Origin of the sequence: Streptomyces sp. NPDC002793 (assembly GCF_040295485.1) — a bacterium.
Lineage (GTDB): Bacteria > Actinomycetota > Actinomycetes > Streptomycetales > Streptomycetaceae > Streptomyces.
In genome coordinates this window covers 57369-113712 of record NZ_JBEOVL010000002.1, presented here as the reverse complement: position 1 = coordinate 113712, position 56344 = coordinate 57369, and the positions used below count along the sequence as shown (strand labels likewise).

54 protein-coding genes and 5 pseudogenes (1 of these 59 running past the window's edge) are annotated in these 56344 nt (G+C 69.3%); 38 read left to right on the top strand and 21 right to left on the bottom strand.

Annotation, left to right across the window (positions count from 1 at the left end; all coding sequences use genetic code 11):
- Nucleotides 1-429 precede the first annotated feature (429 nt).
- Nucleotides 430-651 carry a DUF6480 family protein gene (locus ABT001_RS02240; RefSeq protein WP_351271021.1) on the bottom strand — a complete coding sequence of 74 codons (222 nt, stop codon included), beginning with the start codon at nt 649-651 and terminating at the stop codon, nt 430-432.
- A 144-nt stretch (nt 652-795) separates the two neighbouring features.
- Here ABT001_RS02240 and ABT001_RS02235 point away from each other — a divergent pair, with 144 nt between their 5' ends.
- From ABT001_RS02235 to ABT001_RS02175, 13 genes are all read left to right on the top strand, one after another.
- Nucleotides 796-1212 (top strand): CBS domain-containing protein, encoded by a 417-nt coding sequence (locus ABT001_RS02235; RefSeq protein WP_351271018.1) that lies wholly within the window; start codon nt 796-798, stop codon nt 1210-1212.
- Between the two features lie 369 nt (nt 1213-1581).
- A complete protein-coding gene (locus ABT001_RS02230) occupies nt 1582-2577 on the top strand; it encodes an NAD-dependent epimerase/dehydratase family protein (protein WP_351271015.1) in 996 nt (331 codons plus the stop codon).
- A gap of 12 nt (nt 2578-2589) precedes the next feature.
- Nucleotides 2590-4224 (top strand): carbamoyltransferase family protein, encoded by a 1635-nt coding sequence (locus ABT001_RS02225; RefSeq protein ID WP_351271014.1) that lies wholly within the window; start codon nt 2590-2592, stop codon nt 4222-4224.
- Nucleotides 4221-5210 carry a glycosyltransferase family 2 protein gene (locus ABT001_RS02220; RefSeq protein ID WP_351271011.1) on the top strand — a complete coding sequence of 330 codons (990 nt, stop codon included), beginning with the start codon at nt 4221-4223 and terminating at the stop codon, nt 5208-5210. The genes ABT001_RS02225 and ABT001_RS02220 overlap by 4 nt, the downstream gene beginning before the upstream one ends.
- Nucleotides 5207-5758, top strand: coding sequence for a D-glycero-alpha-D-manno-heptose-1,7-bisphosphate 7-phosphatase (locus tag ABT001_RS02215; protein ID WP_351271009.1), 552 nt, complete (start codon nt 5207-5209; stop codon nt 5756-5758). Before ABT001_RS02220 ends, ABT001_RS02215 begins: the two co-directional genes overlap by 4 nt.
- Nucleotides 5758-6765: a glycosyltransferase family 9 protein gene (locus tag ABT001_RS02210; protein ID WP_351271007.1), complete on the top strand. Its 1008-nt coding sequence runs from the start codon at nt 5758-5760 to the stop codon at nt 6763-6765. Before ABT001_RS02215 ends, ABT001_RS02210 begins: the two co-directional genes overlap by 1 nt.
- A complete protein-coding gene (locus ABT001_RS02205; RefSeq protein ID WP_351271004.1) occupies nt 6762-7724 on the top strand; it encodes a glycosyltransferase in 963 nt (320 codons plus the stop codon). Before ABT001_RS02210 ends, ABT001_RS02205 begins: the two co-directional genes overlap by 4 nt.
- A gap of 20 nt (nt 7725-7744) precedes the next feature.
- Nucleotides 7745-8962, top strand: coding sequence for a glycosyltransferase (locus ABT001_RS02200; RefSeq protein WP_502967412.1), 1218 nt, complete (start codon nt 7745-7747; stop codon nt 8960-8962).
- Nucleotides 8959-9582 carry a D-sedoheptulose-7-phosphate isomerase gene (locus ABT001_RS02195; protein WP_351270999.1) on the top strand — a complete coding sequence of 208 codons (624 nt, stop codon included), beginning with the start codon at nt 8959-8961 and terminating at the stop codon, nt 9580-9582. The genes ABT001_RS02200 and ABT001_RS02195 overlap by 4 nt, the downstream gene beginning before the upstream one ends.
- Nucleotides 9579-11084: a D-glycero-beta-D-manno-heptose 1-phosphate adenylyltransferase gene (gene rfaE2 / locus ABT001_RS02190; protein WP_351270996.1), complete on the top strand. Its 1506-nt coding sequence runs from the start codon at nt 9579-9581 to the stop codon at nt 11082-11084. Before ABT001_RS02195 ends, rfaE2 begins: the two co-directional genes overlap by 4 nt.
- Nucleotides 11068-12093 carry a glycosyltransferase family 9 protein gene (locus tag ABT001_RS02185; protein WP_351270993.1) on the top strand — a complete coding sequence of 342 codons (1026 nt, stop codon included), beginning with the start codon at nt 11068-11070 and terminating at the stop codon, nt 12091-12093. The genes rfaE2 and ABT001_RS02185 overlap by 17 nt, the downstream gene beginning before the upstream one ends.
- Nucleotides 12094-12139: 46 nt before the next feature.
- Complete coding sequence (locus tag ABT001_RS02180; RefSeq protein ID WP_351270990.1) at nt 12140-13024, top strand: glycosyltransferase family 2 protein; 885 nt, start codon at nt 12140-12142, stop codon at nt 13022-13024.
- The gene (locus ABT001_RS02175) at nt 13021-13917 is read left to right on the top strand and encodes a glycosyltransferase family 2 protein (protein WP_351270987.1); all 897 of its coding nucleotides are present in this window, start codon (nt 13021-13023) and stop codon (nt 13915-13917) included. The genes ABT001_RS02180 and ABT001_RS02175 overlap by 4 nt, the downstream gene beginning before the upstream one ends.
- A 48-nt stretch (nt 13918-13965) precedes the next feature.
- Here ABT001_RS02175 and ABT001_RS02170 read toward each other — a convergent pair whose 3' ends face one another.
- Entirely contained in the window at nt 13966-14727 is a 762-nt protein-coding gene (locus ABT001_RS02170) for an ANTAR domain-containing protein (RefSeq protein WP_351270984.1), read from the bottom strand.
- Between the two features lie 95 nt (nt 14728-14822).
- On the opposite strand from ABT001_RS02170, the gene ABT001_RS02165 reads away from it, so the two are divergent.
- Nucleotides 14823-15080: a sigma factor-like helix-turn-helix DNA-binding protein gene (locus ABT001_RS02165; RefSeq protein ID WP_351270981.1), complete on the top strand. Its 258-nt coding sequence runs from the start codon at nt 14823-14825 to the stop codon at nt 15078-15080.
- Nucleotides 15081-15190: 110 nt separating this feature from the next.
- Here ABT001_RS02165 and ABT001_RS02160 read toward each other — a convergent pair whose 3' ends face one another.
- The 5 genes and pseudogenes from ABT001_RS02160 to ABT001_RS02140 form a co-directional block, all read right to left on the bottom strand.
- The gene (locus tag ABT001_RS02160) at nt 15191-16000 is read right to left on the bottom strand and encodes a polysaccharide pyruvyl transferase family protein (protein WP_351270978.1); all 810 of its coding nucleotides are present in this window, start codon (nt 15998-16000) and stop codon (nt 15191-15193) included.
- Nucleotides 16001-16155: 155 nt separating this feature from the next.
- The gene (locus ABT001_RS02155; RefSeq protein ID WP_502967411.1) at nt 16156-16824 is read right to left on the bottom strand and encodes a sigma-70 family RNA polymerase sigma factor; all 669 of its coding nucleotides are present in this window, start codon (nt 16822-16824) and stop codon (nt 16156-16158) included.
- On the bottom strand, nt 16779-17117 hold the full coding sequence (locus ABT001_RS02150; RefSeq protein WP_502967399.1) for a DUF3140 domain-containing protein: 339 nt from the start codon (nt 17115-17117) through the stop codon (nt 16779-16781). The genes ABT001_RS02155 and ABT001_RS02150 overlap by 46 nt, the downstream gene beginning before the upstream one ends.
- Nucleotides 17117-17344, bottom strand: a complete 228-nt coding sequence (locus tag ABT001_RS02145) for a hypervirulence associated TUDOR domain-containing protein (RefSeq protein WP_351270976.1) — start codon at nt 17342-17344, stop codon at nt 17117-17119. Before ABT001_RS02145 ends, ABT001_RS02150 begins: the two co-directional genes overlap by 1 nt.
- Before the next feature lie 194 nt (nt 17345-17538).
- Nucleotides 17539-18759, bottom strand: a pseudogene (locus tag ABT001_RS02140) (cytochrome P450).
- A 604-nt stretch (nt 18760-19363) separates the two neighbouring features.
- Between ABT001_RS02140 and ABT001_RS02135 the strand changes: the two are divergent.
- From ABT001_RS02135 to ABT001_RS02120, 4 genes are all read left to right on the top strand, one after another.
- Nucleotides 19364-19786: a hypothetical protein gene (locus tag ABT001_RS02135; protein WP_351270974.1), complete on the top strand. Its 423-nt coding sequence runs from the start codon at nt 19364-19366 to the stop codon at nt 19784-19786.
- A gap of 83 nt (nt 19787-19869) precedes the next feature.
- Nucleotides 19870-20622 carry a DUF6766 family protein gene (locus ABT001_RS02130; RefSeq protein ID WP_351270971.1) on the top strand — a complete coding sequence of 251 codons (753 nt, stop codon included), beginning with the start codon at nt 19870-19872 and terminating at the stop codon, nt 20620-20622.
- A gap of 254 nt (nt 20623-20876) precedes the next feature.
- Complete coding sequence (locus tag ABT001_RS02125; protein ID WP_351270970.1) at nt 20877-22061, top strand: alcohol dehydrogenase catalytic domain-containing protein; 1185 nt, start codon at nt 20877-20879, stop codon at nt 22059-22061.
- A 232-nt stretch (nt 22062-22293) separates the two neighbouring features.
- Complete coding sequence (locus ABT001_RS02120; protein ID WP_351270968.1) at nt 22294-24570, top strand: catalase; 2277 nt, start codon at nt 22294-22296, stop codon at nt 24568-24570.
- Nucleotides 24571-24715: 145 nt separating this feature from the next.
- Here the strand turns inward: ABT001_RS02120 and ABT001_RS02115 are convergent.
- From ABT001_RS02115 to ABT001_RS02100, 4 genes and pseudogenes are all read right to left on the bottom strand, one after another.
- Nucleotides 24716-26035 (bottom strand): annotated as a pseudogene (locus ABT001_RS02115) (FAD-dependent oxidoreductase); the annotation flags it as partial.
- A gap of 206 nt (nt 26036-26241) precedes the next feature.
- Nucleotides 26242-27027 (bottom strand): cytochrome c oxidase assembly protein, encoded by a 786-nt coding sequence (locus ABT001_RS02110; protein WP_351270965.1) that lies wholly within the window; start codon nt 27025-27027, stop codon nt 26242-26244.
- Between the two features lie 48 nt (nt 27028-27075).
- Entirely contained in the window at nt 27076-27636 is a 561-nt protein-coding gene (locus ABT001_RS02105; RefSeq protein WP_351270963.1) for a DUF2243 domain-containing protein, read from the bottom strand.
- A gap of 518 nt (nt 27637-28154) precedes the next feature.
- Complete coding sequence (locus ABT001_RS02100; RefSeq protein ID WP_010982331.1) at nt 28155-28358, bottom strand: cold-shock protein; 204 nt, start codon at nt 28356-28358, stop codon at nt 28155-28157.
- A 256-nt stretch (nt 28359-28614) separates the two neighbouring features.
- Here ABT001_RS02100 and ABT001_RS02095 point away from each other — a divergent pair, with 256 nt between their 5' ends.
- Both ABT001_RS02095 and ABT001_RS02090 read left to right on the top strand, forming a co-directional pair.
- Nucleotides 28615-29286 carry a sigma factor-like helix-turn-helix DNA-binding protein gene (locus tag ABT001_RS02095; RefSeq protein WP_351270958.1) on the top strand — a complete coding sequence of 224 codons (672 nt, stop codon included), beginning with the start codon at nt 28615-28617 and terminating at the stop codon, nt 29284-29286.
- Nucleotides 29287-29318: 32 nt separating this feature from the next.
- A complete protein-coding gene (locus ABT001_RS02090; RefSeq protein WP_351270955.1) occupies nt 29319-29579 on the top strand; it encodes a hypothetical protein in 261 nt (86 codons plus the stop codon).
- Nucleotides 29580-29811: 232 nt separating this feature from the next.
- Here the strand turns inward: ABT001_RS02090 and ABT001_RS02085 are convergent, their stop codons facing one another.
- Nucleotides 29812-30396 (bottom strand): hypothetical protein, encoded by a 585-nt coding sequence (locus tag ABT001_RS02085; RefSeq protein WP_351270952.1) that lies wholly within the window; start codon nt 30394-30396, stop codon nt 29812-29814.
- Between the two features lie 380 nt (nt 30397-30776).
- Here ABT001_RS02085 and ABT001_RS02080 point away from each other — a divergent pair, with 380 nt between their 5' ends.
- From ABT001_RS02080 to ABT001_RS02040, 9 genes and pseudogenes are all read left to right on the top strand, one after another.
- On the top strand, nt 30777-30935 hold the full coding sequence (locus ABT001_RS02080) for a hypothetical protein (protein ID WP_351270949.1): 159 nt from the start codon (nt 30777-30779) through the stop codon (nt 30933-30935).
- Nucleotides 30936-31145: 210 nt separating this feature from the next.
- Nucleotides 31146-31632, top strand: a pseudogene (locus ABT001_RS02075) (alpha/beta hydrolase); the annotation flags it as partial.
- Nucleotides 31633-31827: 195 nt separating this feature from the next.
- A pseudogene (locus tag ABT001_RS02070) lies at nt 31828-32253 on the top strand (LysE family translocator); the annotation flags it as partial.
- Between the two features lie 97 nt (nt 32254-32350).
- The gene (locus ABT001_RS02065; RefSeq protein ID WP_351271571.1) at nt 32351-32503 is read left to right on the top strand and encodes a hypothetical protein; all 153 of its coding nucleotides are present in this window, start codon (nt 32351-32353) and stop codon (nt 32501-32503) included.
- Nucleotides 32504-32753: 250 nt separating this feature from the next.
- Nucleotides 32754-33455: a hypothetical protein gene (locus tag ABT001_RS02060; protein WP_351270946.1), complete on the top strand. Its 702-nt coding sequence runs from the start codon at nt 32754-32756 to the stop codon at nt 33453-33455.
- Between the two features lie 13 nt (nt 33456-33468).
- Complete coding sequence (locus ABT001_RS02055) at nt 33469-33921, top strand: phage holin family protein (protein WP_351270943.1); 453 nt, start codon at nt 33469-33471, stop codon at nt 33919-33921.
- Complete coding sequence (locus tag ABT001_RS02050; RefSeq protein ID WP_351270941.1) at nt 33897-34571, top strand: DUF3618 domain-containing protein; 675 nt, start codon at nt 33897-33899, stop codon at nt 34569-34571. The genes ABT001_RS02055 and ABT001_RS02050 overlap by 25 nt, the downstream gene beginning before the upstream one ends.
- A gap of 55 nt (nt 34572-34626) precedes the next feature.
- Entirely contained in the window at nt 34627-35664 is a 1038-nt protein-coding gene (locus ABT001_RS02045; protein ID WP_502967410.1) for a YihY/virulence factor BrkB family protein, read from the top strand.
- Nucleotides 35665-35960: 296 nt separating this feature from the next.
- Nucleotides 35961-36182 (top strand): hypothetical protein, encoded by a 222-nt coding sequence (locus ABT001_RS02040; protein WP_351271568.1) that lies wholly within the window; start codon nt 35961-35963, stop codon nt 36180-36182.
- 82 nt (nt 36183-36264) lie between these two features.
- Here the strand turns inward: ABT001_RS02040 and ABT001_RS02035 are convergent.
- The 3 genes and pseudogenes from ABT001_RS02035 to ABT001_RS02025 form a co-directional block, all read right to left on the bottom strand.
- Nucleotides 36265-36447, bottom strand: a pseudogene (locus ABT001_RS02035) (CBS domain-containing protein); the annotation flags it as partial.
- A 62-nt stretch (nt 36448-36509) separates the two neighbouring features.
- Nucleotides 36510-37835 carry an APC family permease gene (locus tag ABT001_RS02030; RefSeq protein ID WP_351270935.1) on the bottom strand — a complete coding sequence of 442 codons (1326 nt, stop codon included), beginning with the start codon at nt 37833-37835 and terminating at the stop codon, nt 36510-36512.
- A 196-nt stretch (nt 37836-38031) separates the two neighbouring features.
- A complete protein-coding gene (locus ABT001_RS02025; protein ID WP_351270932.1) occupies nt 38032-38400 on the bottom strand; it encodes a hypothetical protein in 369 nt (122 codons plus the stop codon).
- A 365-nt stretch (nt 38401-38765) separates the two neighbouring features.
- On the opposite strand from ABT001_RS02025, the gene ABT001_RS02020 reads away from it, so the two are divergent.
- A complete protein-coding gene (locus ABT001_RS02020; RefSeq protein WP_351270929.1) occupies nt 38766-40424 on the top strand; it encodes a catalase in 1659 nt (552 codons plus the stop codon).
- 517 nt (nt 40425-40941) lie between these two features.
- Entirely contained in the window at nt 40942-41145 is a 204-nt protein-coding gene (locus ABT001_RS02015; RefSeq protein ID WP_502967398.1) for a hypothetical protein, read from the top strand.
- Between the two features lie 72 nt (nt 41146-41217).
- On the opposite strand, the gene ABT001_RS02010 is transcribed toward ABT001_RS02015, so the two are convergent.
- The 5 genes from ABT001_RS02010 to ABT001_RS01990 all read right to left on the bottom strand — a co-directional run bounded on the left by ABT001_RS02010 (nt 41218) and on the right by ABT001_RS01990 (nt 47200).
- Nucleotides 41218-41712 (bottom strand): hypothetical protein, encoded by a 495-nt coding sequence (locus tag ABT001_RS02010; RefSeq protein WP_351270926.1) that lies wholly within the window; start codon nt 41710-41712, stop codon nt 41218-41220.
- Entirely contained in the window at nt 41709-44195 is a 2487-nt protein-coding gene (locus ABT001_RS02005) for a molybdopterin oxidoreductase family protein (protein ID WP_351270924.1), read from the bottom strand. Before ABT001_RS02005 ends, ABT001_RS02010 begins: the two co-directional genes overlap by 4 nt.
- A gap of 287 nt (nt 44196-44482) precedes the next feature.
- Nucleotides 44483-44746, bottom strand: a complete 264-nt coding sequence (locus ABT001_RS02000) for an SDR family oxidoreductase (protein WP_351270921.1) — start codon at nt 44744-44746, stop codon at nt 44483-44485.
- A gap of 84 nt (nt 44747-44830) precedes the next feature.
- A complete protein-coding gene (locus ABT001_RS01995; protein ID WP_351270918.1) occupies nt 44831-45157 on the bottom strand; it encodes a plasmid stabilization protein in 327 nt (108 codons plus the stop codon).
- A gap of 198 nt (nt 45158-45355) precedes the next feature.
- On the bottom strand, nt 45356-47200 hold the full coding sequence (locus ABT001_RS01990) for a thiamine pyrophosphate-requiring protein (protein ID WP_351270915.1): 1845 nt from the start codon (nt 47198-47200) through the stop codon (nt 45356-45358).
- A gap of 395 nt (nt 47201-47595) precedes the next feature.
- Here ABT001_RS01990 and ABT001_RS01985 point away from each other — a divergent pair, with 395 nt between their 5' ends.
- Nucleotides 47596-48576, top strand: coding sequence for a TIGR03557 family F420-dependent LLM class oxidoreductase (locus ABT001_RS01985; protein WP_351270913.1), 981 nt, complete (start codon nt 47596-47598; stop codon nt 48574-48576).
- 386 nt (nt 48577-48962) lie between these two features.
- Nucleotides 48963-49409 (top strand): PAS domain-containing protein, encoded by a 447-nt coding sequence (locus ABT001_RS01980; protein WP_351270910.1) that lies wholly within the window; start codon nt 48963-48965, stop codon nt 49407-49409.
- Between the two features lie 649 nt (nt 49410-50058).
- Here the strand turns inward: ABT001_RS01980 and ABT001_RS01975 are convergent.
- Entirely contained in the window at nt 50059-51165 is a 1107-nt protein-coding gene (locus ABT001_RS01975; RefSeq protein ID WP_351270907.1) for a ferric reductase-like transmembrane domain-containing protein, read from the bottom strand.
- Nucleotides 51166-51423: 258 nt separating this feature from the next.
- Here ABT001_RS01975 and ABT001_RS01970 point away from each other — a divergent pair, with 258 nt between their 5' ends.
- The 5 genes in view from ABT001_RS01970 to ABT001_RS01950 are tightly spaced (at most 56 nt apart) and all read left to right on the top strand, a layout consistent with a single transcriptional unit that may run on beyond the window.
- Nucleotides 51424-53013, top strand: coding sequence for an ABC transporter substrate-binding protein (locus ABT001_RS01970; RefSeq protein ID WP_351270904.1), 1590 nt, complete (start codon nt 51424-51426; stop codon nt 53011-53013).
- Between the two features lie 20 nt (nt 53014-53033).
- A complete protein-coding gene (locus ABT001_RS01965) occupies nt 53034-54002 on the top strand; it encodes an ABC transporter permease (RefSeq protein ID WP_351271533.1) in 969 nt (322 codons plus the stop codon).
- A gap of 5 nt (nt 54003-54007) precedes the next feature.
- Complete coding sequence (locus ABT001_RS01960) at nt 54008-54910, top strand: ABC transporter permease (RefSeq protein WP_351270902.1); 903 nt, start codon at nt 54008-54010, stop codon at nt 54908-54910.
- A 56-nt stretch (nt 54911-54966) separates the two neighbouring features.
- Entirely contained in the window at nt 54967-55911 is a 945-nt protein-coding gene (locus ABT001_RS01955; protein ID WP_351271530.1) for an ABC transporter ATP-binding protein, read from the top strand.
- A protein-coding gene (locus ABT001_RS01950; RefSeq protein ID WP_351270900.1) for an ABC transporter ATP-binding protein crosses the window boundary here: on the top strand, nt 55904-56344 show its 5' portion. Its footprint extends 276 nt past the window's final position; the window shows 441 of its 717 coding nt (coding positions 1-441); its start codon is at nt 55904-55906; its stop codon lies beyond the right edge, outside the window. The genes ABT001_RS01955 and ABT001_RS01950 overlap by 8 nt, the downstream gene beginning before the upstream one ends.

The window sequence follows — 56344 nt, the reverse complement described above, 5'->3', positions numbered from 1 at the left end:
GACTCTGCCCGGGCCGCACGTACAGCCGGCCGGTGTCCCTCGGGCGCCGGTGGACGAACACGTGTGAAGCCCGTCAGGCAGGGCCGGCGCCCTTTCATCTTCACAAATGCTTGGCCGTGGTCGGAAGCTGACGCGAAGGCCCACCAGTCGGCCACTCCTCAAGTCGGCATGGCCGTAGGGACGTTGTGCACCCGGTGTCATTTCTCACACCAGTTGGCACGGTTCGGGTCCGGGGGTTCGCCGGTGACTCACGTCACGAGATCGCGCGCACCGCCCGGCCTTGCTGTCAGGCGGGCCCCCGGCCGCTTCGCGCGGCCCTCATCGCCACCGGCTGTCTTCCTCCAGTTCGCCCGGTCCGCCGGTGCTCACCCCTCTTCCGGTGGCGGGTCGGTGCCGGACATGACAGTGCCACGCCGATCCCCCGTGCGTTCAGATGAGCAGCGCGTATACGAGGAAGAAGGCAGCGACCAGAGCAACGACCGCCGGGATGGCGATCAAAGGCCCCTTGGCCCGTCCTCTGGGCGGATCATGCCGTGGTCCTGTTTCCGACATGCTGCCTTCGGCAGGCGGGGTCGACCCGGTAGGGACGCCTCCCCGGGGGTCAAGGCCGGGAGCAGTGCGGGGATCGGGGTCCTGATTTTCGTGGGTCATCCCTGGTGAGTAACCCGATCGGCGGGAATATCACGTGCCGCACATCGTCGAACCTGGGGCGGACAGGCGTTTTCGACGTTAGGTACTCCTCGCATGGGGAACTCGGCGCCCAAACAGCCCTTCGTCCGCTGGAGGTACAAGGCCATGACAACCGCACGCGAGATCATGACAAGCGGCACCGACTGCATCGGGGAGAAGGAGTCCGTTCTGGACGCAGCCAAGGAGATGACGCACCTCGAAGTGGGCGCCCTGCCGATCTGCGGCACGGACGAGAAGCTCAAGGGCATGCTCACCGACCGGGACATCGTGACCAAGGTCCTTGGCGCGGGCAAGGACCCGGCCGCCTGTACGGCCGGCGAGCTGGCTCAGGGCGAGGCGGTGACCATCGGCGCCGATGACGAGGCGGAGGAGATCCTCCGCACGATGACCGCGCACAAGGTCCGCCGTCTGCCGGTGATCGACGGCCACACGCTCGTCGGGATGGTCGCCACCGCCGATGTCGCCCGCTCGCTGAACGATCCCCAGGTGGGAGACCTGCTCAGCGCCCTTTCCTCCGACTGAACCACTACGTTCCACGGGGGTCCGCCCCAGCGCCGCCGGGCACAGCCGTAAGGGCTGCCCGGCGGCTTTCCGCTGGGCGCGGCCATCTCGGGCGGCACCGCTGCGACCCGGCGAGCGCCCAACGTGATCGGATGCTAACAATGGGTGTGCTGAGGGCAAGCAGAATTCAATGTGTGAAACGAGACGGCTTGGGAACCCAGCCGATCGTGCCCGTCGTGACAGCGACGGTCACGAGGCTCGTCGGGTCCGCGCCCGAAGCTCTTCAGGCGCACACGGCCCAGGGCCACCGATGGTCCAGCACTGCTGGAGCATGTGCCGCCCCAGAGTCGCACGGGACCTACTCCTTCACTCCGGACGAAAGGCCGTCCTATGGCATTGCTGACGTCACCCGCCCCCTGGCGCCGGGCCCTCGTCACCGGAGGTGCCGGATTTCTCGGCTCCCACTTGTGCGAACGGCTCCTGGATTCAGGAGTCGCAGTCGACTGCGCGGACAACCTCCTCTCCGGCTCCGAGGACAACGTCGCCCACCTCATCGGTCGCACCGGCTTCCGGTTCATGCGGTGCGACGTCTCTGTCGCTTCGACGAGTGAGGAACTCGCCGGCCCGTACGACCTCGTCCTGCACTTCGCGTGTCCGGCTTCGCCTGCGGATTACCTGAGGCATCCGCTGGAAACCATGGACGTCGGCAGCCTTGGCACCCGGAACGTACTGGCCGTGGCTCTTCGCGACGGCGCGCGCTTCCTGCTCGCCTCCACTTCGGAGGTCTACGGCGACCCGCTCGTGCATCCCCAACGCGAGGACTACTGGGGCAACGTCAACCCGGTGGGTCCGCGCAGTGTCTACGACGAGTCGAAGCGATTTGCCGAGGCACTCGTCACCGCCCACGTCGGCACGAAGAAGATGAACGCAGGCATCGTGCGGATGTTCAACACCTACGGGCCCCGGATGCGCGCGCACGACGGCCGCGCCGTACCGACGTTCGTCTGCCAGGCGCTCGCCGGGGAACCGGTGACGGTGGCCGGCGACGGCAGTCAGACCCGTTCGCTGTGCTACGTGGACGACACGGTCGAGGGAGTTCTGCTCGTCGCCGCGAGTCAGGCGGTCCGCCCCGTGAACATCGGCGGCGGCGACGAGGTGACGGTCCTGGACATCGCCCGTCGTGTCATCGCGCTGACCGGTTCCTCCTCTGCGCTCACCTTCATCGAGCGCCCCCAGGACGACCCTGAGCGGCGCAGGCCCGACACCGCGCTGGCCCGCGAAATGCTCGGCTGGGAGCCGAAGGTGAGCTGGGAGGAGGGCATCAAGCGGACCATCGCTCACTTCTCCGCCCTGCCCGAAACGATGTCCCCGGCCACACGGCTCTGACGGAGGTCTTCCATGCGCGTCCTCGGTGTCAACGCACTCTTCCACGATCCTGCCGCAGCCCTGGTCGTCGACGGACGGATCGTCGCCGCCGCGGAGGAGGAACGGTTCAGTCGTCGCAAGCACGGGAAGCGGCCACTCCCGTTCTCCGCCTGGGAGCTGCCCGAGCTCAGCGCGCGATGGTGCCTGGACCAAGCGGGTCTGCGTCCAGCCGACCTCGACGCCGTGGCCTACTCCTACGACCCGGCCCTCGCCCGTCCAGCCGAGGAAATGGGACTGGACGACCCTTGGGACCATCTGCGCCAGGAGTATGCGCGTCGGGCCCCGGAGTTCCTCGCCGAGGCCCTACCGGGACTCGACCCGAGCAAAGTGCGCTTCGTGGCCCACCACGTGGCGCACGCGGCGTCCGCCGGACAGGCGTCGCCGCACCCGGACTGTGCTGTGCTGGTGCTCGACGGCCGCGGCGAGTGCGGGTCCCACCTCTCAGGCCGTTATGTCGACCGGCAACTGACCATTTTTTCCTCTCAGGAACTGCCGGATTCGGTGGGCCTCTTCTACGAAGACCTCACCCAGCACCTGGGGTTCCTGCGCAGCAGCGACGAGTTCAAGGTGATGGCACTCGCCTCCTACGGGAAGCCGCGCTTCGCCGACCGGCTGCGGGAGTACGTACAGGCGAACGGCACGGGTGGGTTCACGGCCCGGCCCGTGCCGTGGGCTTCGCTGGTGCCCGGACGGGAGCCCGGAACCCCGTGGACCCAGGATCACGCCGATGCGGCGGCGAGCGCCCAGGCATGCCTGGAGGACGTCGTACTGGACCTCGCCCGGTGGCTGCACGCGCACACGGGAGACGACGTGCTGGCCTTGGCCGGGGGAGTGGCGCTCAACTGCGTCGCCAATACGCGTCTGCACCGGGAAGGGCCCTTTCGGGAAGTCTGGGTTCAACCAGCCGCGGGCGATGCGGGAACCGCACTGGGCGCGGCCCTCCACGTAGCTGGTGAGAAGGAGCCCGTCGAGGCGATGCCCACTCCCGCCCTCGGCCGCGGCTGGAGTGACGACGAACTGCGCGACTGGCTGGAGCGGTCCGCCGTGCCGTACGAGGAGCCCTCCGACATTGCGGAGACCGTGGCGGAAGAGCTGAGCCGGGACGGCATCGTCGCCTGGTTCCAGGGGCGTTCCGAGTTCGGACCACGCGCCCTGGGACACCGCTCGTTGCTGGCCCACCCGGGCCACGCCGCGAACCTGGAGCGCCTGAACGCGGTCAAGGGACGTGAGGAGTTCCGGCCGGTCGCGCCCATGGTGCTGGCGGAGCGGGCGGCCGAGCTCTTCGACGGCCCGCTCCCGAGCCCTTACATGCTGTTCGTCCACGATGTGGCCGAACAGTGGCGTGACCGGATTCCGGCAGTCGTCCACGTCGACGGCACGGCGCGGGTCCAGACCGTTGACGCCGCCGCCGAGCCGCTGGTGGGGCGGATGCTGGACGCCTTCGAACGGCGTACGGGGCTGCCCGTGGTCGTCAACACCAGCCTGAACACGGCCGGGCGGCCCATGGTGGACGATCCACGGGACGCACTCGAGTGTTTCGGATCCGCCCCCATCGACCTGCTGGCCCTCGGGCCCTTCGCCATCCGGCGGGGAAAGGCGTTCGCATGAGGGCCCCGATGGAGTACGCCGTGGTCGTTCCCACCATCGGTCGGCCCTGCCTCGCCGACTGCCTCCAGGCTCTGGCCGCCGCCGTCGGACCACGCCCGGCGGAGGTGGTCGTGGTCGACGACCGCCCTGCGGCCGACGGTGAGCTGCCGCTGGGGACTGTCGACGACCTCCCCATCCGTGTCCTGGCCACCGGCGGCCGAGGCCCAGCCGCCGCCCGCAACGCAGGCGCGCGGACGGTCGGAGCGCCCTGGGTGGTCTTCCTCGACGACGACGTCCAAGTGCTGCCCGACTGGGCCGAGCGGCTGGCAGAGGACCTCTCCCAGGCTGAGGAAGGGACCGCCGGCGTCCAGGGGCGGCTGACCGTGCCCCTGCCCGATGACCGCAGGCCCACGGACTGGGAGCGCGGTACCGCCGGTCTGGAAGCGGCGGCCTGGGCCACCGCGGACATGGCTTACCGCGCGACCGTGCTCAAGGAGGTCGGTGGCTTCGACGAGCGATTTCCGCGGGCCTTCCGGGAAGACGCCGATCTGGCGCTGCGCGTGATGGACGCCGGCTGGTCACTGCGCCGTGGCCGGCGCGTCACCCGTCACCCTGTCCGCCCCTCCGGCCCCTGGGCATCGGTGAGGGCCCAACAAGGCAACGCCGACGACGTGCTGATGAACCGTCTGCACGGCCGGGACTGGTGGACGCGCGCTGAGGCACCCCGGGGCAGGCTGCCCGGGCACCTGGCCACCACGGGGCTGGCCTGCGCCGCTGTGGTCGGGATGGCGGCGGGTCGGCGCCGGGGGGCCGCGCTCGCCGCAGCGTTGTGGACGGCTGCCACGGCTGAGTTCGCCTGGGCGCGCATCGCCCCGGGTCCGAGGACCCGTCCTGAAACAGTCACCATGGCGGTCACCAGCGTGCTCATCCCGCCCTTCGCCGTCCGGCACTGGCTCGCCGGGCAGATCGAGCACCGCGGAGTCCGGCCTCTGGGGAGCGACCGGTGAACGGCAAACCTGCCGCGTCCCGTCAGGTGTCCGCGGTGCTCTTCGACCGGGACGGGACGTTGGTGGAGGACGTGCCTTACAACGCTGACCCCGGGCTGGTCACGCTCATGCCCGGTGCCCGCGAGGCCGCCGACCTGCTGCGAGCCGAGTGCGTCGCGACCGGGGTGGTCAGCAACCAGTCGGGCGTCGGCAGGGGGCTGTTACGCGAGCACGACGTGCTGCGGGTGAATCGACGGGCCGACGAACTGCTCGGCACCCTCGGGACGTGGGTGTTCTGTCCGCACACCCCGCAGGCCGGCTGCGCCTGCCGCAAGCCGCGGCCGGGCCTCGTGCTGGAGGCCGCCCGACGTCTGGGCGTGCGGCCGGAGGCCTGCGTGGTGATCGGCGACATCCAGGCCGATGTACGCGCTGCACGGGCAGCCGGTGCGTGGGGGGTTCTCGTCCCCAACGCGGCGACCCTGCGATCCGAGGTGGAGACGGAGCGTTGGACGGCACCGGACCTCCTGACGGCGGTACGCATGGTTCTGGACGCAAGGGAGGCCTCCTGATGCGAGCACTTGTCACCCGGCTGGACAGTTTCGGGGACGTCCTGCTGGCCGGCCCCGCCGTGCGCGCTGTCGCCGCGCACGCTTCCTCGGTGACCCTGCTGTGCGGGCCACTCGGTGAGCCGGCGGCCCGGTTGCTGCCAGGGGTCGACGAAGTGATCGTCTGGGAAGCGCCGTGGGAGGGGGTGAGGCCGCCTGCCGTGGAAGACGCCGGCATCGGCGTTCTCGTCAGCAGGCTGCGGGATGCCGTGTTCGACACCGCGTTGATCCTCACCTCCTTCCACCAGAGTCCACTGCCTGCCGCTCTGCTGCTCCGTATGGCCGGCGTCCGCAGGATCGGCGCCGACAGCGTGGATCACCCCGGGACACTGCTCGACGTCCGGCACCAGCGGCTCCCGGACCGCCACGAGGCCGAGGCCGCGCTCGACACCGCCGGGGCGATGGGGTTCGTGCCACCGCAGGGGGACGACCGCCGGCTCCGGGTCCTGCCGTCCCCCGACACGATTCCGCTGACCGGCAACGGGCCCTACGTCGTCCTCCATCCAGGCGCGAGCGCGCCGGCCCGCGCCTGGAGTCCCGAGCGTTGCGCCGACGCCGTCCAGCGCCTCGCGGACGCCGGGCACCGCGTGGTGGTCACCGGCGGGCCCGACGAAAGGGAACTGACGCGCCGGGTCGGCGGTGACGTCGCTCTGGACCTCGGCGGACGTACCGAACCGAGGGTGCTGGCCGGCGTCCTTCGCAACGCCGACGTCCTGGTCAGCGGCAACACCGGTCCGGCCCACCTGGCCGCAGCGGTCGGCACGCCCGTCGTCTCCCTGTTCTCCCCGGTCGTACCGGCCGACCGGTGGGGGCCCTACGGGGTCCCGTCGGTCGTGCTCGGCGATCAGGCTGCCCCCTGTGCAGGCAGCCGCGCCCGGCACTGCCCCGTGCCCGGACATCCATGCCTGGACGGCGTCGCCCCCCGGGACGTGGTCCTCGCTGTCCACAAGCTCATCGAGGAGACCACGTGAACATCCTCATCTGGCACGTACACGGTTCCTGGGCGACGTCGTTCCTCCAGGGGCCGCACACCTTCCTCATCCCCGTCACACCGGATCGTGGGCCGGACGGCCTGGGGCGGGCGGCGACCTGGGACTGGCCCTCGAACGTCATCGAGGCAACGCCTGACCGGTTGCGGGACGAGGACATCGACCTCATGGTCCTTCAGCGGCCCCACGAACTGGAGCTCGCCGCCGCATGGACCGGGCGGCGGCCGGGCGGCGACGTGCCGGCCGTCTACGTCGAGCACAACAGTCCCGACGGCACGGCGGCCGGCACCCGGCATCCGCTGGCCGAGAGGGACGACATCCCCTTGGTCCACGTCACCCATTTCAACCGGCTGATGTGGGACAACGGGCGGGCTCCGACCACAGTGATCGAGCACGGCATCATCGACCCGGGGCCTCTGTGGACCGGCACGGAGCGACGAGCCGCAGTGGTGGTCAACGACCCCGTACGCCGCGGTCGTACCACCGGCACCGACCTCCTTCCGCGCTTCGCCCGCGTGGCGCCTCTGGACGTCTTCGGCATGCGCACCGAGGCGCTACCGTCCCACCTCGGCCTGACGCCGGAACGCTGCCGCGCCCGCGACCTGCCCCAGGACGCGTTGCATCCAGCCATGGCCCGCTGCCGGCTCTACCTGCACCCGGTGCGGTGGACGTCGCTCGGCCTCTCGCTGCTGGAGGCGATGTTCCTCGGCATGCCGGTCGTCGCACTGGACACCACAGAGGTCCGCGAGGCGGTACCCGAGGACGCGGGAGTCGTCTCCAACCGCCTCGATGTCCTGGACGAGGCGGTCCGTGCCCTCCTCGCCGACGGCGACCTCGCGGCTCACACCGGCGCACGGGCCAGGTCGGCCGCACAGGCCCGCTACGGGATCCAGCGCTTTCAGGACGACTGGGAACACCTGCTGAAAGAGGTCACACGATGAGGTACGCCCGCCCCGCCTCCCTGCGTGTCGCTCTGGTCTCCGAGCACGCCAGCCCGCTGGCCGAACTCGGCGGCCCCGACGCGGGCGGACAGAACGTGTACGTGGCCCAGCTCGCCGACCACCTGGCCCGACGCGGACACGACGTCACCGTCTACACCCGCCAGGACAGCCCCCACCTGCTTCCGGAGGTCATCACACCGGGCAGAGTGAAGGTCGTGCATGTGCCGGCCGGGCCCGCGTCGCGCGTACCGAAGGACGAACTCATCGCGCACATGCCCGAGTTCGGTTCCTTCCTCGCCCAGCGGTGGCGGTCGGAGCGCCCGGACGTGGTACACGCACACTTCTGGATGTCGGGAACAGCGGCCATGGCCGGTGTACGCGGCCTCGGCGTGCCCGTGATCCAGACCTACCATGCGCTCGGCACGGTGAAGAAGCGCCATCAGGGGGCGGAAGACACCAGTCCGCCCCAGCGGCTGGCGACCGAGGCAGCCATCGGCAGTTCCTGTCAGCGGGTGCTGGCCACCTGCGCCGACGAGGTCGCTGAACTCGCCGCCATGGGCGTCGCCCGCGACCGGGTCTCCGTCGTCCCCTGCGGTGTCGACCCCCGTCATTTCGCCCCGGTCGGAGCCGAGGCCGGAGCGTCCTCGGGGCTGCGACGACTGGTGGCCGTCGGACGTCTCGTCCGGCGCAAGGGCTTCGACCGGGCGATCCGGGCGCTCGCCGAGATCCCGGACGCCGAACTCGTCGTCGCAGGGGGGCCACCTGCTGACCTGCTGTTCGCCGAGCCGGAGGCGGAGCGGCTGCGGAAGGTGGCCGAGGACCACGGCGTCGCCGATCGGTTCACCCTGCTCGGCTCGGTTCCCCACGGCCGGATGCCCGCTCTGATGTCCGGTGCCGACCTGGTTCTGTCGCTGCCCGACTACGAGCCGTTCGGCATCGTGCCGATCGAGGCGATGGCATGCGCCACCCCGGTGGTGGCCACGGCAGTCGGCGGCCACCTCGACACCGTCGTGGACGGCGTCACCGGAGCGCTGGTCTCGCCCGCCGCGGACGGTGACCGCGATCTCGCCGCTGTGATCCGCTCGTTGCTCGACGACCCGGTGCGCATGGCTCGCTACGGTACGGCCGGCCGCCAACGGGTTCTCGCGCACTACACCTGGGACCGCGTCGCCGACGGAGTCGCACGCGTGTACAGCACGGTGGCCGCCACCCCCTCACTCTCAGGAGTCATCCGATGAACCGCACGTACCCCGGTACACACTGCGACGACCTCGCGGCTGCCCTCACCGCCTTCCGCGGCTCGTGCTCCCTCGTCCACCTGTGGGGGGCCGAGCTCGCAGGCCGCCTCGGGGCCGGCGCCAGGCTGCTGGTCGCGGGCAACGGCGGCAGCGCGGCCCAGGCCCAGCATCTGACAGCCGAACTGGTCGGCCGCTACCGGGACGACCGGCCACCGTTCTCCGCGCTGGCGCTGCACGCCGACACCTCGTCCACCACCGCGATCGCCAACGACTACGGGGTCCAGGAGGTCTTCGCCCGCCAGGTGTGCGCGCACGGCCGGTCCGGGGACGTCCTCATGCTCCTGTCGACCAGCGGCACCAGCGCCAATCTGCTGTCGGCCGCGGTCGAAGCGCGCCGTATCGGGATGACCGTGTGGGCGCTGACCGGTCCGGCGCCCAACCCGCTCGAAGCGGCTTGCGACGCCTCGCTGTGTGTCGACGCACCTGTGTCGGCCACCGTGCAGGAGCTCCACCTCGTCGCCGTCCACATGATCTGTGAAGCGTTCGACCAGGCATGTGAGGAGAGCGCGGCCGGCTCCGACCGTGAGCAGGGATTCCCGGCGGTGGAGGGGGCACTGTGAGCCCGCTCGCCCCTCTGCTCGTCGTCGGAGACGCTCTGCTCGACCACGACCTGTCCGGCAGGGCCGACAGGCTGGCCCCCGACGCACCGGTGCCGGTCGTCCATGGAGTCCGACGGGTCACGAGGCCCGGCGGCGCGGCGCTCGCCGCCTACTTCGCAGCCCAGGACGGCCGCGACGTCACCCTGGTCACCGCCTTGGGCGACGGCGATGCGGGCCGCACGGTGCGGCTGCTCCTGAAGGATCGGGTCCGTATCGTCGACCTGCCGCTCGCCGGAGAGCTGTCCTGCAAGACCAGGGTGATGGCCCAAGGTGTTCCGGTCCTGCGGCTGGACGACGGCGAGGGGTGGGCGTCCGGGACGACGGACGAAGCGTGTGCGGCCGTCGACGCGGCGAGCGCCATCCTGGTCGCCGACTACGGCCGGGGCGCCGCCGACGTGCTCCGCGATGCCCTCGGCCGTGCTGCGGCCCGGGTGCCGGTCGTGTGGGACCCGCATCCCCGCGGCGGCTCCCCTGTGCGCGGGGTGCGGCTGGTCACCCCGTCGGCGGCCGAAGCCCAGGGCTTCGCCTTGTCCGCCCCGGCCGAGCAGGAGAGCCGCTCGGCTCCCGGCCGTCCTTCCCCGACCATGTCCGGCGCGGGCGCCCGTGTCCGCCGGTCGGCCGACGACGCCCGGGCGCTGATCAGCTCCTGGGGTGTCACCTCCGTCGCCGTCACCCTCGGTGCCGGAGGCGCACTGCTGACGCACGGCGGGGACCCGCTGCTGGTGTCCGCCCCGCGGGCCGTGGAAGGGGACGCGTGCGGAGCGGGTGACCGGTTCGCCGCGACCGCCGCGGGCCTGCTCGCCGACGGTGCGCTGCCGGAGACCGCGGTGCAGGAGGCCGTACGCGCCGCCACGCGGTACGTCGAGGACGGCGGCGCCGCCGGCCTTCGCCTCGACGAGCCCTCAGCGGTTCCCGGCCGCGGCGCCCGGGCCCCCGGAACCGATGCGGGGCCGGATCCGTTGGCGCTGGCTGCCCGGGTACGCGCCCAGGGAGGCACGGTCGTCGCCGCCGGAGGCTGTTTCGATCTCCTGCACGCCGGCCACGTCGCACTGCTCCAAGCCGCCCGACGCATCGGCGACTGCCTCGTCGTCTGCGTCAACTCCGACGCCTCGGTTCGGCGGCGCAAGGGGGGCTCACGGCCTCTTGTGCCGGCGGAGGACCGGGTCCGGGTCCTCCTGGCTCTCGGAAGCGTGGACGCGGTCGCGGTCTTCGACGAGGACACCCCCGAGCGGCTGCTGGAGGAACTGCGCCCCCACATCTGGGCCAAGGGCGGTGACTACGCGCTGGCCCAGCTCCCCGAGGCGCATCTCGTACGCAGCTGGGGTGGGGAGGTGGTGCTCCTGCCGTACCTGGACGGCAGGAGCACCACTCGGCTCGCCGAACGTGCGGCTCTCGAACCGGTGGTCGGCCCGTCGGCCACGGCCGGCCGACGAGGAGGCGGTGACCATGCCCGCCCCAGGTGACGCTCCGCGGCCCCGCGTCCTCGTCCTGCGTGCCCTCGGCCTCGGCGATCTCCTCGCCGCCGTGCCCGCGCTACGAGGCGTACGCCGTGCTTTCCCGGGTCACGAGATCGTGCTTGCCGCCCCTCCTTCGCTGCGGGACGCCGCGCTGGCCACGGAAGCCGTCGACGCGATCCTGCCGGCCTCGGCCCCACGGCGTGGGGTTCCGGAGCTCACCGGCTGGCAGGGGAACCCGCCCGACATCGCGATCGATCTGCACGGAAACGGTCCCGAGAGTCATGGGGCGCTCGCCGCACTGCGCCCTCACCGGATCCTGTCCTACTCCTGTCCGTTGCCGGGTGCGGTCGCGCCCCCCGTATGGCGGCGCGAGGACCACGAGCGCGAACGGTGGTGCCGGCTCCTCAAGGCGTACGGCATCGAAGCGGACCCCAACGACCTGATGCTGCCGTACCCGTCGGGCCCCTCGCCGGCGCCGGGAGCCGTCGTGGTGCACCCCGGTGCGGAGGCCGCCGCCCGGCGCTGGCCTGTTGGGCGCTACGCCACCGTGATCCGAGCGGTACGCGCGGCGGGCCGCCCGGTGGTGGTGACGGGCGGCCCCGGGGAGGAGGCCCTGACCACAGCCGTCGCCGGCGCCGCCGGTCTCGAGGCCCGTGACGTTCTGTCGGGCGGGCTGCCCTTCGCGGAGCTGTCCGCCCTGGTCGCCGGGGCCGCCTGCCTGGTGAGCGGAGACACCGGCCTCGCGCATCTCGCCGTTGCCCACGGCACTCCGTCGGTGACCTTGTTCGGCCCGGTGGCTCCGAGCCTGTGGGGGCCGCCTCCGGACGACCCGCGCCATACCGCGCTCTGGTACCCCGGTCCGCCCGGGGACCCGCACGGCACTGTCGCCGACCCGTCCCTGCTCCGTATCGGTGCGGGAGAGGTGAGCGCGTCCCTGCTCGGCCACCTCCGCCCGGGGAGCGCGACCGGCCGTCGAAACGGCTACCGGCCGGTGGGGGCGAACGACTGTGGCTGAAGAGGGGGACATCAAGCCGACGGCTGATCCGCGGACCACCGTCGCCATGATCACGAAAGACCGTCCGGAGAGCGCCCTGCATACCCTCGACCGGCTGGCGGCGTTGCCCGAACAGCCTCCCGTGGTGGTGGTCGACAACGGTCTGGACCGTGCGGTGACCGAGGCGCTGCGTGCCCATCCGTCCGGCCCGCAGGTGCTGGCGCCCGGCCGGAACACCGGAGCCCTGGGCCGCAACCTGGCGGTGCGCCATGCGGACACGCCCTACGTGGCCTTCAGCGACGACGATTCCTGGTGGCAGGCAGGTGCACTGCGGCGAGCCGCCGACCTGCTCGACGCTCATCCGCGCCTCGGACTCCTTGCGGCGCGCAGCCTGGTCGGCCCCGAGGAACGGGACGACCCACTGAACGAACTGCTTGCCCGCTCACCGCTGCCGCCGGATCCGGCACTGCCGGGCCGACCCGTCCTCGGTTTTCTCGGGTGTGCGTGCGTCGTCCGGCGGCGCGCCCATCTCGAGGCGGGCGGCTACCACGCGCTGCTCTTCTTCGGAGCGGAGGAGACGCTGCTCGCCTACGATCTGGCGGCGGCAGGCTGGGGTGTGAGCTACGACCCGTCCGTGGCCGCGTACCACCACCCCGATCCGGGCGCGCGGCCCGGCCGCGCCGCGCTGCTCCGGCGTAACGCCCTTCTCACCGCCTGGCTTCGCCGGCCGGTGCACGTGGCTCTGCGGCACACCGTCGCGCTGGGCGCTGCAGCGGCGCGGGGCGATGCCGGAGCCGCAGCAGCGCTGGGCGGGGCGGCGGTGCGGTTGCCCGCCGCACTCCGGCTGCGCCGCCGCCTGCCACTCGGGGTGGAACGACGCGTGCGCCTGCTGGAGCGGAACGCGCCGTCCGCGTCGGCGTGCGCGGAGGCGCAGGAAGGCGGGAAGGCATGAACGACCCCCGCATCACGGTGGTGGTGATCACCCACAACCGCAGGCCTGAGCTGCTGCGCACTCTCCATGCCCTGCGGACACTGCCCGAAGAGCCCCGGGTCATCGTCACGGACAACGCCTCCGACGACGGCACCGCCGAGGCGGTGGCGCGGCTCTTCCCCGAGGTGACCTTGCTGACTCCAGGCCGCAATCTCGGAGCCGTGGGGCGGAACCTGGCGGTGGAGGATGTGCGCAGTCCTTACGTGGCGTTCTGTGACGACGACACCTGGTGGGAGCCACTGTCCTTGCGACGCGCTGCGGACCTCCTCGACACCCGTCCGCACCTGGGCGCCGTCACCGCGCGCATCGTCGTTGAGCCGTCGGGTGAGGAAGACCCGGTCGTGGCGGAGCTTCGTGACTCTCCCCTCTCGGGACCGGACTGGCTTCCGGGCCCTGCGCTGGGTTCGTTCCTCGCCGCCGCGACAGTGATGCGGACCGACGCCTTCCGGTCGGTCGGCGGGTTCCACCCCGGCCTCTGGTTGGGTGGCGAGGAGGAACTGCTGGCCACCGACCTGCTGGTCCGTGGATGGTGGCTCAGCTATGTGCCGGACCTTCTGATCCATCACGCGGCGTCCGGCGTCCGGGACAGCACCGAGCGGCGCACACTGGGGCTCCGGAACACTCTCTGGTTCACGTGGCTACGCCGTCCCTGGATCTCCGCGGTGCGCCGGACCGTCCACCTGATGTGCACGGTCCCACGGGACCGTGCCTCACTGAGGGCGTTCGCACGGGCGGCGGCCGGCCTCCCATGGGTGCTGCGGCAACGCCGGCCCGTGCCGCCACCCCTCGAATCGCGACTGCGCACCCTGGAACGGGCACGCCGGGCGTCGACCGCCCGTCGGTACGTGGGCTGACGATGGAGCCTTCGAGGCCGGACGCCGACGGCGTTCAGCCGTCGCCCGCTATTGGGCTGCGGGTGCTTCCGTGCAGGTCACCTCGTCCAGGGGGAGTGTCCGGCTGAGGAGGCGATGGGCGACCGTACCGGGCCGCAGGCCCTGCTCCCGCGCGTAACCCGCGAGCACAGCCGTGGCCTGTGCGTGGGTCAAGCGGGCGTGCGCGGCCAGCATCCCCTTGGCCGTTTCCAGTGTCGCCCTCGCAGAGATGACCGACTGCGTGCGTGTCACGATGTCGTGTGCCAGCAAGGGCTGTGCACGCCACTGCATCAGTGCGACTGCCGTCACCTCCGCGCACGCCGCGGCCAGGTGGAGTCCGTCGGCGTCGAACGGTCCCGCGTCCGCCCGGAGGAGGACGAGCACACTGATGGTCTGGTGGCCGACCTGAACCGGGTGGGCATGCATGGCGTGGTGACCGGTCTGCAGTGCCGAGCGCACCACCTCCGGCTGGCCGCCCGCGTACGAGGTGAGATCGTCGACCTGCACGGGGAGGCCTGTCAGCCAGCACTCCACACAGGGGCATGCCACGGCTTGGCGGCGCATCGTCTCGAGCAGGTCGTCGCGGTCGTCGGACACCGCCACGGGACGCAGCTCACCACGCGCCGCCACCATCAGCAGGCCCGCGGCGTCGGAGTCGGTGAACGTGACGCAGTCGACTGCTTCGTGCCGGCGCCGAGGGCCGTAGGGAACGCCGTGGTCGGCGGTGTCGAACGGGCGGTACAGGCACGCGCGTTGAAGGCTCTGGCTCGTAGGGCATCCTTCGGTGCACAACTGGACCACCGGCCGCGTGACTGGTGAGTTGCTCCGGCGGCGACCGGGTGGGCGAGGCCATGCACGGCTTCACCGCACTGTCCCCCGAAGCCCGGATGACGGACGACGAGGGAGTGCCCCTCGGTGAACGGCTGGCCGGCGAAGACCACCGATTCGACCTGGTACTCGACCGCGAGGCGGCGAGGTCGGAAATCCTTCGGCTGGCGGATCGCGAGAAGAGGGTGCTCTACCTGCGGTTCTTCGCGGGGATGACCCAGAGTGCCATCGCGGCGGAGCTGGGTGTTTCCCAGATGCACGTGTCCCGCCTCATCGCCGAGTCCTGCCGCCTGGTGAGGGAGAAAGCGGCAAGGTGAGCAGCCCGGAGTTGTCTCGCCGCCCGGCCGAGCAGGCGGGTCCCCGGTGGCGTACCCGTCCGTCTCGTCCGCTGCCCTCACCCGCCTTTCGTCCGGGCTTCCGGGCCGATTCACGAGTCGGCCGCGTGCTCGGCCGCCGCAGCCCTTTCGAGCAGAACTGAGCGGCGGCGGGCGGCGGCTGTGCCCTCGGGGGAACGACACCAGTCCCACCAGCGGTCCAGGAGCTCCACGGACAGGGTTTCGCCGGCAAGCGCTGCCGGCCAGTGCAGGAGGCGCGCCTGCGCCATCACCTTGGCGCCGCCCTTGACCGGATCGACCGCCAGGACGGGGACGCCGGCGCGCAGGGACAGAACCAGGCCGTGCAGGCGGTCGGTGACCATGAGATCGAGCCGTCCCAGCAGCGAGAGGTACTGGTCCGGGGTCTCGCAGCGGCGCCAGTCGCCGTGGCCCAGCCGGGTGTCGGCGTCGATCCTCGCGCAGTCCTTGCCCGCGAGCCAGGGCAGCACGGTCGTGGCCACCTCGCCGTGGAGGCGGCGCTCCCGGTACTCGCCCTGCCCGTGGGTCAGTGCGACTCCCACCAGGGGGACGGGAAGGGTCGCAGGAGCGGCCGTCGCCAGATCCGGAAGATCCTCGCTGTCCGGACCGTCGCGCTGCGAGACGCGATGGAAGCCGCTGACCGCCGGATCGTCCCGCGCGATCACGCTGACCCCCACGGCCACGCGTCGGCAGGAGGCATAACGGTGATGCAACGCGGCGATCTGCTTCCCGTGGAGAGGGCCGCAGACGAACAGCAGGTGGCTGTAGTCGCAGGGAAGGGCGGTGGCGAGCGTCAGAGCGCCGGGGGCGAAGCGCGGACTCCAGGCCGTGTCATGGGAGATCCGCAGCCGCTCCAGAGCGGCCGACACGGCCCTCTGTGCCAAGACGTCTCCGGCCGTCGCCTCGCCTTCCAGGAAACTGAACCACCCCGTGATCAGCACCCGGCTTCGGTCGCACGGGCCCAGCAACTCCGCCAGCAGCGAGGAGAGAGGTGGCCGCGGGTCCGGTGCAGCCAGGCCAGAGGGTCGGTCCGAGCGGGTCACGCCGACTCCGCGAGGGCTGCTGCGCGCACCTGCGCGCAGGACTGGCGGAGCAGTCGCGACACGTGCATCTGCGAGATGCCGAGTACCTCCGCGATCCTCGCCTGACTCATGTCCCGGAAGAACCGCAGGTACAGCACCGTCCGCTCGCGTTCCGGCAGGGCCTTCAGGCTGGGCTTGACGGCCTCGCGGTCGACCGCCACGTCGAGGGCCCGGTCACACACGCCCAGCCTGTCGGCCAGGCTGATTCCCCCGTCCCCCGAGGGATCGGCGTCCAGGGACAGGGCGCTGTAGCCGTGCAGTGCCTCCATGCCCAGCCGGACGTCGTCCTCGTCGAGGCCTGTGTCCGCTGCGATGTCGGCGCAGCTGGGCGGGCACCCTCCTTTGCCCTGCGCGAGTGAGCGCCGAGAGGCCCGTACCCGGTTGCGCAGGTCCTGGACGCGGCGAGGGACGTGGACATCCCATGTGTGGTCGCGGAAGTGCCGCTTGAGTTCGCCCGTTATGGTCGGAACGGCGTAGGTCTCGAATGCCTTGCCGCGAGTGGGGTCGTACCGGTCCACTGCCTTGCCCAAACCCATCGCGGCCACCTGTCGAAGATCATCCACGTCGGAAGTGGAACTCACTACTTCTCGGGGTCGTGGCCCCAGTTCATCAGCGAGTACCGCCAGGGGGTGTCGCTGACGTCGCCTTCGGGGCGCTGTGCGACGTGCCGCCGTACATAGCCGGTGACCTTGCGCATGTGGGCGAGGTCGCTGTCGCTGAGATCGTCCTTCCGGGTGCGCAGCAGCTCCACGATCCGGCGGCCGGATGCATGGCCGGTGGACTCCCCGGCGCCGTTCTTCTGGCCCACCTCGCGGGACTGGTCGGTGCCCAGCCATTTCTCCAGCTCGCCGGCGGTCATGTTGACCGCCTCGCTGAAGCTGTCGAGTGTCGTCCGTCGGTCCTCCTCGCTCCCGCTCATCAGCTGCCCTTCTTCTTGCGCAGCGACTCCGGCTTGTGAACGGCGTTCTTGCCCGTCTTGTCGCTCTGCACCTCGTACTGCGGCTCGTCCTCGGAGGCGTCCACGGTCCGGCCGGCGGCCTCGGTGCGCTCGTCGATCTTCCGGGTGACGGACCCTTCGACATCCTGACCGTGACTTTGCCAGGTGACGTCGTCGCCCTTGGTGAGCTTCTTGTCCTTCTTCGCCATGGTGCTGCTTTTCCTTCCGCTCGCGGGCTGGGGCCCCACGTGCCGCTGACGGGCGCACTCCGCGTGCCCGACCCTGCCAGGATCAGGGCTGCGCGGGCGGTGCGCACGGCAGCGGGGGCCGTTGCTCCGACGTGCAGACGAACCGCCGAACGGTGCGGCCGGTGCGGGCGGTCTTCACCGGCCCATGCGGCGCCTCACCGGACGTCGCTCATGAGGAAGCCGCTGCGAGGCGCGGTGGGGACACGTCGTAGCGGAATCCTGAGGTCCTGGTCGGGTACGTCGTAGCGGAGGGCGGCCAGCCGGGGGACGAGCGTCTCGAGAACTGTCAAGGTGACGTCCTCGCCCGGGCAGCGGTGGTTGGTGGCCGCATCACCGCCACCCTGAGGTACGAGCTCGTCGCGACCGGGCTCATGGAGCAGGAAGCGGTGGGGGTCGAAGGCGTAGGCCTCGGGGAAGAGCTGCGGGTCGTGGTTCTGTCCGTACAGGTCGAGCAGGACCATGTTCCCCGCCGGGATGTCCTCCCCCGCCCAGCGCAGATCGGCGGCAGCGAGACCACCGATGAACGGCGCGAAGGGATAGAAGCGCCGGATCTCCTGGGCGAAGGCATGCGCGTAATCGCCGTCGTCCTCGGCAAGCAAGGTGCGGTGTTCGGGCCAGCGCTGCAAGGCATGCGCCGCGAAGGTGAGGAACCAGCTGACCGCGACCGTCGGACGAATGACGTTGAGGACCTCGACCGCCGCCGTGTGGAGATCGAGCGGCCGGCCGTCCGCGTCACGGTGAGCGGCGACCGTCGCCAGCACGGATGCCGCCGGAGCCTCTTCAGCGCCGCTCCTGACCCTGCCGATACGCCGCGCGAGCCGTTCCTCCTGACGTGTGCGGGCCCGGCGCGCCCGCAGGTGCCGGGGCCCCGCGGACAGGAAGCCGTCGACCATGGCCACGAGATCGTGCGCCGTCTCCTCGACTTCACCGTTCGCGAGGGGAATACCGGCCCAGGCACAGACCGCGCGAGTCAGAAGCACGCTCGATTCGTCGAAGAACGTCACGCGGTCACGACCCACCCACTGCTGGTGGGCCACGTCCCACGCGGCTTCGAGGTGGCCGGCCAGGCCGTCGAGGGATCCGTGGTCCTTCAGCAGGGACATGAACAGGGCCTTGCGCACCTGGTGCGCCTGCCCGTCGAGCGTGTGCACCGCCCCCCCCGCCCGAAGAGGGTGTCGAGGAGTGGTCCTGGCAAGGCTCCGTGGCGCTCGATGTGGCTCTCGTCGTAGAAGAAACCGCACTGCTTCGGGGCCGTGAAGCGCTACGGCTCTCCTGCCCATGAGCCGACAGCGCACAGGCTTGTCATGACTACGTCGGCGACGGTCGGGCGACCACGCGTACCCCTCCGTAAGCAGGGCCAGGGTGCTGTCGAGCATGGAGGAACTCCGTTCGGTGAACCGGGTGTGCGGGGGGTCGCAGGGGTGGACGGGCAGGCACTCCGCAAGCAGACGCCCGCCGGGTGGCACGGTCAGGCGCCACCTTGCTCGTCGTGCTCCTGCGCTTCCGAGTTCGGGGTCATGGCGTCCCCGCTCTCGCCGTCCTCGCCGCGCCCCGCACCGTCGTCGTCCACGCGAGTCCCGGCTCCTCGACCTCGTGAAGGACCTCGCCGAAAGCTGTCCTGGGGGTGCGCCTCATCACGTGGACGTTCAGCGTCCGCCTCGATGTGTTTCGGACTGACGGTCGCGCTTCGAGCTGGAATCCCGCTGCATGACGTTCTCCTTCCGGACCTGTCGGCCCGTTCGGTCGCTGTTTCGGGACGAGTCAGCGCGTACCCGGAGTTCCCCGCCTATCACTTCCGAAATGCCGGCTGCGCTGGTCCCATCTGATGGGTGACCCGCGAGGTGCGCGACCAGGCGCCCCGAAAGGATGGTCGTTCGAACTGGGGTGCGATGCCTTGGTTGCCGGGCGTGTCTCGTAACCATCCTGGTACACGGCAGCCCACGATGAGAGCAGGTGTGCACCTGCCGAAAGGAAGCCAGCGTGAGCAGACAACGTCGGCGCATCACCCGTGGCCTCGTTCCCGTATGCGCGATCCTGGCGGGCCTGGCCGGCTGCGGTGGGGCAGGGGACCGTGGTTCTGCGGCGTCCGCTGCGGCTGCGGGCTTCGAGCGTTCGCTGGCCCGTGGCGACCAGGAGGCGATGTGCTCGGCGCTGGCACCCGAGACGCTCGGTGAGGTGGAAGTAGCAGAGAAGAAGACATGCGCTGAAGCCATCGACAGCCAAGGGGTCCCCGCTGGGGGTCCGGTCCGTGACGTGGATGTGTACGGGCGTCAGGCGCGGGCCGTGCTGGCAGCGGACACGTTGTTCCTGTCGGAGTTTCCGGACGGCTGGAAGGTCGTGGCCGCCGGGTGCCGTCCCGACCGCCCAGGTCGGCCGTACCGGTGTGCGGTGAAGGGAGGCTGACGCATGCGCATCATGTTCACCCTCTGCCTGGCGCTCGTCCTGGGCGGCTTGGCCTATTTCACCACGATGGGGCTGATGCATCGATGACCTCTCACGATCCGCGGCCTCAACGTGACGCACCGACAGGAAACGGGGACGACGCCAGTGCGAGTGAGCACGGCACTCGCCGGTTCGTACGCGACAACGGTATAAGCCTGGGCTTCGTGATCGCTTTCCTCCTCGCTCTTGCCGGACAGGCGATCGCCGGCTGCGCGGAGTTCAACAACCAGCTCGCCACGGACGGACTCGCACGCGTCGGTTTCCTTGATTACCTGACCTCGTCCGACTTCGCCGTGGACGTGACGGAGAACTGGCAGTCGGAGTACCTGCAATTCTTCCTGTACATCTTCGCCACCGTCTGGCTCCTCCAACGCGGTTCGCCCGAATCGAAGGAAATGAACAAGGCCGGCCCCGAATCGGACAGGGACCAGGGGATGGGCAGGCATGCGGGCCCGGACGCCCCACGCTGGGCCGGCATCGGGGGAGTGTGGCAGGCGGTGTTCTCCAGGTCGCTAGGACTGGTGATGGCCACGCTCTTCCTGCTGTCCTGGCTGGCTCAGTCCATCGCGGGCGTCGCCGCCTACAACGAGCAGCAGCTGAGACAGCTTCAGGCCCCGGTGGACTGGGCTCAGTACGTCGCGTCCGCGGACTTCTGGAGCCGAAGCCTGCAGAACTGGCAGTCCGAGCTGCTGGCCGTCGCCTCCATGGCCATCCTCTCCGTCTACCTGCGCCAGCGCGGGTCACCGGAATCCAAGCCGGTCGGCACCTCGCACTCGGCCACAGGCATTGATGGGTAGGGAGGACGGCCGCCCGACCGGACAACCATGTCGGAGGGGCTGGGGAGCGGATTCCTGGGTGCCCCCTTCCGGGTGGTGGCGAAGAGCACCGATGGTGCCGAAGCAGGCGATCGACCAAACACGATCATGCTTCGGGAGACCGTTATGGGGAACTCGGCCGAGGGAAAGGAAATGGAGATCGCGGAACGCGCCGACGCGGCGGGTCGCTTCGTCGGTGCACCAATCTCCCAAGTGCCTCTCGAAAGGTTCACACCATGCGTGCACTGACCTGGCAAGGAAAAAGAGATGTCCGGGTGGAGACGGTCCCGGATCCGCGGATCGAGCAGCCGACGGACATCATCGTCAGGATCACCTCCACCGGCATCTGCGGGTCGGACCTGCACCTTTACGAGGTCCTCGGACCGTATCTAGACCCGGGAGACATCCTCGGCCACGAACCCATGGGAGTGGTGGAGGAGGTGGGCACCGGGGTGACGTCCCTCGTCCCCGGAGACCGGGTCGTCATCCCCTTCAACGTCTCGTGCGGGCACTGTTACATGTGCGACCGGGGGCTGCAGTCCCAGTGTGAGACCACGCAGGTTCATGAGCACGGCACGGGCGCCTCGCTCTTCGGCTACACCAAGCTGTACGGTCAGGTTCCCGGCGGGCAGGCGGAGCTGCTGCGCGTCCCGTTCGGTGACACCCTGCCGATCAAGGTCCCGCACGGGCCGGCGGACGATCGGTTCGTCTATCTCTCCGACGTACTGCCGACCGCCTGGCAGGCCGTGCAGTACGCGGCGATCCCGCCCGGCGGGTCGGTGACCGTCCTGGGCCTCGGACCGATCGGTGCCATGGCGGCGAGGATCGCCCGGCACCAGGGGGCCGGGCTGGTGGTGGGCGTCGATCTCGTCCCTGAACGGCTGTCCCGCGCCGCCGCGGACGGTGTGACGTGTCTCGACCTGCGTCGGTACGGCAAGGATCTGGGCGATGCCATTCGCGATCTCACCGACGGACGGGGCACCGACGCGGTGATCGATGCAGTCGGTATGGAGGCACACGGCGCTCCTGTGGCCAAGGCCGCTCACGCGGCTGTGGGGTGGCTGCCCGACGCCCTGGGGCAACGGCTCATGGAAACCGCGGGAGTCGACCGTCTGAGCGCCTTCCGGGCCGCGATCGACGTGGTGCGCAGGGGTGGCACGATCTCCGTGTCCGGCGTGTACGGCGGCGCGGCCGACCCCCTGCCCCTGCTGACCATGTTCGACAAGCAGGTCCAGCTCAGGATGGGGCAGGCCAACGTGAGGCACTGGGTCGACGACATCCTCCCGCTGCTGACCGACGAGGACCCGCTCGGTGTGGACGACTTCGCCACGCACAGGCTGCCGCTCGAAGAGGGGCCGCAGGCGTACAAGACCTTCCAGGACAAGCAGGACGGCATGATCAAAACACTGCTGGTCCCCTGAGCGAAGGAAGCCCGGTCGGGTGACGAGCGCGGAGGCCGGGAGCCCCGGCATCGGGGGCCCTGCGTGTGCTGGACGGGCCTTCCGCTGCGGCTCGGCCGGGTGGCGACGCCGGATGGCCCAGTGAACGTGTCGGCTGGTGCGCCTGAGGGGTACCCATGGCCAGTCGATGTCCGCCTCGCCCGAGTGCTGAGTCCTCTGTGCGTGGCGTTGCCCGTCAACAGATCGGAATACAGTGAGCGAGAAGAACCCGGTGGCAGCTGCCGCCAAGAAGGTCGTGGAGAAGGTTCAGGAAGCGGTTCGACCCGACAATGAGATTCCCGGGGCCCCGGCGCCGGGACCGGCTCCGATCGAGGAGCCCACGAAGGCGCGCGAGCCGCTTCCGCCCAAGGCCGACCAGAGCGGACCGGATACGTACAGCCCCACCGGCCAGCCCACCGGTGCCCCGCAGAGCTGCATGGCCCAGGACGGTGCGTACCTCACCACCGCTCAGGGTGCACGTCTGTACGACACCGACCACTCCCTCAAAGCCGGCCCTCGTGGCCCGGTACTGCTCCAGGACCACCACCTTCGCGAGAAGATCACCCACTTCGATCACGAACGGATCCCTGAGCGCGTGGTGCATGCCCGTGGCGCAGCCGCGCACGGGGTGTTCCGGGGATATGGCGCCGCTGCCGGGATCACCAAGGCCGCCTTCCTTGCCGAGGGTGTCGAGACTCCGGTGTTCGTCCGTTTCTCCACCGTGCTCGGCTCGCGCGGCTCGGCGGACACCGTCCGGGACACCCGGGGCTTCGCGACGAAGTTCTACACGGATGAAGGCGTCTTCGATCTGGTCGGCAACAACATCCCGGTCTTCTTCATCCAGGACGCGATCAAGTTCCCCGACGTGATCCATGCGGGCAAGCCGCATCCGGACCGTGAGATCCCCCAGGCGCAGAGCGCCCACGACACCTTCTGGGATTTCGTCACTCTCCACACGGAGGCGACCCACCACACCCTGTGGAACATGTCGGACCGCGGCATCCCGCGTTCCTACCGGATGATGGAGGGCTTCGGCGTCCACACCTTCCGGCTGGTCAACGGCAAGGGCGAGACCACGCTGGTGAAGTTCCACTGGAAGCCGAAGCTGGGCGTGCACTCCCTGGTGTGGGAGGAAGCGCAGATCACCGCAGGGGTGGACCCGGACTTCCACCGCCGGGACCTCGCAGACGCGATCGAGTCAGGTGCCTTCCCCCAGTGGGAGCTGGGAGTGCAGACCTTCCCGGACACCGAGGACCAGATGTTCCAGGGCATCGACCTGCTGGACCCGACGAAGATCGTGCCCGAGGAGCTGGCTCCGGTTCGTCCGATCGGCCTGATGACACTCAACGCCAACCCGTCGAACTACTTCGCCGAGACCGAACAGGTCGCCTTCCACCTCGGCCACCTGGTGCCCGGTATCGACGTCACCGACGACCCGCTGCTGCAGGGCCGCCTCTTCTCCTACCTCGACACCCAGATCAGCAGGCTGGGCGGGCCCAATTTCGGGCAGTTGCCGATCAACCGCACGCACGCCCCCGTCAACGACATGCTGCGAGACGGCATGCACCAGACCGCGGTGCACCGCGGTGTCGCCCCGTACCGGCCCAACTCCCTCGACGGCGGTTGCCCGTTCCTGGCGGGCGCGGACAACGGGGCCTACATCGAGGTGCCTGCCCAGATTCCCGCCACCGGCAAGATCCGCGACGCGGCTGCCTCCTTCGACGACCACTTCAGTCAGCCCCGGCTCTTCTGGCTGAGCATGAGCCCCACGGAACGCGAACACATCGTCGCCGCCTACACCTTCGAACTCGGCAAGTGCTGGGACCAGGCCATCAAGGAACGGGCGCTGAAGGTCCTCGCCAACATCGACCCGGAACTCTGTACGCAGGTCGCTGCCGGACTGGGTCTTCCGGCACCCGAGGCGAGTCAGCCCTCGGCCGTGGTCGAGCCGAGCCCCGCGCTGTCCCAGCTCGGTGAGGACTGGCCGGTCGACGGCCGGATCGTCGGCATCGTCACCGACAGCACTGCCGACCTGGACGGCGTGCGCCAAGTGCGCAGGGCAGTCCTCGACGCCGGCATGGTCCCCCTGGTCATCGCCCCGGCCGGCGGCGCCCTGGGCCCGGACAGCGACCCGATCACCGTGCAGCGCACCTTCACCACCGCGCGGTCCGTCGAGTTCGACGCGATCCTGCTGGCTGGGGCGCCGGCGCCGGCGGCGGACTCGTACGGCGCCCGTGACGCCAAGGTCGACGACGCTGCGGTCGCCGCCACCGGCGCGGACTCGCGATTGCTGCTGATGGTCACCGAGGCGTACCGACACGGCAAGGCCATCGGAGCGTGGGGCCAGGGAGCGAGTGTCCTGGAGGCGGCAGGCCTGCCCGCCGGGTCGCCAGGCGTCGTGATCGGTGAATCCCCGTCCGCAGCCCTGGACGACGTCACCGGTCTCCTGGCGGCGCACCGGGTCTGGGACCGCTTCACGCCCACTCTGTGACGGACGGCCGGGCACTGATCTGAACTCGTGTCCTCATCCTGAGAACACGGCGGAAGGGCGGCAGAGGTAGTACGGCATCTCTGCCGCCCCGACGCGCGAGATGCGAGGGGGGTGTCGTGGGCGGACGGTCGGACAGCACTCCGGACAGCGGGCGTACAGCGGGGCCTTGGAGAACTTCGCCGTCGACGCCGAACGGCGAGCCGTGGCAGGGACACTCCCAGACGGTCTCCGCCTCGTTGAAGGCGACCAGGCAGCCGAGATGGGTGCATCGCGCCGAGACGGCGTGCGCAGTACCGTCCTCGTTGCGGTAGACGGCGCAGGGACGCCCTTCGGCCCGGACGACCGCACCTGAGCCAGGAGCGATCTCGGAGACCGAGTTGACATGGGTCGTCTTCATCCTGTCACCTACGAAGTGTTGGGCGACCTCCGCCTGCTGGTTCAACAGCGCCGTGCCTCGCGGAGGGTGCTCCACAGGCGACGAGGGTCGTACAGCTCCGCCCATTCGGGTTCGGCTCCGGTGAGGGTGGAGGCCAGCAGCTGTCCAGCCATGGCACCGCCGCTCATGCCCCAGCCGCCGAATCCGGTTGCCACGTACACGTGGTGTGCTCCCGGGTGATAGGGGCCGATGAGGGGCACGCCATCGCTCACATCGTTGTCCTGGGCGGCCCACCGGTAACTCGTGGGGCCGACCGCGAAGTGCTCGTGCATCCACGCGTTCAACCTCCGGAAGCGCTCGCCGGTGTCGCCCGTGCCGGACGTGAAACTCTCGCCCGTGACGATGAGCAGCCGCAGGTCCTCGCCGAGCGGAGCTGTACGCACAGATCGCTTGCCCATGTCGTCCGTGATGTACATGTGCTTCGGGGCCTGGGAGACCGGCAGAGGTGCGGCGACCACGAGTTCGCGGCGTGGTGACAGACGCGCGAAGTGGAGAGCACGGTCGAAGACGGGGTAGTGCGTCGCGACGACGACGTCGCGCGCGGTGACCGTCGTCCCCCGCTCGGTTGTCACCGTGCACGGGCTGCCCTCGCTCAAGCCGGTCACCCGGGTCCGCTCATGGATGACACCACCGCGTGCGGTGATGTCATCCGCGAGGGCAAGAAGATACTTGCGCGGGTGGAACTGTGCCTGGCCGGCGACGCGCACCGCCGCGGCCACGGTGAACGGCAGGTCCGTCTCCGTCACGAAATCCGCGTCGAGTCCTGCTTCCGCGGCCGCATCGGCCTCCGCTTCGAACGCAGCGCGTTCGCCCGGGTCCGTGGTGAAGGTCAGAGCCGACGCCCGTTCGAAGTCGCAGTCGACGCCGAGCTCAGCAGCCACCGATGCCACTCGCTCCACCGCCGTCTGCTGCGAACCGGCGTACCGGCGCGCGCTGTCCTTCCCGCGTACGGCGCAGCCGTTCGTAGACGAGGGAATGCGCGGCGGTGAGCTTCGCTGTCGTGTAGCCGGTCACTCCCGCGGCGGCGCGCTTGACCGACTCCGGTGGCATCAGTCGGAGCGATCCCCATCGTCCTCGCACCCATCCGGCCGCTTACGGAACGCCGCCGACCGGCTGCGCGCCTCGTCGGTTCTCACGGCGGAAGTGCCACGGGCGCTGTCACTGCCGCCCGCAGTGGTTGGCGTGCGGTGGAGCTGCCCTCGGCGGCGGGACACTACGCCGAGGGGGTGATCGGCTCACGGCACCGCGGGCCGTGCTTCCTGACGGCGCTGCGCACGATAGGTCCGGCGAGTGGCGGGTTGCGGGCGCCACGTCGCCACCAGTGCGACGGCCAGGAGCAACTCTGCGATGTCGCCGCCGTAGTACATGATCTGAGCGCCGCTCCGGACCTGGTCGACGGGGGCGTGGATGTTGATGCCGAAGCCGCCGTACATGAGCTGTGAGATCACCGCGTGAGCGGCGATCGCCACGCCCAGCACCACCAACCGCACCGGAACCTCGGGCCGGGCCGGGGCCGGGTCCGGGCCGGCGATGACGTAGGCGAACAGGTACCCGGCGAGCAGGAAGTGGGCGTGCAGCAGCCAGTGCAGACCCGTGTTCGCCGACATCGTGTTGTACAGCGGCGTGAAGTACAGCAGCCCCAGCGTGCCGACACTCAGTACGAGAGCGGTGACCGGATTGGCCGGCACGTGCACCAACCGACTCCGGATCAGGCCGGTCAGACGACGCCCCGTATCAGCGGGAAGGTTCCGCAGCAGCAGCGTGACGGGCGCTCCGAGCACCAGCCCCAGCGGCGCGTACATGCCGATCAGCAGGTGCTGGAGCATATGGCCGCGGAAGTCGCCGTGCGCCCACGGCGCGATCGGGGGCAGCAGCCCGGCCGCCAGCAGCGCGCACCCGGCCATGAACCATCCGGTGCGCCACCGGCTCCACCCGGCCCGTGCATTGCGCCCGCGCGCGGCCCGCCAGCAGCACGTAACCCCCGGCCAGCAGGACCACGAACAGAGCGGGCACCAGAACATCCAGGGGCAGGCCCGCGGTCTCCTGGTGATGATGTGCCGGATGGCCGGTCATGCGGGCACCGGCCTGTCACCCTGCGGGTCGAAGGAGACCGCCCGGCGCTGGATCGACCAGCCCACCGCGACCAGGACGGCGCCGAGCAGCAGGAATCCCAGGTCCCACCAGATCTGCTGCTCACCGGCGTAGACGTGGTGGATCCCCAGGATGTGGTGGTCAAGGATGCCCTCGACGAGGTTGAACAGGCCCCAGCCGACCAGGATCCAGCCCCACAAGGCCGGGGACGTCCACACCTGGCGCCTGTGGTGCGTCACCCGGGCGTACAGAACCGCCAAGCCGGCGAGTACCGCCACCCAGCAGATGGCGTGGAAGATCCCGTCCCACACCGTGTTCATCTCCAGCCCGGAGACAGTGTTCGCCGGGTAGTACTTCACCCCGATCCGGTCGTCATCGGTGCTGGTCAGCATGTGGTGCCACTGCAGAAGCTGGTGCAACAGGATCCCGTCCACGAAGCCACCCAGACCCACACCGAGGAGGATTCCCGGCAACTGCAGACTCCGAGGCCTCTCGTCCGTCACAGCCCACTGGCCTCCCGCATGCACACTGCTCGACATCCCGCTTCCCTCCACTGGACCGGCGATCAGATGCCCGGGGCGATACCCAGGTATCAGCCTTCCCACCACAGCAGCCGCAGCTCACTCGCGCACAACGAGGAGTTCGAACGGCGGCCGAAATCCAGCCGGGAAGCGCTGGGAGTGAAAGGGCCGAACCTCTGACCGCTTTTCTTGCGACCGCTCAGAGGGCTTTGCCAGACGATGGCGTAGTGCCTCATGGGTGGATTATCGGCCGGTGGGCGCAGGAGCCGGCCCAGGTGGCCAACTTGTGGTTGACGCTTGCATGGATCCTTGCCGCGCTCCCTGGCAGCGGCTGTCGGTGTTGACGACGACACGGCTGGACCGTGTAGGTGCACTTCACTGCCTTCCGGGCTCACCAGCGCGCCGCCGGAGCCAGGAGAAACGGGTGCCGGCGCGGGAGCTCGGGGGAGGTCATGGCCTCACGTTTCGCACGGTCCCTGACGCACGAGACCCGCCCCGCGAGCAGTCGCGGGGCGGGTCCGAGGGGGATGAGGGGGTCACGCGGGGGTGATGTTCTCCGCCTGGGGGCCCTTCTGGCCCTGGGTGACGTCGAAGTTCACCTTCTGGCCTTCCTGGAGCTCGCGAAAGCCGGAGCTGGCGATGTTGGAGTAGTGGGCGAAGACATCGGGGCCGCCGCCGTCCTGCTCGATGAAGCCGAATCCCTTTTCGGAGTTGAACCACTTCACGGTTCCGCTGGCCATGTCGCCCTCCAAGGCGTTGAGAATCGGTTCCCGCACCCTGCGGGAACCGGAGGTGATCGCCCTGGTCCTTCGAGACTCGCTTGAACAGCACAATCGCCCGCTGACCTTCTCGCGGGCGACTTCCTAGGAACCACGACAGCTGGACCTGACGCTACACCGATCGACCAACTCCCTTCGCTGGACGCCGCTAGATGAGGCGACACTTTTTCGAGTGGGATTGAACCCAGCTGAGGGGAGGCTCCAAAGACAGTCAGTGGTGAGGAGGCCAGGTTGCCCTGCCGAGCCGTACTTCTGGCTGGACCGCCACGAGCCTCAGACCGGTGACATCACCCTCGCCAAGACGAAGAGCGAACTGGCCATCCGGTTGGATCGGAATCCCACAGGCGCCGAGCCGGCCTGGTACCTGGACATCGGTGAGGAAGAGGTCATCGACGGTCTCGTCGCCTCCAACGGCTACACGGCCGGCTCCGTGGACATGCCCGCGGCCGGCACCGACCAGAGCGGTTCCACAAGCAAGGAGACCCGGACATGCGCCGACCTGGTGAGGGACCTCGACCCTCACATGGAACTTGTCGAGGACCTTCATGCCCTGGTACCCCTGCTCAAGTCCCTCGACGAGCGGGCGCAGGCCATCGTCCGGATGCGCTTCGGCCGGGAGATGACCCGAGCTCAGATCGGCGAGCATCTGGGTCTCTCCCGGATGCACGTCTTACGCCTCATCACCCGCACCCGAAGAAGTCGCGGGCCGGGCTCCTCGCCCAGGACTGACACACGTCCTCGTCCGGGCCCGGCGCCGACAGCGAGGCAGACGGGTGCGGTGGGACCAGCTGGTGATACGGGGGCCGATCAGCCGGTCTCCGAGCCGGCGCGGTGCGCCGCGTTCGCTGTCATCCGCCATGAGTGCTGTCAGGTGGCGGGCCGCAGCTAGTGTGTGACGCTGTGGGATACACCTTGGAAGAGTTGATCGAGAAGCAGCGCGCCGTGGATGAGGCGCACGGCCATGTCGAGGAGCTGCGCGAGCGGTTCGGCCCGCCCTCGACTGACTCGTTGACCCCGGCGCAGGCCGTGGCTCAGGAGACAGCGTGGCGGGCGTGGCGTGATCTGGCACGCGATATGCAGAACGCTGTCGCCCAGTACGCGAAAGAGTCCGGTAGGCCTCGCTCCGATGTGGAGCACGACGTGCGGAGGGGCGCCGGCCCCACGACCGACACCGAGAGCTGAGCGATCCGCGCAGCGAGTGGGCCTGTCCACCGCGGCCGGAGTGCTGAGTGATCGGCCCGAGCAGGACGAGCCGGTAACCCCGTGTTCGAGGGTACGCGGCCCGCGAGGCGGGGACTGGCCCACACGGTGCGCATCCGAAGCGGCTTCGACGAACCGCTACCGGTGCCCCCCGAGCCCGTGAGCCGCCGCCGGTCATCGACGGCGGTGGCGATCGGTGCCTGGCTCCGCCGGATCAGCAGTGGTGGGCGAGGTGAGGCACTGGCACTTGGGACATGGCTCTCCGCAGCATGCCGAGCTCCTGCTGGAGTGGGCGCTGCTGCTCTCCGTGCAGGGCGTTCAGGACGACGATCGCACCGGTCAGGGCCGGGACGGTCCACTGCATCAGCATCAGCTGAGTGCGGGCCTTGTCCAGGCCGACGGGGTGGGCCGCTGCCTTCTCCACCTCGCGCGGGTCGTCGGATGCGGACAGTTCGATCTTCTTGCCCAGCACCCGGCAGTACGTGGTCGCCGCCAGGGCTGCTCCGGTCAGTATCGTCTTCGCCAGAGTCGAGGCGGCGACACCCTGCTGGGTTTGCACTCGTGCGGCGTTGGCGGCCAGCAGACCGGTACCGCCGATGAGATGCGCGCCGATCGCCACGGCGTTCACGGGCATCCACTTGTTCCATCCGGCACTCGCGATCCGGGATGTCTCCGCCGCTGTGCGTCCCTCGCTCCTGGCCGCGCCGTTCAGGCCGACAGCGCCCATCAACGAGCCGCCGAACCACGCCGCCATCCCCAGATCGTGGACGCTGCGCAGTACCGTGTTACGTTCCGACATAGCCGCTCCTCATGCCTCGAAGGCCCGCAGCACTCTACGGACACCACCTCCACGCTCGTCGGGGCCCAACCACTGCACCACGCGGACGGCGCATCCGGGTTACGCGCACGCGCGGCGGCCGTGCCATCCCCGACCGTTCCTGCGGCGGTGCCCACCTTGCCCGGGCCGCTGCCCGGGCCACGGGAATGAGACAGCAGCGGGGAGACACGGTGCGAGCGAGCGGCCCGACGGACGCCGGGACGGGGCTGTAGGCCCGGGAGGCCGGTGAAACGGGTGCTGATGCAACACACCTGCGCGAGGCCGTCGTCCAGCTCCGGATACGTCTGCGACGATGCCCCGAACATGTGGGCACGCTGGGTGACCAGGGGTGAGGAAAGGTCATGAGGGTGCGGACGGTGGACGTCGAGGAGGAACTGCTGCTCGTCGACGCGCGGAGCCATGAGCCTGAACTCCGGCTCCAGGCGCCGACTCCTGCGTCTGCTGGCCCCTCAGCCCTGGGCGGTTCGGAGCATCGGCGCACGGACCGGGCGTGGCTGTGACCGTCGTGGAGCCGCGCCGGGGCGGCACCCTGCGCGTACCCATCGGGCTGCTGGCCGTCTGGGCCCGGACATCGGCCACGGCGACGGACCGCGCATCACCGTCCCTGTCCCGCCCGGGGAGTACGTCCCTCGACGTGACGTCCGTCTGCCCGCCAGCGAGACCCCGCAGCGACCTGGGAGATGGCCCTGCGGCCCGGACATGAGCGATTCACCGTGCTCGACGCCGTTCCTATCGGTGAGGCACTGCGACGCTGCGACGCGAAGTTCGCCGCGAGTTGGTGGCACTGGTTCTTTCTGGGGCAGACCGACAAGCACGCTGAACGGATCATCAACGCCGGCCCTGAGGCCTGGTACAAGGCCACTCCGGGACAGATGGGTACCGAGGCGTACGAGGACTATCGGCGGGCCGTCCACGATCCGGCCACCGTGCACGCCATGTGCGAGGACTACCGAGCCGGTTTGGGCGTGGACCGGGAGCACGATGACGCCGACCAGCGATCGGGCCGACGTATCGGGTTGCCCGCTCCAGGTGTTGTGGGCCACTTGCGACGACATGCCCGACCTGTACGGCGATGTGCTGGACGTGTGGCGGGACTGGTCGGACGACTGGCGGTGTGGTGGCCCGATCGAGTCCGGCCACCACATCGCCGAAGAAGCCCCCGAAGCGCTGGTGAGTGCTTTGCGTGAGTTCTGGCGACCACCGCAGAGCACCACCCTCGTGCAGAACGCTCAACTGGCCAACGCGAACGCTGACCGGCCGGCTGAAGGCCGAGTCACAACCGCGTGTGACAGTCACCCTGCCCGGGTGGCGAAACGCGTACAAATACTTGAGATCGATGATGCCGAGGGCCGGTGGCGTGACAGATGCCCTGGCGAGACGAGCGGAGGACAAATGCCGGTCGACCTTATTGGTTTCCTCGGCGTGGTGCTGGTGGTGTACGTGGTTCCCGGGCCGGACTTCCTGGTGGTGTTCCGGTCGGCGGTGGAGCATCCGTCCAAGGCCGGGCGGTGGCGCTGCACGCCCAGGCCGGGCTGTGCGTGCCACATGCTTGCCGCAGCCATCGGGCTGTCGGTGATCGCAGCGCGGTCCCCGGTGGTCTACGACACGGTCAAACTCCTGGGAGCCGCCTACCTGATCTACCTCGGAGTACGGGCAGTGACAGCCGCCCGGCAGGTCGCTCGGGAGCGTGCCGCTGGACGGGAGGCGGGGAGTCAGGGACCGGCCGCTGCCCCACAAACGCCGTCGGGAGGGCCGTCGTCCTCCGTCGCCCGCTGGCGCTCCGGTTTCTCCCAGGGGTTTCTCACCAACGTGCTCAATCCCAAGGCGGCGCTGTTCTTCCTCAGTATCCTGCCGAAGTTCGTCGAAGGTAGTGGCTCGACGACCCGGCAGATCTTTTTTCCTCGGCATCCTCGACGTGCTGATCGGGATCGTCTATTGGTTTGCCCTGGTCACCGTCGCCACCCGACTGAGCGTCGTGCTGGCCCGCCCAAAGGTCCGGCGTCGCTGGCAGCTGACCACCGGCTGGCTGTTCATCGCCATCGGCATAGGCGTCGCCGTGGGTGCCTGACCCCACTCACCGGCCCGATCTCAAGGCCGCAGCAGAGGCGACCAACGCTAGCCCTCCGGAGTCGTGTCCCCAGGCCGGCCACGAGAATCGTCTGGGAGGCATGGCCGTCGATTACTTGAAAGAGCAATGGGATCCGAGGGTGGGCGCTGACCCGGCCGGTGGCGCATCCGGAATCGTTCGTCATCATGGAAAGTGGTTGTGGTGAATGAACAGCCATGTGTCATGTACATGCTCTTCTGAGGGAGGAACGGTGAGCGACTTCGATGGTGCGAAGAGGACGGACGGTGGCACGGCTGCAGCGGTGAAGGAGACGGCGCAGGACAAAGCAGGGGAAGGCGTCGGCCTGGTCGGTGAGAAGGCATCCGATGTGGCCGGGGCGACCAAGGAGCGGGCAGGTGACGTGTCTGCTGAGGCTAAGTCCCAGGTCCAGGACGTGGCGGGTGAGCTGCGAGATCAACTGCAGGATCAGGCGGAATCCCAGACGCGGCGCCTGGCTCAGGGAGTACGTGCCCTGGCCGATGAACTGGGCACCATGGGGGAGAGCGGTGCGCCGGACTCTCCCGCCACGAAGGCAGTGCGCCAGGTAGCGGATCGCGGCCACGGCATAGCGGAAAGGCTGGACGACGGCGGCCCGCAGGGAGTCGTCAGTGACCTCCAGGCTTTCGCGCGCCGGCGGCCGGGCGTGTTCCTTGCAGGTGCTGCTCTGGCCGGTTTCGCGACGGCCCGTCTCGCCAAGGGCGCGAAGTCCGCCGGCAGCGGAGCGAACGGCTCGCACGGCGACCGCTCCCTGGAGTCGGCAGAAGAGAACGGCCTGTCCGCGGCTCAGCAGCCGGCGGACTCCTACGAGCAGGTGCAGCCCACCCCGTCGTACGGCGGGTCCATCTCACCTGCGCCCTCCGGGCCGTTGCCTGTGAGGGATCCGTATCCGAACCCCGATCCGCGGCAGTCGTAAGGGGGCTGACATCGTGGCCATTTTCTCTCCGCAGAACGCCACCCTTGCCCAGGACGGCAGTAGGTCCGGGTCCCACCGGGCACCCCCACCGGACCCGTCCATCGGGGAACTGGTGGGCGAGATCAGTGACGATCTGACCCAGCTCGTGCGTGGGGAGATCGAACTGGCCAAGGCCGAGCTCAAGCAGGAGGCGACCAGGGCGGGCAAAGCCGGCGGCATGCTCGCCGGCTCCGGCTACGCGGGCCACCTGGTGCTGCTGATGGGCAGCCTGGCCGCGATCTTCGGACTGGCCCACATCATGGACCTCGCCTGGGCCGCGCTCATCGTCACCGGCATCTGGGCAGTGGCGGGCGGTGCGCTCTTCGTCATGGGCCGCACACGGATGCGGGCGGTGCGGGTGAAGCCCGAACGGACCGCGGAAACATTGAAGGAGGATGCCCGATGGGCACGGACCCGGACACACTGAAGACCGAGGTGGAAGACACCCGGGCGCGCCTGGCGCACGACGTGGATCGCCTCGCGGACAAGGCGGCACCCGCGAAGGTCGCGCGGCGTAAGGCGGACGCGGCGCAGCACCGGCTGACTGGCCTGAAGGAGCGTGTGATGGGATCCGCCGACCGCACCCCGGGAGCTGAGGCCGGGCGGAAGGCGCAGGATGTCGCGCAGAGCGCGGGCGACGCCGCCGGCCAGGCCCAGGACGTCGTCCGCGAGACGGCTGGTCGGGCCGGTCAGTCCGTGAGGGATGCCCCGGATCAGGTGGTCAGGCAGACGCAGGGCAGCCCGTTGGCTGCCGGGGTGATCGCGTTCGGTGCCGGGATGCTTGCGGCGGCCCTGCTTCCGGCGTCCGCTGCTGAGGAGCGGATCGGCTCTCAGCTGCGGGAACACTCCGATGAGCTTCTGCAGCCTGCCAAGGAGACAGCGCAGGACGTTGCGCAGGATCTCAAGGAAGGCATGCGCCAGCCGGCGACGGAGGCTGTCGAGTCGGTGAAGAGCACGGCGCAGGACGCCGCCGAAGCCACCAAGCAGCAGGCACAGACCTCCGGCTTCGAGGCGGCAACGGGACTGCGGGAAGTAGGCAAGGACGCCGCCCGCCAAACCCGCGACCGAGCGAGCTAGGACCAGGGGCTGACCCGATGCCTGCGACCCACCAGAATCCTCGGTGGCGCGCACCATGCACCGCAGGGTCACGCCACGGAGGCAGGGGCACTTCATGCGCCAGTCAGGCAAACCTCCCCAGTCGCCCACGCAGGTCAGCAAGACCTCATGGGCGCACGTGCTGAAACGTACGGTCAAGGAGTTCAAGCGGGACGAGCTGACGGACAGAGCGGCGGGGCTGACCTATTACGGCATCCTGGCCCTGTTCCCCGCCCTGCTGGTGCTGGTCGCCCTGCTCGGAGTCGCGGGTGACTCCGCCACCAAGACGGTGCTGGAGAACATCCAGAAGCTCGCGCCGGGCTCGGCCCGCGATGTGCTCACCAACGCGGTCACCCAGCTGCAGTCCAGCGGGGGGACCAGCACGGTGCTCGCCATCGTCGGCCTGCTGGCCGCCCTGTGGTCGGCCTCCGGCTACATCGCCGCCTTCATCCGCGCGTCGAACGCCGTCTACGACGTGCCTGAGGGGCGGCCGGCCTGGAAGATCCTTCCCGTGCGCGTCGGCCTGACCCTCTCACTGATGATCCTCGCCTGCGTCAGCGCACTGATCGTCGTTCTCTCAGGGGGTCTGGCCCGCCAGCTCGGCACGGCCTTGGGGGTGGGCGACACCGCCATGACCGCCTGGTCCATCGCCAAGTGGCCCGTACTCGTGATCCTTGTGGCCATCATGCTGGCGATCCTCTACTGGGCCGCACCGAACGCCAAGGGCCGCGGGTTCAAGTTCATCTCTCTGGGCAGCCTGCTGGCCCTGGTGATCTGGATGATCGCCTCGGCCGGTTTCGCGTTCTACGTCGCCAACTTCGGCTCGTACAACAAAACGTACGGAGCCCTCGCCGGCGTCATCATCTTCCTCGTCTGGCTCTGGATCACGAACCTGGCGATCCTCCTGGGCCTTGAATTCGACGCGGAGATGGCACGCGAGCGAGCCATCGTCAGCGGCCACCCGAGCGACGAAGAACCCTACGCCGAACCACGCGACACCCGGAAATGGACGGCCGAGGACCGCCGATCCGCCGGCCCCACCGCAGAAGGCGACGCACGGCAGCCCGATGAATGAAGCACGTCTGCGCGGAGTTCCCCGGAACGCATGGGCCTCCACCCTCTACCGACCGCCCTGATCGGCCTTCCGCTCGCCGGGCGGGGGAGCGGGGCGAGCGTACCGGCACGCGGCGTGCCAGCTGTCCCAACCTGAGGGTATCCAGGAGGTCACCATGTGAGTCTCCGTCGCACTACCCTCGGGAACATGCGTCAGCCAAGCCCTCGTACTCCAGGGAGGCGACACGTCGGAGTCGTCGCCCCCTATGACTTCACGCGTCAGGACGAGCTGCGCCGGTGGCTTCCGCCGACAGTGCAGTGGGCGATGACTACACCGACGAGGTCCCCCACCGGGATAATCTCCAGCTCGTCTCCCGTCTGGGGAAAGCGGATCTGCTGGCAGAGCCCGTCCAGGAACTCGTCGAGTGCGGCGCGGAAGCGGTGGCGTATCTGTGCACCGCTTGCAGCTTCGTCGATGGCGTAGCAGGCGAGCGGGCACTGCGGGAGCGATGCTGGCGTACGGTGCGCAGCGGGCGCTGACGACCAGTGGGGCGGCGACTGACGCCGTCTCGACCTCCGCCGGAGCGAGCCCCTTTCCCAGAACCTGAACCACGATGTCCCGGTCGGTGATGACGCCGATGAGCCGGTTGTTCTCGCCGCAGACAGGTAGGGAACCCACCTGCAGTTCCGTCAGTTTCCGTGCCGCGTCGAGGGCGCTTTCATGCGCCTGCACGCAGTGTGTGCCGTCGTGCCGCGTGTTCGCAGCATGCGTTTCCTCCGGCTTCCTCTGCGGAACGAGTGGCATCCGTCGCATGGGCGCCCGTCGGTGCCCGCGACGGCCTGTCGCACCCCGTCAGGGACCGTCGCTCAGGCGTTGCGACGCAGGCGCACCGCCGCGACAGCGCCCAGCGCGGCCCCGACAGCCAGGACGATGAGCCCTCTGATCCAGACGTCCCGCTCGATCTGCGTCGCGAGCAGAACACAGGATGCGGCCCCCAGCACCGGAACGGCGGTCGGCGCTCGGAAATGGAAACGTGAGACGTTGTCGCGCCGCAGGACGAGGAGTGAGGTGTTGACGAGGAAGAACACCACGAGAAGGAGCAGGACCAGAGTGGAGGCGAGGGTGTCCACGTCGCCGGTCACCGCGAGGAGCAGCGAGAGCGCCGTTGTCGCGGCGATCGCAGCCCATGGCGTGCGCCGACCGGCCGGCACCTTCGTCAAAAAGGAGGGCAGCAGGCCATCCTGCGCCATGCCGTAGGCCAGACGTGAGGACATGATGCCGGTGAGAAGGGCGCCGTTCGCGACGGCCACCAGGGCGATCGCGCTGAAGAGTTCCGGGGGGACCCCGCCGGCGACCCGGACGACTTCGAGCAGGGGCCCGCTCGATGCGGCGAGCTTTTCGGTGGGTACGGCTGCCGCTGCGGTGGCGCCGACCAGCGCGTACACCGCGCCTGCGGTGATCAGGGCGCCGAAGAGCGCTCGTGGGTAGGAGCGGCGGGGGTCCCGGGTCTCCTCGGCCACGTTGACGGACGTCTCAAAACCGACGAAGGAGTAGTAGGCGAGCACCGCCCCGCTGAACAGCGCTGCCGCGGGGCCCTCGTTCGCGGTGCCGAGATCGGTGAGCCTTCTCAGGTTGCCGTCGCCGCGCAGCACGATCCAGCAGCCCAGCCCGATCACGAGCAGCAGTCCGCTGACCTCGATGACGGTGGCGACGACGTTGGCCCGCGTCGACTCGCTGATTCCGCGGGCGTTCAGCAGCGCCAACGCGACCAGGAACACGATCAGTACGAGCACGGTGGGAAGGGTGACGAACTCGGCCAGATAGTCCCCGCCGAACCCCCGGGCCAGGGCGGCCACCGAGACGATGCCGGCGGCCAGCATGCAGAATCCGGCCAGGAAACCGGTGAACGGTCCGAACGCCAGCGTCGCGTAGTGGGACGATCCTCCGGCGCGCGGATACTTGGTGACCAGTTCGGCATAGGAGGCGGCGGTCAGTAGTGCCAGGCACAGAGCGGCAACGAGCGGAGCCCACACGGCACCGCCCGAGTCGGCCGCGACCTGCCCGACCAGGACGTACACGCCCGCGCCCAGCACGTCCCCCAGGATGAAGAAGTAGAGCAGCGGCGTGGTCAGCGCCTTCTTGAGCGACGTCGAGGGCTGGGGCGCCTCTGACTGGGCGGGGGGATTTTTCACGTGGTCCCGTATACCCGCCTTGGTGCTCGGCAGGCGGCTTGTCCCTCGCATGCGTGAGTTCTTCTCCTGCATCACGGGAGTGGCACCTGAAGCCTCTTCTGACGGAAGACAGAAAAGGGGTGAGGAGGCACCTGCGCGGTAGTCCCGTTCGATGCGCGGAAGGTGACAGCACCCGGCTCGGGAAGCTCTGTCCGGTCTACTGGAGGCCCCATCGGTGTGGGTGCCCGGGCTCGGCGGGGCAGGCGAAGGTGTTCAGCAGGCCGTCTCGGCCGATCGTGAGCTGCGTGGGGCAGCGGTCCCGTAGGCGTTCGGCGATGCTCCATTCCTCGTTGGGCATCCAGCTGCCGTGGGCGCCGCTCCACTTCGAGCTGTCGAGAGTCAGGACCAGGACCATCGGTGCGGCACAGGCTTCGCAGGTCATCGAGTGGGGGTCGGTCGTGTGCCAGGAGGGGAATCCGCCCACGTGGCAGCCCTGCGGGATCGACAGGTCATGGTGGTAGGTAACCGGCTCGTCGTCCAAGCCGCGTCGTTCCGCCTTACGTGCCTCCGCGTCTTCCTGACGCACCGCGGCGAGGTGGCTGGGGCCCGCGGCGGTGACCTTGTTCGTACCGTCGTCGGTGAGGGGGCCAAGGTGACGTGGCCGCCGCAGGGGTTGGGGTGGCGGCGTACCCGGCCGCGCTTCTCAAGACGGCTGACACATTCGACAACCGGGACAGCGTGCTTCCCGCGTCCCGCTGCATGCGCGTCTTCAGAGCTGCTGGCAGTTGGGCACGTAGGCAGGCGAAGGCCAGGCGCGGGACACTCTTCCGCCTGACGGCCAGTCGGCTCTTTGTCGCGCCGCAGATGGCGGACGTGCGCCCATTTCTCCTTTCCGGTGACTCATGAGAGGGAACAGTCCGTCGACAGCCACCAACGAGAAGGAGCCGCACCATGCCCAACGACGAGAACAGGCAGCAGGACGGCGATGACAAGCGTCCGCTGTTGACCAACCGCCAGGGGCACCTGGTCTACGACAATCAGAACCAGCGCACGGTTGGTGCTCGAGGCCCCGCAACCCTGGAGAACTACCAGTTCCTGGAGAAGATCAGCCACTTCGACCGGGAGCGAATCCCGGAGCGCGTGGTGCATGCCCGTGGAGTGACCACCTACGGCTTCTTCGAGGCTTACGGAAAGTGGGGCGACGAGCCAATCGCTCAGTACACGCGAGCCAAGTTGTTCCAGGAACCGGGCAAGCGTACGGACGTAGCGGTACGCTTCTCCACTGTGATCGGCGGGCGTGACTCCTCCGAGGCGGCGCGGGACCCGCGAGGGTTCGCAGTGAAGTTCTACACCGAGGACGGCAACTGGGACCTGGTCGGCAACAACCTCGGAGTCTTCTTCATCCGGGACGCCATCAAGTTCCCCGACGTGATCCACGCGCTCAAGCCCGACCCCGTCACTCACGAGCAAAAGCCTGCCCGCATCTTCGACTTCATGTCGCAGACCCCGGAAAGCATGCACATGCTGGTGAACCTGTTCAGTCCCCGCGGCATCCCGGCGGACTACCGTCACATGCAGGGCTTCGGGGTCAACACCTACAAGTGGGTGAACGGCCAGGGCGACACCGTACTGGTCAAATATCACTGGATGCCCAAGCAGGGTGTCAGCAGCATGACCGAGGAAGACGCCGCGAACGTTCAGGCATCAGAGCTGGGGCACGCAACCAAAGACCTCTACGAAGCGATCGGGCGGGGGGACTTCCCTGAGTGGGAACTCGTCGTACAGATGATGTCCGACGACGAGCATCCCGAACTGGACTTCGACCCGTTGGACGACACGAAGACCTGGCCCGAGCAGGACTTCCCGCCGCGGGCGGTGGGACGGATGGTCCTGGATCGGGTGCCGGACAACTACTTCGCCGAGAACGAGCAGGCATCCTTCGGAACCGGTGTGCTGGTTGACGGCCTCGACTTCTCCGACGACAAGATGTTGGTCGGGCGTACGTTCTCGTACAGCGACACGCAGCGCTACAGAGTCGGCCCGAACTACCTGCAGCTGCCGGTCAACCAGGCCAAGCACGCACATGTGGCCACCAACCAGCGCGACGGTCAGATGGCCTACGACAACAGCCCTGGCGGTGAGAACCCGGAGGTCAACTACGAACCCTCCATCACCGGCGGCCTCCGCGAGAGCCACTATCCGACCCACGACGACCAGGGTCCGGAGATCCGCGGCCGCCTCACCAGGGCCCGGATTCCACGCACCAACGACTACCTGCAGGCCGGCCAACGCTACCAACTCATGGAGCAGTGGGAGCGCGACGACCTGGTCAAGAACTTCACTGACCTGTTCGCCCAGTGCGCCCGCCCGGTCCAAGAGCGCATGATCTGGCACTGCCTCATGGCCGACAACGACCTAGGCGTGCGCGTCGGCGAAGGCGTGGGGATCAGCCCCGGCGACGTCAAGCACTTGTCGCCACTGTCCACGCAGAACCTCTCCGAAGACGAACGCCAGCGTCTCGCCCGACTCGGTGAGAACCCGCCCCGGGACGTCACCGGACTCACGATGACTCACTGCGTCCCCGACAACCATCACGTCGTCACCCGCTGAGCCCACCGACCCGAGTACCTGTGGCGACTCCTGCCACAGGCCACTCACTACGCGCGCCTTGGGATTTCCCGTACCGCGTCATGTGGGCCCGCGCGGCGCAGTATGCCCGTCGTTCTGACCTGAGCGTCATGTGAGGGCGCGCGGGCAGTTCCATGCTCACCCGCCTGCTCCGGTGCTGGTTGTCTGTCGGCGACGACTCCACGACTCCCCTCCGCTCGTAAGCTCCTCTTGCACCAGGCGGGTCCGAGCGTCAGGTAGTTCCCGCAGACCGAGCGGTCGGCCGTGCCCGCCCCGAGATGCCGGCGCCCCCCGCAGTCCCACGCGTCGCCGGCACCGCCCGCAGCAGGTGGCCCCCATCAGCAACCTTCGGCATGTGTGGGCAGGCGGGGGGCAGAAGGCGAAAAGCCGCTGCTCAAGTGGCAGCGAACCGCAGGCGCCTCCACCCCGTACGAGGTGGGCGCGCTCCGGGCGGGACGAACGATGACTCGCACTGGCTCGTACCTCATGGAGGTTTCGGATGACGACCGCTGCCGTACGGCCCGCCGGCCTCGGGAATCTGTGGCCCCTGCCCGGCGGGTACGCCCCGCAGGCCGACACCTTCCTGCTTGCCGAGGCGCTCCGGGCCGAAGGGATAGCGAAGGGCACAGACCTCCTCGACGTGACTCATCGAAGGGCCGGTGGAGATCATGCAGGAGGACGGCACGACGGCGCCGAGCTCTGACCACCCACACCAATCGGCTGCTGCCGTGCCGGCGCCTGTGAGGCCAGCTCTCGGGCGCGGTTTCGCTTCGGCTCAGAGACTGCTCAGCGTCTGCGGCGACAAGGTCTTGATCATGGTGTTGGTCCAGTGCATCTGTCGCAGGGTCCGAGGGTGGCAGGATGACGCGAGCGTGAGCAGGTCGGCGGCCTTGGTGGCCTGGGCCACCTGGGCGAGCATCTCCCAGCGCAGCGAGTTGTGCGTCGCGGCGAGGTGCAGGTCGTGAAGGTCGTCCAGAAGCAGCAAGGGAGGGTCCGACCGGGGCCCTCCTTGCTCCGAAAGGCCGGCCTGGGGCTTCCGGAGCAGGCCGGCCGACAAGCCGTTGTGCGGACTGTCGGACTCTGCACCACCATGGCGGGACGATGCTTCGGCGAGTCGTTGGACGTGCTCGCGCGACCAGGCGGCGATGTCGGTGGCCACATGGTGGATCTCGTGGTCCGTGCGATGGCGGTCCGCCACGACTGCGAGCTCTGTCGCCATGTGTTGTTCACCGCGGTGCAGTGTGCTCAGGACGAGCTGGATCCCGTTCAACGGGCGCCTCCTGACAGGTTCCATGCGGTGTCCCGGACCTGCGAAGCGTGCGCGTCAAGTCCTCCGACCGTGGGCTGTAGGCCTGCGGGGTCGGCGGGCGCGGACGCGGTGGTGGTGGGAGCGGGCGCCTGACTCCCGTCGGTTCGTTCGACGAGAGTGATGGCGGCAGCAGCTGTTTTGAACAGCGGTTGCTTGGAGGCCGGGTCCCAGTCGGTGATGGTCGTCTCGTTCGCCGCCCGGCCCGCTGTGCGGGCGTTCGGGCCCGAGCCCGCCGGCGTGTCCCAGTAGCCGTAATGGAACGGCACGAACAGCAGTCCCGGCCGGATCTCCGTGATGCGTAGCCGGCCTCTGAGCGCGCCACGCGGTGAGCGGACCTCGACCAGATCGCCCTCGGTGAGTCCCTGTGCGATCGCGTCCACGGCGCTGATCTCGACCCATACCTCAGGTGCCGCCTTGTTCAGCTGAGGTACGCGGCCGGTCTTGGTCCGCGTATGGAAGTGGTAGAGGGTGCGGCCGGTCGTCAGCTGAAAGGGAGACTGCTCGTTCGGTTGTTCGTGCGCCGGGACGTAGCCGGCAGTCTTGATCATCGCCTTGCCGTCCGGGTTGCGCGACCGATACGCCGATGCGTCGTCCGCTGCGCCTGTCACGAGGTCCTTGCTGTAGCTCTCGCACAGGTCAGGGTGGGCCCAGCTGATGCCCTCGGTGTAGAGCCGCTCGGTTCCTTCCGGCGCCTGCTGGTTGACCGGCCACTGGACTCCTCCCACCTCGCGCAGCTTCGTGTACGTCAAGCCGGTGTAATCGCAGGGGCGGCCTTCGCTACACCGTTTCCACGCTTCGAACGCCGACTCCGGGTCCTGCCAGGAGACGAGCGGGCCGCCGTCCTTGTCACGGAAATTCATCCGTGCGGCGTAGTCCAGGAAGATGTCGAGGTCGGGTCGGGCCTCACCGGGCGGGTCCACCGCTTTGTCGGTCAGATGCACGGTGCGGTCCGCATTGGTGAACGTGCCGGTCTTCTCGCCCCAGGTGGCAGCCGGCAGCACGACGTCCGCGAACCGGGCTGTCTCTGTGAGGAACAGGTCCTGCACGACGACGAACAGGCCCTCCTTGGCGAGGATCGAGCGGACGCGGGCGAGATCGGGTAGCGAGACGGCCGGGTTCGTGCCGCTGATCCACATCATGCGGATCGACCCTTGCTCGGCGTAGCGGAACATCTGCATGGCGTGGGTGGGGGGAGCGCGGTGAGGGATCGTGTCCGGCTCCACGTTCCAGACCTCGGCCAGCTCCGCCACGTGTGCGTCGTTCTGCCAGTTACGGAAGCCGGGCAGGTCACCGTCGGCTCCGCACTCGCGCGTGTTCTGCGCGGTGGGCTGCCCGTTCATCTGCAGCACGCCGGCACCGGGCCGGCCCAGCATGCCTCGGATGAGGTGAAGATTGTTGACCTGAACGGCGGCGGCTGTCGCCTGGTGGGACTGGTAGAAGCCCTGCAGGACGGTGGAGAGCAGGTGGTCGGCGGTCCCGAGGAGCTCGGCTGCTTCGCAGATCCGCGCAACCGGTACGTCGCAGATGCGGGCTGCCCACCCCGGGGTGCAGTCCTTGACGCCTACGGCGAGTTCCTCGTAGCCGACCGTGTTCTTCTCGATGTACCCGTGATCGACGCGATCGGTCCGGACGATCTCGTGGAGCAGTGCGTTGAGCAGAGCGACGTTGGTGCCGATGCGCGGGGCGAGGTGAACGGCCGCCCTCCGCGCCACCTGGGTAGGACGTGGATCCACACACAGCAACTGCGGGGGCTCGGAACCCTCCAGGCGGTCGAGGATCCGCATCCACTGCACGGGCTGGGTCTCGGCGATGTTGTGGCCGAAGAGGGCGATCACGTCGGCGTGGTCGATGTCGTCGTAGCTGCCGGGCTGCCCGTCACATCCGAAGGACTCCTTGAGGGCTTCCGCGGCGGTCGAGGTGCACAGCCGGGTGTTGCCGTCGAGATGGTTGGTCCCGATCCCCGCCCTGGCAAGGATCGCCAGTGTGTAGTACTCCTCGAGGAACAGCTGGCCCGAGGTGTAGAAGCCGAGGGCGCCAGGGCCGCGGTCGTCCAGCAGGCCGTGCGAGCGGGTGACGATGCGGCTCATGGCGGTGTCCCAGTCGCTCTCCACCAACCGCCCGTTCTCCCGCACGAGCGGCCGGGTCAGCCGGTCGGGGGAGGCGTTCGCCTGCCACCCGAACAGATCCTTGGGGCCGAGCCGGCCCCGGTTGACTCGGTCGGTGGCCCGCCCCCGCACACCGACCATCCGGCCGTCCATGACGGCGATATCCATGGCGTCGCCGTCCGAGTGCAGGATCGAGGCGGCTTGCACCCACCCCTGCACCATGGCGGGCTCCACGCCTTCGGAGAGGAAGGTGTCCACTCGGGCAGCCCAGCTCTTGTGCCGTCCGTGGGGGACACGGCTGCCCCAGGGGTCACCGATCCGGTCGATCGAAGACTCCATAATCGCCTCCTGATGGTCGATTGGTCCTCGAGTACCCCGTCGCAGGACCACAGTGCCCGTCGCCCGCCCTCAGCACAGTCGCCGACGCGTCAGCCGCAACGATGCCGTGCGGCCCGCAGGCGGATGTGGACGCGGCAGAGCGGAGGCTGGTGCCCCGCAGGAGCAGGCTTGGCCGAGGGCAACCCGAGCCGGCCCAGCCGCCGGCCGAAGGCCAGGCCGAGGACTCGGCCTCGGATCCGACACGGGTAACCGGTCCCGTAGACCGTCGCAACCCTGCCGGGGCCTTGTCAGTCGGTTCCCTCGCGATCGCCGGAGCCGGGCTCGGCCATTTTTCGGTGCGCCTCGGATGTGGCTGCGTCCGGGAGCACCTTGTTGGCCAGTCCCTGCGCCCGTGTCTTGAGGGAACCAGCAACGAGCTTGTCCTTACCGCCGAAGAGGGCGTCCAGCCCTTGCCGTGCCACCTGAGCAGGTTCGTCCTTCTCCTGCTGGCCGACTTTCGTGTCGTCCATGTCGGCCCGGTGGAAGAAGTCGGTCTCGGTCGGCCCGGGCATCAACGACGTCACTGCGATGCCGGTGCCAGGAGGCTTCCCTGGCGACCTGGAACGGCGTCGACGCCGAGCACGCCCGCGGGGTGGTCAGCGGCCCAGTGCCTTGCGCAACTGGTCCTTGTTCATCGACGAGCGGCCTTCGACGTTCTTCTTCTTGGCCTCCTCGTAGAGCTGGTCCTTCGTCGGCCCTCCGGGGCCGCTGTGGGAGCGCCGGCCGCCGCGCTGAGGGGCGGACTTGGGGTCACGCGTGGACGTCTTGCTCGCCGACTCCGACTCTCCCGAGCGGGCCCGCTCCTTGTTGACCGTACGGGCCGCGATCTCCTTCGCCCGCTTCTCGGAGGTGCCGCGCTTCTCGGCACCTTCCTTGATGTGCTCGTACTGGCGCTCACGCTTGGGACTGGATCTTGCCGGCATGGCACTTCCTCCTCATTTCGAGCGGACCGACAAGCCTTCACGACTTGCGGCACATGAACGGCTACCCCCATCACACGCGCAAACCCAGACGTTCGCGATCCGGGAGAGAACCTCGTGGCGTAGTCGACCGGCGGATGTCCCGCGAGGGGGGCCGACCGCACGATGACGTCGGTAGTGCACCTGTGGAACGCTGCTACCTCACTCGTTCCGTTCGGTGCTGTCGTGCTGCCCGGCACCGCGCCGGTCGGCACGGTGCCGGGTTCCTGGCAGCATTTCCTGCATCTTGGCCTTCAGCCCCTGCCTGATCATGGAACCGCGGTCGCTGTCACCGTGGAGGATCGCGGCAGCCGCTGCCTCGATCTGGGCCAGCGAGGCGTGCGGGGGGATGGGCGGGACGGCCGGGTCGGTGCGGAAGTCGATGACGAAGGGGCGGTCGGCTGCGAGGGCCTGGTCCCACGCGGCTTCCACGTGCTTGGGCTTCTCCACCCGTACACCGTCAAGCCCCAGGTTCTTCGCGATCTCCGCGTAGGGCAGATCCGGCAGGTGCTGCGACTCCTCGAACTGCGGCGATCCGGCCAGGGCCCGCATCTCCCAGGTGACCTGGTTGAGATCGCCGTTGTTCAGCACCGCCACGATCAACCGCGGATCTGACCACTCACGGTAGTACTTCGCGGCGGTCGCCATCTCCATCATCCCGTTCATCTGCATGGCACCGTCACCGACGAGCGCGATGGCCGGCCGGTCGGGGTGGGCGAACTTGGCGCCGATGGCGTACGGCACGCCGGGGCCCATCGTCGCCAGGGTCCCGGACAGGGAGCCACGCATGTGTCCCCGCAGGCGCAGGTGGCGGGCGTACCAGTTGGCGGCGGAGCCGGAGTCGGCGGTGATGATGACGTCATCGGGCAGTTTGCCGTCCAGCGCGTGGACCACGTATTCGGGATTGACGGGGTCTGCGTCCACGGCGGCGCGGCGCTGCATGACCTCCCACCAGCGGTCCACGTTCTCCTCGATCTTGTTCCGCCAGGTGCGGCTCTCCTTGCGGTGCAGGCGTGGCAGCAGTCGTTGCAATGTCTCGCGGGAGTCGCCCACGAGGTTCACCTCGAAGGGGTAGCGCAGTCCGATCATGTGCGGGTCGATGTCGATCTGCACCGCTCGCGCCTGGTCCAGCTCCGGAAGGAACTGTGTGTACGGAAAGCTGGAGCCGATCACCAGCAGGGTGTCGCACTCCTGCATCAGTTCGTAGGAGGGGCGGGTGCCCAGCAGTCCGATGGAGCCGGTGACGTATGGCAGGTCGTCGGGGAGGGCGTCCTTGCCCAGCAGAGCTTTGGCCACTCCGGCGCCGAGCACGTCCGCCAGACGCTCCACCTCGTCCCGCGCCCCGCGAGCACCTTGACCGATCAGGACGGCGACCTTCTCGCCGGCGTTCAGTACGTCGGCCGCGCGCTGGATGTCCTCGTCCGCAGGCACCGGTGCGTAGCGGCTCAGGCCCAAGCTGGACGGCACCATCTTGAACGCGTGCGTCGGTGGGCTGTAGTCCAGCTCCTGGACGTCGGCGGGCAGGATGATCGCGGTGACGGTGCGTTTGGCGTATGCGGTGCGCATCGCCCGGTCGATCAGGTTCGGCAGCTGTTCCGGCACAGTCGCCGTCTCGCAGAATTCCGACGCGACATCCTTGTACAGGTTCTGCAGGTCCACTTCCTGCTGGTACGAACCGCCCATGGCGGTGCGGTTGGTCTGGCCCACCAGCGCCACCACGGGGATGTGATCGAGCTTGGCGTCGTAGAGGCCGTTCAGCAGGTGGATCGCGCCCGGTCCGGACGTTGCCGCGCACACCCCCACCCTGCCGGAGAACTTGGCGTAGCCGACGGCCTGGAAGGCTGCCATCTCCTCGTGTCGGGCCTGAATGAACTTCGGTTTGTTCCCGGCCCGCCCCCAGGCCGACAGCAGGCCGTTGATGCCGTCGCCGGCGTAGGCGAAGACGTGCTCCACGTCCCATTCGCGCAGCCGCTGGAGAATGTGGTCGGACACCTTCGTGCTGGTCATGAGAACTCCGTCTCCGTCCTGCCCGTTCTGGCGTGTTCCTCGTCGCCCTCTCGCCCACCGGTTCATCGGAGATGGCGCCGGGACGACAACCATGTCTGCCCTGGGGAGACGTCGCACTTCGGCGTCGACCCTCGGGTTCAGACCCGTCGCGTCTCCTGTCTGCTCCGTTCGAAACGTCGTCCCTTCGGGCCCGACACGTCGCGTTGCTCCTGGCGGGCCCCGGTCGGCCTGACGGAAACGTGGCGACGCACGGTAGGCCGCCGGGGCCGCGTCCACATCGGTGACGGCGGGTCGTCTCGGTCCCCGACGTGGATCAGCAGGCGTTAGGCCGTGCTGACATGGGGTACCCCTGTCCGGATGCCACGACCGGAGTGGCGCTGAGGAATGGGGATCACATGCAGGTGGGCTACAAGCTGGCTGCCGAGGCGTTCGGCCCGGTGGAGCTGGTGAGGCAAGCGGTACTCGCGGAGCAGGCGGGCTTCGACTTCGTCGAGATCAGTGACCATTACCACCCCTGGCTCGACAACCAGGGGCACTCACCGTTCGCCTGGACGGTGCTGGGCAGCATCGCGTCCAAGACCACACGGATCGGGCTGGCGACCGGCGTGACGTGTCCCACCGTGCGCTATCACCCCGCGATCATCGCTCAGGCGGCTGCGACCCTGGCGCTGGTCTCGGAGGGCCGTTTCGTCCTCGGTGTCGGTTCCGGGGAGCGGCTGAACGAGCATGTCGTCGGCCGTGGCTTCCCCGATGCGGTGAGCACCCGGCACGAACTGCTCCGGGAGGCCCTGGAAATCATCCGACTGCTGTGGAGCGGGGGGTACCGGTCGTACGAAGGCAAGCACCTGCGGCTGGAGGACGCCCGGGTCTTCGACCTCCCGGAGGAGTTGCCGTTGATCGCGGTGGCCGCCAGCGGGCGGGTGTCCACGCGCATCGCCGCCGAACTGGGTGACGGCTTGTTCGCCACCGAGGCCAAGCCGGAGATCGTGCGGCAGTACACGGAGGCAGGCGGAACGGGTCCGCGTTATGCAGAGGTCCCGATGGCCTGGGCGCCCGACGAGCACACCGCGGCGAAGGCCGCTCTGGAGACCTCACGATGGGCGGTGACCGGGTGGAAGGTGATGAGTGAGCTGCCCAACCCGGTCAATTTCGACGCTGCGACCAGCACTGTGCGCGAGGAGGACATCCTCGAGAAGTTCGCCTGTGGGGCGGATCCCGCGCGCTACGTCGAAGTGGCACAGCCGTTCGTCGACGCGGGATTCGACCGGCTGGTCATGCAGAACGCCGGGCCGGACCCCGACGGCTTCATCGACTTCTATCAGCGCGAACTGCACGGGCGCATTCGCGACCTCAAGCCGAGCGGCGCGCGGTCCTGAAGCGTGTGTGACCTGCCGCTTCTGAAGGAGCGAAGGTGCTTGTAGCTGATCCCTGACGTTCCGTGCACCGTGTTCGCCTCCGCGCTTGCACTACCTGGAGGGGTGACAGACCGAAGTGTCGGGTGTGGTGCACACGCGGGTGCGCTCCCGACTCAGTGGTGCAAGCCCCGCCCTCGCCGCCGCCCCGGGCGGCTGACCTTCGCTCTGGCTTTCGCGCCATTGAACGGCGTCCGCTTCTGGGGACCCTGGTGCTGGTGTGGCCCAAGGATCGTCCGCCCTCCCTGACCCGTCGTGAGCGCGGGGACGTGCTGTCCAGCGCCAGCCGCGTCGCCCGAGTGCTGGACCACACGCCCGTCCCACGGAAGATTCCAGACCAGCCGCGTGCAGTGCCTCTGCGGCCGCTCGGTCCGGGCCCGGCGCAGACCGGTCTCGCCGCCGACGACCTGTTGCAGCGGCTGCCTGCCGGAGCGTTCAGTTTCGACCTACAGGGCCGTATCACCTATGTCAACGACGCCGCTGCCCGGATGCTCGGCCGCCCTGTGGAGAGCCTCCTGGGGAATCTGCCGTGGCAGGCGGTGTCATGGCTCGACGACGCGGTCCACGAAGATCACTACCGCACCGCTGTCTTCAGCCGAGAGCCTGTCGCGTACACGGCGCTGCGCCCGCCCGATGACTGGCTCGACATCCGGCTCTACCCGGTGACAGCGGCACCAGTGCTCTCGTTGCCCCGAGCCCCGGCGGAGAACCGGCCGCCGGGGCTCCGCCGCCCCACACCACCACGCCGCTGGGCGCCTCGCCGGAGGCAGCCGGCACCGGGCGGATCCATCACTTGATCCACCTGGCGGCCGCTCTGAGTCAGACCGTCACTGTGGCAGACGTCGTTTCCATGGTGGCCGTCCAGATCCTGCCCGCTTTCGGAGCGCAGGGGATGGTCATCTTACGACCCTCCGCACACCTTCAGCGCGAGCGACCGTGTGGCTCGGCCCGCATGTCAACTTCCTGGTACGTGGTGGCGGCCCCCGGCCCGGCCCGGACCGGACGAGACCGGCCGGCCACCCGGTGCGTCAGGGCGGTCTCAACGGATGCCGTAGTAGAGAGTGCTGTGCGCGGTGTCCGGCAGGCAGAGCACATCGTGACCGTCCGAGTCCCCGTCGCACCGCGAGCCGGTCGGGGCTGACGCCGGGCGCGGCGGACTCCATCCGACCCGCCCTCACCCGTTCCCGCCGTTCGTGATCGGGCTTCCGGATGTTTCAGGCAGAAGAGCCGACGGACGCGATCCTCGGATGCCCGCCCCGCCGGGGCGTTCGAGTCGACGCCGGTGTGGTGGAGTTCTGGGCATCGGCCGGTTGGGCCGCCCTGAGGTCAGGAGAGGGGGTCAGGAGAGCGTTCCCCCTGGGCGGGGGCGCGGATACCGACCGCTCCTCACCCGCCGCGCGATGAATCACTGCTGCTGTGTCACGACACGAGGTGCGCGCGGTCGGCTCACGTGGTGTCGGCGTCGGTCGACCGGCCCGCCTCGGCGGCTCTGCGGCGGGCCGAACCGGCGGACCGACGCCTGACCCTGATGACGGTGGCTCCCACGGCCAGCACGAACAGGATCAGTCCGGCCCAGATCACCGCCTTGTCGGGCCACGGCGCCAGAGGGGCGTCTTCCGGGGAGCGTCCGCCGTCCACACCGGTGACGACGACGGCCACGAGCGCCGACACCGTGACCACCACAGCGATTCTGCCGAGCAGTCGAGCGCTCGTCGGGAGCGCGCTCCCGCGCTGCCGCGGTCCACGCGACGAGAGGCGTTCGCTCGGGCGGGCGGGCGCCGTCAGACGGGCGAGGAGCAGCAGGGCGATGGGGATCTGCAGGATCCAGAGCATGGTGCGGAAAGGGCCGTCGAACCATCCCTGGGTGGTGTACAGCAAGGTGTGCCAGGCGCTGAGGATGTAGACGACGATGGCGAACCGGTGCAGAGCCAGCCACACACGGGATCCCGTCCGGTGCCGGAGATAGAAGGCGAACCCCAGGGGGATGGCCAGATAGAAGGCCAGGAGACCCACCAGGATGGCGACCCGGCCGGTACCGGTGGCGTATCCGCCGGGCACGAACACATCGACGAACGCCGTCCACACGCTGCGTCCTGGTGACCACTGATCCTGATTGGTCCGTATCTGTTCGGTGAAGAAGAAGAACGCGTGCATGAACATCAGACCGATGGTGGTCAGGCTCGTGGTGCGATGCCATTTCTCCAGCCTGGCAGCGGACAGCCGGCTGCCGCCGGGCCTCGGGCCCGAACGCAACAAGCCGAATATCACGGTCATGTAGGCCCACAGCATCGCCGACCAGCCGAACGCCTGGCACATCCAGTACATCCAGAACTCGTCGGCGTCCTCGAGCATCGGCATGATCTTGATGGTCGCCGAAGTGCCGTTCGCGATACGTGTGTAGAGGAGCCAGTAGATCAACGCGGTGACGATCAGAGCCAGTGACGCGTCGGGCACCGCTCCCCGGAGATCGGCGCGCAAGGCCGGCCAGTCGAAACCGGTGCGTGCCTTGGTGTTCCGAGAAGGAGGCGTCACTGATCCAGAGGGATTCGCCATCACGCAACTCCGCCTCTCGTGTTGCAGCAACGGAGCCTTGGCGGTGAAAACCCTCAGCGGCGTTTTCCGTTGGCAAGCTCCCTTCGGTGGAGGGTAGCGGCCTGGTTCGTGCCAGGGAAGACGATGATCGGACGCCTGCCCGGCTCGCCGTTCGAGGGTCCAGGGTCCGAAAGCGGCTGCCCGGAGCGGGTCTTACCCGGATCATCTCTTGCAACTAGTATGCAATAACTTGGCTGACGCAAGAGGGGTGTGAGGTGCATGAGGAGACCACGCGTGCGAGCTGCCGCGGCTGTCGTGGTGACGTTGGGCGTGACAGTGGCCGCGTGCTCGGCACCGAGGAGCGGCGGGGACCCCGAAGGCAGGGCCGACTCGGTCGTGATCGGGGTGGCCTCGGAGCCGGACACGCTCAGTCCGCTGCTCGGCTACGGCAAGGACGGCAATTCCAAGCTGTTCGACGGTCTGCTCGCCCGGAACGCCGACATGGAACTGATCCCGGCGCTCGCCTCGGCGCTCCCCGAGATCAGTGCCGACGGGCTCACGTACACCTACACCCTCCGCAAGGGGGTGGAGTTCAGTGACGGTGAACCGCTCACCGCCGCTGACGTGGTCTTCACCTACCGCGCGGTCCTCGACGAGAAGACGAACAACACGGCCCGCAGCGAGCTGGATGCCATCGAGGACGTGAGGCAGGAAGGGAAGAACACCGTCGTGTTCCGCCTCTCCTACCCCTACACCCCCTTCGCCGGACGTACCGTGCTGCCGATCGTCCCCGAGCACATCGCCGGCGGAGAGGACCCCAACACGGGTTCCTTCAACAGCGAGCCGGTCGGCACGGGCCCGTACGTCCTCTCCTCGTGGCGCAAGGGGGAGAAGCTGACCTTCACCGCCAACCCCGACTACTGGGGCGGGCCGCCCGAGGTGGAGACACTCACCATGGCGATCGTCCAGGACGACGACGTGCGCGCCACCAGGCTGCGCTCCGGAGATCTCGACGGGGCGATCCTGCCACCCGACCTCGCCGCCACCTTCGAGAAGGACAGCACGAGAACGACGTACACGGCGGCGTCCTACGACAACCGCACCGTCACCCTGCCGACCTCGGGCGAGGTCACCGGTGACCGTGCCGTCCGGCAGGCCCTGGACGCCGCCGTGGACCGTGCGGCCATGGCCGACAAGATCCTGGACGGCGCGGGCCACCCGGCGTACGGGCCCATACCCGCCGACGACCCCTGGTTCGCACAGGAGGTGAAACGCGCTCACGACCCCGGCAAGGCCCGGAACATCCTCGACGACGCGGGCTGGACGGCGGGGGCGGACGGGGTCCGGGCCAAGGACGGCCGCCGAGCCGGTTTCACCCTGCTCTTCCCCTCGGGCGACAAGGTCCGGCAGGACCACGCCCTCGCCTACGCGTCCGATGCCAAGGAGATCGGGATCGACGTCACCGTCGAGAGCGCCACCTGGGAGGTCATCGAGCCACGGATGAAGGACGACGCGGTCCTCGCGGGCTTCGGAAGTACCGGTGACCCCGACTTCGCGCTCTACACCATGCTGCACTCGTCCCTCGCCGGAGACGGGTTCAACAACATGGGCCGCTACGACAATCCAGCCGTGGACGAGGCACTGGACACCGGCCGCCGCACCCGGGATCCAGCGGCCCGTGAGGCCGCTTACGACACGGTGCAGCGCGAACTTTTCAAGGATCCCGGCTACACCTTCCTCACCCACATCGACCACCTCTACGTCCTCGACGACCGCTGGGACGGGCTGACGACGCAGACCGAACCGCACGAACACGGCTTCGCCGGAGGTCCGTGGTGGAACGTCGAGGACTGGAAGTCACGAGGGTGAGAGCGCTGCCCTGGGGCGCGATGGCACGACTGGCGGGACGGCGGGCCCTGTTCGGCGTCCCCGTACTCCTCGTCGTCACCTTCGGTGTGTTCGCCGTCGCCGCGGCCTCCCCGTTCGACCCCGTCAAGGCCTACGGCGGCACCGCCGTGCTCGGCGCCGACCAGGAGACGCTGGACCGGTTGCGCGCCAACCTCGGCGCCGACGAGCCGTTCGTCCTGCGCTGGTGGGACTGGCTGACGCGGGCCGCCACCGGCGACTTCGGCGACTCCAGCGTCATGCGGCAGCCGGTCGCCCAGGTGATCGGCGAACGGCTCGTGTGGTCGACGCTGTTGTGCGCGGTCGCCTTCGGCCTCGCCGTGCTCGTGGGCACCGTCGCCGGGGTGCTGGCGGCACGCCGCCCCGGATCGTGGTTCGACCGTGCGGCCACCTCGCTCGTGTACACGCTGGAGGCCGCCCCGGTCTTCTGGATCGCTCTGCTGGCCATCTGGCTCTTCGCCCTCCAATGGGACCTGCTCCCCGCCGGGGGCCTCACGGACACCGGCGACGAAGTGGTGTCCGCCGGTCAGGTGCTCCACCACGTGATCCTGCCCGCCGGAGTGCTCGCCGTCTCCCAACTCCCGTGGTTCACGCTGTACGTACGCCAGGGGGTCGGCGACGCACTGGCGGAGGACCCGGTCCGGGGCGCCCGCGCCCGGGGGCTGAGCGAACGCACCGTACTGCTCGGACACGCCCTGCGCTCCGGGCTGCTCCCGGTACTCACCCTCATCGGGTCCCGGGTCCCCGAACTCATCACCGGGGCTCTCCTCGTCGAGACCGTCTTCAGCTGGCCGGGCATCGCGGCGGCCACCGTAGAAGCGGCCACGTCCGTCGACTTCCCGCTGCTCGCCGCCCTGACCACCCTCGCCACCGTCGCGGTGCTCGCCGGGAACCTCCTGGCGGACCTGCTGTACGGCCTGAGCGACCCGAGAGTGGAGCTGAGTGAACTGTGACGTCCATGACCGACACCGGGGCAGGGACGACGGCCGGCCCGGAGGCCGAGCCTGTCTGGCGGTCGCGCGGCGCCGACCGCCGGTCCACCCGCACCGTCCGGGTGTACACCTCGGCCGCGCTGATCGCCGTCACGGTCCTCGCCGTCCTGTTCGTCCCCCCGGTCGTCCAGCTCGACCAACAGGCCATCGACCTCTCCGCCGAACTCCTGCCGCCGTCCTGGGCGCACCCGTTCGGAACCGACGACGTCGGCCGTGACCTGTTGCTGCGCTGCGTCTACGGGCTGCGGGTGTCTCTCCTGGTAGGAGTGGCGGCCGCCCTCACGGCGACCGTCATCGGCACGGCGGTAGGAGCGTGTGCCGGAGCACTGGGCGGCTGGGTCGACCGGGGCCTCATGCGTCTCGTCGACACCTTCTCGTCCGTACCGCACCTGCTGCTGGGCATCTTCATCATCGCGATGTTCCGGCCCGGGGTCTGGCCCGTGGTCGTCTCGGTCGCACTCACCCACTGGCTCTCCACCGCACGGATCGTCCGCGCCGAGGTCCTCTCCCTGAAGTCCCGCCCCTACATCGACGCGGCGGTGTCGGGCGGTGCGTCGCGGTGGCGGGTGACGGTGCGGCACCTGCTCCCCGGAGTGCTGCCGCAGGCCGCGCTGGCCGCCGTCCTGATGATCCCGCACGCGATGTGGCACGAGTCCGCGCTCTCCTTCCTCGGACTCGGGCTGCCCACCCACACCGCGAGCCTGGGCACCCTCATCCAGGACGCACGCGGCACCCTGCTCGCCGGGCAGTGGTGGCCGACACTCTTCCCCGGCCTGTTCATCATCGTCCCCACCCTCGCCGTCGCCGGCCTCGCCGGAGCATGGCGCGAACGCCTCAACCCCCGCCGGCGATCGGAGCTGATGCTGTGAACCGGCGAACCGAGTCACCCGTCCTGTCGGTCCGCGGTCTGTCCGTGCGGTTCCTCATGCCGGGCGGCCGCCAGGTCGCAGCCGTCACCGACGCGCACTTCGACGTCGCGGAGGGGGAGTGCCTGGCCCTGATCGGCGAGAGCGGATGCGGGAAGTCCGTCCTCGCCTCCGCACTCCTGGGTCTCCTCCCGGCCAACGCCCGGACCGCCGGGCACGCCCGCCTCGGCGGGCTCGACCTGCTCACGGCCGACGAGCGCACCCTGGCCCGGACGGTGCGGGGCCGGATGATCGGGCTCATCCCGCAGAGCCCGGCCGCACACCTCACGCCCGTACGCACCGTCCGCTCACAGCTGGAGGAGACCGTCGCCCAGCTGACCGGCGTGCGGGGACGTGCCGCCGTACGGGCCGCGGGCCGAGCGGCCGCCGCGCGGGCCGTGTTCCCGGCCGGGCACCTGGACCGCTACCCGCACGAACTGTCGGGCGGCCTCGCCCAGCGCGCGGCCACCGCCCTCGCCCTCGTCGGCGGCGCACCCCTGCTGCTGGCCGACGAGCCGACGACCGGACTCGACCGCGACCTGGTCGAGCACACGGTCGACGAACTACGCCGTCACGTCGACACCCCGGCCGATACGCCGGGGAGCTCGTCCGGCGACACCCGACGAGCCCTGCTGATGATCACCCACGACCTGGCAGCGGCCGAGCGCATCGCCGACAGGGTGGCCGTCATGTACGCGGGCCGGCTTGTCGAACTGACCGACGCGAAGGCCTTCTTCGGCCGGCCCGGCCCCCGCCACCCGTACAGCCGAGGACTGCTACAGGCCCTGCCCGACCGGGACTTCACCCCCATACCCGGGATGCCACCCGAACTCGGCGACCTGCCCGCGGGCTGCGCCTTCGCCCCCCGCTGCGAGCGGGCCACCGAGGCCTGCGGGATCCGACCACGCACCACGGACTCCGTCGCCTGCCACCACCCGCACCTGACGGAGGGCATCCGTGCTTGAACTGCGTTCCATCACCGCCGGATACGACCGCCGGGCCCCCGTCGTACGTGAGGTCTCCCTGACGATCGAGCCGGGCGAGGCCGTCGGCCTGCTCGGCCCCAGCGGCTGCGGCAAGTCGACCCTGGCCCGCGTCGCGGCCCTCCTGCACCGCCCCTACTCCGGAACCGTCGTCCTGGACGGCGAGCCCGTCCACCGATGGCGCCACCGCGCTCCGCGCGCCCTGCGCACCGCCCTCGGCATCGTCTTCCAGCAGCCCAGGCTCTCCTCCGACCCCCGCCTGCGGCTCGCCGATCTGATCGCCGAGCCGCTCCACGCCACCGGCCGGCGGGAGGAGGCCGACGGCCGGGTCGCCGAACTGGCCACGCTCCTCGGCCTCACCCCCGACCTGCTGCGCCGGCGCCCCCACGAGGTCAGCGACGGCCAGCTGCAACGT

Excerpts from the sequence above, each read along its gene's own strand:
- ABT001_RS02105 (WP_351270963.1), bottom strand. The coding sequence starts at position 27,636 with ATGTCGAGCAGTGTGCATGCGGGAGGCCAGTGGGCTGTGACGGACGAG.
- ABT001_RS01960 (WP_351270902.1), top strand. The coding sequence starts at position 54,008 with ATGACCGACACCGGGGCAGGGACGACGGCCGGCCCGGAGGCCGAGCCT.
- ABT001_RS02230 (WP_351271015.1), top strand. The coding sequence starts at position 1,582 with ATGGCATTGCTGACGTCACCCGCCCCCTGGCGCCGGGCCCTCGTCACC.
- ABT001_RS02050 (WP_351270941.1), top strand. The coding sequence starts at position 33,897 with ATGGGCACGGACCCGGACACACTGAAGACCGAGGTGGAAGACACCCGG.
- ABT001_RS01995 (WP_351270918.1), bottom strand. The coding sequence starts at position 45,157 with ATGCCGGCAAGATCCAGTCCCAAGCGTGAGCGCCAGTACGAGCACATC.
- ABT001_RS02085 (WP_351270952.1), bottom strand. The coding sequence starts at position 30,396 with ATGTCGGAACGTAACACGGTACTGCGCAGCGTCCACGATCTGGGGATG.
- ABT001_RS02020 (WP_351270929.1), top strand. The coding sequence starts at position 38,766 with ATGCCCAACGACGAGAACAGGCAGCAGGACGGCGATGACAAGCGTCCG.
- ABT001_RS02125 (WP_351270970.1), top strand. The coding sequence starts at position 20,877 with ATGCGTGCACTGACCTGGCAAGGAAAAAGAGATGTCCGGGTGGAGACG.
- ABT001_RS02165 (WP_351270981.1), top strand. The coding sequence starts at position 14,823 with ATGACGGACGACGAGGGAGTGCCCCTCGGTGAACGGCTGGCCGGCGAA.
- ABT001_RS02195 (WP_351270999.1), top strand. The coding sequence starts at position 8,959 with ATGAACCGCACGTACCCCGGTACACACTGCGACGACCTCGCGGCTGCC.
- ABT001_RS02175 (WP_351270987.1), top strand. The coding sequence starts at position 13,021 with ATGAACGACCCCCGCATCACGGTGGTGGTGATCACCCACAACCGCAGG.
- ABT001_RS01965 (WP_351271533.1), top strand. The coding sequence starts at position 53,034 with ATGGCACGACTGGCGGGACGGCGGGCCCTGTTCGGCGTCCCCGTACTC.
- ABT001_RS02130 (WP_351270971.1), top strand. The coding sequence starts at position 19,870 with ATGACCTCTCACGATCCGCGGCCTCAACGTGACGCACCGACAGGAAAC.
- ABT001_RS01990 (WP_351270915.1), bottom strand. The coding sequence starts at position 47,200 with ATGACCAGCACGAAGGTGTCCGACCACATTCTCCAGCGGCTGCGCGAA.
- ABT001_RS02150 (WP_502967399.1), bottom strand. The coding sequence starts at position 17,117 with ATGAGCGGGAGCGAGGAGGACCGACGGACGACACTCGACAGCTTCAGC.
- ABT001_RS02100 (WP_010982331.1), bottom strand. The coding sequence starts at position 28,358 with ATGGCCAGCGGAACCGTGAAGTGGTTCAACTCCGAAAAGGGATTCGGC.
- ABT001_RS02005 (WP_351270924.1), bottom strand. The coding sequence starts at position 44,195 with ATGGAGTCTTCGATCGACCGGATCGGTGACCCCTGGGGCAGCCGTGTC.
- ABT001_RS02045 (WP_502967410.1), top strand. The coding sequence starts at position 34,627 with ATGCACCGCAGGGTCACGCCACGGAGGCAGGGGCACTTCATGCGCCAG.
- ABT001_RS02210 (WP_351271007.1), top strand. The coding sequence starts at position 5,758 with ATGCGAGCACTTGTCACCCGGCTGGACAGTTTCGGGGACGTCCTGCTG.
- ABT001_RS02000 (WP_351270921.1), bottom strand. The coding sequence starts at position 44,746 with ATGCCCGGGCCGACCGAGACCGACTTCTTCCACCGGGCCGACATGGAC.
- ABT001_RS02220 (WP_351271011.1), top strand. The coding sequence starts at position 4,221 with ATGAGGGCCCCGATGGAGTACGCCGTGGTCGTTCCCACCATCGGTCGG.
- ABT001_RS02145 (WP_351270976.1), bottom strand. The coding sequence starts at position 17,344 with ATGGCGAAGAAGGACAAGAAGCTCACCAAGGGCGACGACGTCACCTGG.
- ABT001_RS02180 (WP_351270990.1), top strand. The coding sequence starts at position 12,140 with ATGATCACGAAAGACCGTCCGGAGAGCGCCCTGCATACCCTCGACCGG.
- ABT001_RS01985 (WP_351270913.1), top strand. The coding sequence starts at position 47,596 with ATGCAGGTGGGCTACAAGCTGGCTGCCGAGGCGTTCGGCCCGGTGGAG.
- ABT001_RS01955 (WP_351271530.1), top strand. The coding sequence starts at position 54,967 with ATGCCGGGCGGCCGCCAGGTCGCAGCCGTCACCGACGCGCACTTCGAC.
- ABT001_RS02015 (WP_502967398.1), top strand. The coding sequence starts at position 40,942 with ATGACGACCGCTGCCGTACGGCCCGCCGGCCTCGGGAATCTGTGGCCC.
- ABT001_RS02235 (WP_351271018.1), top strand. The coding sequence starts at position 796 with ATGACAACCGCACGCGAGATCATGACAAGCGGCACCGACTGCATCGGG.
- ABT001_RS01975 (WP_351270907.1), bottom strand. The coding sequence starts at position 51,165 with ATGGCGAATCCCTCTGGATCAGTGACGCCTCCTTCTCGGAACACCAAG.
- ABT001_RS02240 (WP_351271021.1), bottom strand. The coding sequence starts at position 651 with ATGACCCACGAAAATCAGGACCCCGATCCCCGCACTGCTCCCGGCCTT.
- ABT001_RS02080 (WP_351270949.1), top strand. The coding sequence starts at position 30,777 with ATGAGGGTGCGGACGGTGGACGTCGAGGAGGAACTGCTGCTCGTCGAC.
- ABT001_RS02225 (WP_351271014.1), top strand. The coding sequence starts at position 2,590 with ATGCGCGTCCTCGGTGTCAACGCACTCTTCCACGATCCTGCCGCAGCC.
- ABT001_RS02185 (WP_351270993.1), top strand. The coding sequence starts at position 11,068 with ATGCCCGCCCCAGGTGACGCTCCGCGGCCCCGCGTCCTCGTCCTGCGT.
- ABT001_RS01970 (WP_351270904.1), top strand. The coding sequence starts at position 51,424 with ATGAGGAGACCACGCGTGCGAGCTGCCGCGGCTGTCGTGGTGACGTTG.
- ABT001_RS02110 (WP_351270965.1), bottom strand. The coding sequence starts at position 27,027 with ATGTTCTGGTGCCCGCTCTGTTCGTGGTCCTGCTGGCCGGGGGTTACG.